Origin of the sequence: Streptomyces sp. NPDC004542 (assembly GCF_040610035.1) — a bacterium.
In the GTDB taxonomy this organism is placed as follows: domain Bacteria; phylum Actinomycetota; class Actinomycetes; order Streptomycetales; family Streptomycetaceae; genus Streptomyces.
In genome coordinates this window covers 1-48,746 of sequence record NZ_JBEXLP010000056.1, presented here as the reverse complement: position 1 = coordinate 48,746, position 48,746 = coordinate 1, and the positions used below count along the sequence as shown (strand labels likewise).

The following is a 48,746-nucleotide window of genomic DNA, read 5'->3' as shown; positions in this document are numbered from 1 at the left end:
TGCGTTTCCGACTCTATCAGATCTTTTCTCGACCCGATTTCCTCGGTGCTTTCCAGGTTTCCGCTCTCGCGTTTCCCTTTCCGGCGGTTCCGACTTTATCAGAAGTCTTTGGCCGGTCTGACCAGCCACTCATTTCTGATTCATCGGGAGAGACTTCCGTGGAACCGAGTTCCTCAGGAAGCAGATAGATTCTAGCTGTCGCCGCCGGACATGTCCAGCTCTAGGCAACTCATAGAATCTACCTCCCCCCTCCAGCCGTGTCAACAGCTTTCGCGGGGCGAGGAGGAGACTAGCAGCTCAAGGGGCGCATCCGCACATCAGGCGGCGGTCGGCACGCTGGCGCTGCGTTCGGCTGCCTCGACATCACCCGTTTCACCGGCACGGGCGGCCCGGCCACCGAGGACCCAGACGTACGTGAGGAAGGCCAGCTCGGCGACGATGCCGGTGGCTATGCGCGCCCAGGTGGGCAGACCGGACGGGGTCACGAAACCTTCGATGGCACCGGAGACGAACAGGACGAGGGCGAGGCCGATCGCCATGCCCACGGCGGCGCGGCCCTCTTCCGCGAGTGCGGCGCGGCGGCTGCGGGGACCGGGATCGATGACGGTCCAGCCGAGGCGCAGCCCCGTGCCGGCCGCGACGAAGACCGCGGTGAGCTCCAGCAGGCCGTGGGGGAGGACGAGACCGAGGAAGGTGTCGAGCCGACCGGCGGAGGACATCAGACCGAAGCCGACGCCCAGGTTGAGCATGTTCTCGAAGAGGATCCAGAGCACCGGCAGGCCGAGGAAGACACCGAGTACCAGGCACATCGCGGCCGCCTGGGCGTTGTTCGTCCACACCTGGGCGGCGAAGGAGGCGGCGGGATGGCTGGAGTAGTACGTCTCGTACTCACCGCCGGGGCGGGTGAGCTCCCGCAGCTGGCTGGGCGCGGCGATGGACGACTGCACCTCGGGGTGCGTGCCGATCCACCAGCCCAGGAGGACCCCGACCGCGGTGGAGACCAGGGCGGTGGGCACCCACCAGTGGCGCGAGCGGTAGACCGCCGCGGGGAATCCCTGTCCCAGGAACCGCGTCACATCACGCCAGGAGGCACGGCGGGTGCCGGTCACGGCACTGCGCGCGCGGGCGACGAGTTGACTGAGCCGGCCGGTGAGCTGGGGGTCGGGGGCGCTGGACTGGATCAGGGACAGGTGCGTGGCGGTGCGCTGGTAGAGGGCGACGAGTTCGTCGGCTTCCGCGCCGGTGAGGCGGCGCTGACGGCGGAGCAGCGCGTCGAGGCGGTCCCACTCGGCTCGGTGGGCGGCGACGAAGACGTCGAGGTCCATCGGGTCTGTCTGCTCCTCGGCTGGTCGTCTGCCTGCGGTTGGCGGCCGGTCGCTCTCGAAACCACCGCCCGCCGCCACTGTCAGCTTGTCGTACTGGGGCGCGATGCGCCCACAGCTTGGCAGACTTGCGGTCCTCCGGTCAGAGCAGGGAAGGGCGGCGGGCGTGAGTGAGCTGGTGACGGGCGAGGCGGTGGCGCTCGAGTTGCGTCCCGCGAGGTTGCCCAGCAGGGCGCTGGCGGTGCTGCTCGACCTGGTCGTAGCGGTGATCGTCTATGTCGTCGTGTTCACGGCACTGGTGGCGGCCGCGTCGTCGCTGGACGAGGCGGCGCAGATCGCGCTGTCCATCGCCAGTTTCCTGCTGGTGCTCGTGGGCGGGCCGATCGCGGTGGAGACGCTCAGCCATGGGCGTTCGCTGGGGAAGCTGGCGTGCGGGCTGCGGGTGGTGCGGGACGACGGCGGGCCGATCCGGTTCCGGCACGCGCTGGTACGAGGTGCGGTCGGGGTGGTCGAGATCCTGATGACCTTCGGTGTCGTCGCCTGTATCGCCTCGCTGGTGTCGGCACGGGGGCGGCGGCTCGGGGATGTCTTCGCGGGGACGCTGGTGGTGCGGGAGCGGGTGCCGGTCGCGCGGGGTCACTTCGTTCCTCCGCCGCCTCCCTGGCTGGCCGGGCGTTTCGCGGGGCTCGACCTGTCCGCGGTTCCCGATGGTCTGTGGCTCGCCGTCCGTCAGTACCTGACGCGGATGCAGCAGCTGGATCCGCAGGTCGGCTGGGCCATGGCGGAGCGGCTCGCGACCGACCTCGTGGCTCGTACGGGGGCTCCGGCGCCGGAGGGCGTACCGCCTGCCGCGTATCTGGCGGCCCTGCTGCACGAGCGGCAGACCCGCGAGGCCCGGCGGGCCTTCGGCGGTGGTCCGGTCGGGAACGGTGTGCCGGGCGTCCGGGGTGCGCCCGTTCCCCCGGTGGGTATGTCCGGCGGTTACGCTCCGCCTGCCCCGCCGCCCCAGCCTCCTCGTGCCGAGGCCGGCCCCCGGCCCCCCGCCGGGCGCCCGGGCGAGCAGCCGGCCACTGGCTTCGTGCCGCCGGCGTAACCGGCACCGGCCCGGCTCAGTCGAGGGCCGACGGCGGCGACTCGAGGTCCTCCAGCTCGATGCCGGGTGCGGCGAGGACCACGTCCCCGGCGAGGTGCACGGTGTGCCGTTCGCCCGTATCCAGGGCTGTGACCTGGTATTCCTCCACGGTCAGGGGGCCGTTGTCAGTGGCGTGTGCTTCTCTTTCCACCAAGGCCCAGGACTGGTCCACGGTACGCGGGGCGAGGACCGGATCCGTGAAGGCCAGGAGGCGTACGCGGGTCGCGGTGGCGGAAGGGGTGAGGCGCAGGAGACGGGCGGTGGCGATCAGGAACGCGGGGGACGTGCCGGTGAAGGCGTGGGCGCGCACATTGCCTTCGGTGGCATGCGTACCGGTGGGGTCGGTGCGGACCCAGGTGACGCCGTCGAGGGCGGCGCCGCGCACCTGCCAGTTCCCCGCGTGCAGTTCGAGTCGGATGGGACGGCCGAGTTCGTCGAGGGTGAGGTCGACGGAGCCGGCGTGGTCGCCCGAGGGAGTGGTCAGCCGGGAGACGTAGCGCCAGCCGGACGGGCCGGGGGCGCATTGGAAGTGCTCTTCCGCGAAGGGGGTGTGATCGTGCGGATCATGGAGCGAATAGCGGCCGCGGGGCATGGGGGTCCTGGATCTTGACGGGCTGAGGGTCCGGCCGGGCTGCGTCGGCCGGCCAAAGGGGCAGGCCCCCGGCACGGGGGTGCGGGGGCCTGCCTCGGAGGACCTGCGGACCTGCGCGAGACGCGTCAGGGGCGCGGCTCAGTAGCGGTAGTGGTCCGACTTGTAGGGACCCTCGACCTCCACACCGATGTAGGCGGCCTGTTCGGGGCGCAGCGTGGTGAGCTTCACGCCGAGCGCGTCGAGGTGGAGGCGGGCCACCTTCTCGTCGAGGTGCTTGGGCAGCGTGTACACGCCGATCGGGTACTCGGCCGGCTTGGTGAACAGCTCGATCTGGGCCAGCGTCTGGTCCGCGAAGGAGTTGGACATCACGAACGACGGGTGGCCGGTGGCGTTGCCCAGGTTCAGCAGACGGCCCTCGGACAGCACGATGATCTTCTTGCCGTCCGGGAAGGTCCAGGTGTGGACCTGCGGCTTGACCTCGTCCTTGACGATGCCCGGCACCTTGGCGAGGCCGGCCATGTCGATCTCGTTGTCGAAGTGGCCGATGTTCCCCACGATGGCCTGGTGCTTCATCTTGGCCATGTCGGCGGCCATGATGATGTCCTTGTTGCCGGTCGTGGTGATGAAGATGTCGGCCTTGTCGATCACCTCGTCCAGCGTGGTGACCTGGTAGCCGTCCATCGCGGCCTGCAGCGCGCAGATCGGGTCGATCTCCGTGACGATCACCCGGGCGCCCTGCCCGCGCAGGGACTCGGCGCAGCCCTTGCCGACGTCGCCGTAGCCGCACACGACGGCGGTCTTACCGCCGATCAGGACATCGGTGGCCCGGTTGATGCCGTCGACCAGGGAGTGGCGGCAGCCGTACTTGTTGTCGAACTTCGACTTGGTGACGGCGTCGTTGACGTTGATCGCCGGGAAGAGCAGGACTCCGTCGCGCTGCATCTCGTACAGACGGTGCACGCCGGTCGTGGTCTCCTCGGTCACCCCGCGGATCTCCGAGGCGAGCTGGGTCCACTTCTGCGAGCCGTCGCTGATCGTGCGGTGCAGGAGTTCGAGGATGACGCGGTGTTCGTCGCTCTCGGCGGTGTCGACCGAGGGGACCTTGCCGTCCTTCTCGTACTCGACGCCCTTGTGGACGAGGAGGGTGGCGTCACCGCCGTCGTCCAGGATCATGTTCGGGCCACCGGTGGGCGAGTCCGGCCAGGTCAGCGCCTGCTCCGTGCACCACCAGTACTCCTCGAGGGTCTCGCCCTTCCAGGCGAAGACCGGGATGCCCTGGGGGTTGTCGGGCGTGCCGTCCGGGCCGACGGCGATGGCGGCGGCGGCGTGGTCCTGCGTGGAGAAGATGTTGCAGGAGGCCCAGCGGACCCGGGCGCCGAGGGCGACCAGGGTCTCGATGAGCACGGCGGTCTGCACGGTCATGTGCAGCGAACCGGTGACGCGGGCGCCGGCGAGGGGCTGTGCCTCGGCGTACTCCGCGCGGATCGCCATCAGGCCCGGCATCTCGTGCTCGGCGAGGGTGATCTCCTTGCGGCCGAACTCGGCGAGCGAGAGGTCGGCGACCTTGAAGTCCTGTCGGTTCTCGACAGTCGTCATTGCGAGCTGCTCCTCGGGGGTTGGGTCGAGGTGGGTACGGCTGGTCTGCGCGGCGGCGGACACACGGGTGCCCGATACGAAAAAGAGGACACAGGCATGCCCACGTGCGCGCAGCGCAGTCCGTCGGAGGCCCTCTCTCCCTCGGTCGGTCCGCTGGTGGACCGCCCGACCGCCATCAGCAGCGACGTCTGGCTCCGTCCCAAGCTACACCGGAGGACCCCGCGGCCCCCAGTCCACACCCGAAGAGATCACGCCGATCACGTGGGGTGAGGAGAAGGCGATCGGTGGTCACGGCCCGTTGCCGACGCCCCCGCCCCGTCAGTGACCGGCGCTCTGCGGCGCCGGTCCGCCCGGGGTCGCCTGCGGGTCCGGGCCCTTGGCCGCCTCGGCCTCGCTGTAGATGTCCGGCTCGAGGTAGATCACACGGGCTATGGGGACGGCCGCGCGGATGCGGGCCTCGGCCGCGTCGATGGCCTTGGCGACCTCGGCCGCGGTGTCGTCGTGCTGGACGGCGATCTTGGCGGCGATCAGCAGTTCCTCGGGCCCGAGGTGGAGCGTGCGCATGTGGATGATGCCGGTGACCGTGTCACCGTCGACGGTCGCGGCCTCGATCTTCTTGATCTCCTCGAGGCCGGCGGCCTCGCCGAGCAGGAGGGACTTGGTCTCGGCGGCCAGGACGAGGGCGATGAGGACGAGGAGGACACCGATGCAGACGGTGCCGATGCCGTCCCACACGCCGTCGCCGGTGAGCAGGGCCAGGCCGACGCCGCCGAGGGCGAGGACGAGACCGATCAGCGCGCCGAAGTCCTCCAGCAGCACGACCGGCAGCTCCGGCGCCTTGGCGCGGCGGATGAACTGCGACCAGGAGAGCTTGCCGCGCAGCTCGTTCGACTCCTTGATGGCCGTGCGGAAGGAGAAGCCCTCGGCGATGACGGCGAAGACCAGGACGCCCACCGGCCAGTACCAGTGCTCGATCTCGTGCGGGTGGCTGATCTTCTCGAAGCCCTCGTAGACGGCGAACATGCCACCGACGGAGAAGAGGACGATGGAGACGAGGAAGGCGTAGATGTAGCGCTCGCGGCCGAAGCCGAAGGGATGCTGCGGGGTCGCCTCGCGCTGGGCCTTCTTGCCGCCGATCAGCAGCAGGAACTGGTTCCCGGAGTCGGCGAGCGAGTGGACGCCCTCGGCGAGCATCGACGACGAGCCGCTGAACGCGAACGCCACGAACTTCGATGCCGCGATCGCGAGGTTGGCCCCGAGTGCCGCCACGATCGCCCTGGTCCCGCCTGACGCGCTCATGTGTCCGCGTTTTCCCTTCGCCTTCGTACGTAAGCCGTCCAGGCCTGGCGCCCGTCGCCTTTGCCCGTCCTTTGCCGGTGGGTCATTCTTGCAGCCCCGTGCGGCAGCGGCGCGTCAGGTATCCACAGGCGCGGTCAGACCATCACGGTGGCGCGGAAAACGGTGCCCTCGCCGGACACCTCGGCCCGCTCGCCCGCCGGGACGAACACGGACCCGCCCGGGGTCAGTCCGTACTCCCCCGCCTGTACGGATCCCGCCGTGCACAGCAGTACCTGCGGGGTCGGGAGAGTGAGGTCGTGGCCGGTGCCGCCCGCCGGGAGCACATACCGGGACAGCCGGAACTCGTCGATCGGCGTCTCGTAGACCTCCTCGCCGTCCGGGGCGGCCTCGGGGCGCAGCACGCCGGGATCGCGCGGCTCGAAGCGCACGATGCGCAGGAGTTCGGGGACGTCGACGTGCTTGGGAGTCAGGCCGCAGCGCAGGACGTTGTCGGAGTTGGCCATGATCTCGACGCCGAGACCGCTGAGGTAGGCGTGCGGGATGCCGGCGCCGAGGAAGAGGGCCTCGCCGGGCTGCAGGCGTACGTGGTTGAGCAGCATGGCGGCGATCACACCGGGGTCGCCCGGGTAGTGGTGGGCGAGGCCGGCGTAGGGCGCGTAGGCGCCGCCGAGGCGGGTGCAGGCGGCCGTGGCGGCGGTGACGGTCCGGGCCATCTCCTCGGGGTCGGCGGTCAGGACGCCGGTGAGGACCTCGCGCAGGGCCGCGTCCTCGGGGTGGGCGTGCAGGAGGTCGACGTACGGCTTGAGGGAGTCGACGCCGAGTCCGTCGAGGAGGCCGGCGGCCTCGACGGGGTCGCGGAATCCGCACAGGCCGTCGAACTCGGTCAGCGCGCAGATCAGTTCGGGCTTGTGGTTGGCGTCCTTGTAGTTGCGGTGCGGGGCGTCGATCGGGACGCCGCGGCGCTCCTCGTCCGCGAACCCCTCCTTGGCCTGCGCCAGGTCGGGGTGCACCTGGAGGGAGAGCGGGGCGCCCGCGGCGAGGATCTTGAGGAGGAACGGCAGGCGGGGGCCGAACTTCGCGACGGTCTTCGCGCCCAGCTCGCGTTCCGGGTCGCTCTGGATGACCTCGACGAGCGTGCCGCGTCCGGTGCGCGAGGGGGCGCCCGGGTGGGCGCCCATCCACATCTCCGCCTGCGGCTCACCGGTCGGCTTGACGCCGAGCAGTTCGGGGATGGCCGTGGTGGAACCCCAGGCGTAGGGGCGGATGGTGTTGTCGAGGCGATCCATGTCGTTTCTCTGTCTCCGTACGTACGCGGCCCGGCCGGTGCCGGCGCCGGGGCGCGGGTCAGGTGGCCCGGTGAGGCAAGATCAGGCCCCCGAAGCGAGCGCCAGGTAAACAGCGGCGAAATCCGTGACGGCGATCAGTTCCGCGAGCGTCTCCAGTTCGGCGCCCTCTTCCGGCTCCAGTTCGCTGATCGGGGTGTCGTGGCTGAGGGCCAGGTCACGGGCGGCGGGGGCGGCGGTGAGGCCGCCGATCGGGCGGTCGCGGAGCAGCACCACGCGCGCGTGCAGCGCGGGCGGTTCCTCGACGCGGTCCCGGAAGAAGTCCTCGGGGTCGGCGCTGGCGGCGAGCGGGCCGGCCAGCAGGGCGTTGTGCGCGGCGAGCGCCTCGGGGAGTTCGGCGACCAGGGCGGGGCGGCCGGCCAGTTCGGCGAGCGCGGCGGCGAAGCGGCGGCCCGCGGGTCCTGCCGAGGTGCCTTCGGTCCAGATCACGGGGAGCGCGTCGGCGAGTTCGGCGGCGAGGGTCTTGGCGGGGTTGCTGTAGGTCGCGATGGCCGGACCGCAGCGTTCGGCGACCTGGTCGAGGCGGTCGGCGACCCTCTCCAGGGCATCGGGCGGGGCGGTGAGCAGGCCGATGCGGTCGAGGAGCGCGAGCAGCGGGGTCAGCAGCGCCCACAGGACACCGGGTGAGGACGCGGCGAGGGGCTCGTCCTGGTCGTAGGGGGCGGTGGCCATCGGTACGAACAGTCCGTGCGCACCGGCGACGGCTTCGGCGAGCGGGGTGCGGGCGGGGGCGACGGCGGCGACGGTGCAGCCGCGGCGGTAGGCCTGTTCGGCGAGCAGGGACAGGCTCGGTTCGGTGCCGTCCGGCGTGGCGATCAGCAGCAGGTCGACGGAGCCTGCCCAGCCGGGCAGTTCCCAGCGCAGGGCACCGGCCGCCGGGGCGACGCCGATGGGGGCCAGCCGCGTGACGGGGCTGCCGGCACCGGCGAGCGTGCCGAGGAGGTCGGAGGCGTGGGTGGCGGCGGCGCCCGGGCCGGCGATCAGCACGGAGCGGGGGCGCCCGTCCGGCTTGAGGTCGGGGACGCCCGCCTCGGCGGAGTGCCGGGCGGCGGTGCGGACACGGGCGCCGGCTTCCGCGGCCCCGCGCAGGAGACCCCGGTGGTCGGCGTCGGCGAGCCCCTCCGGGGAGTCGAGCAGCGTTTCGTCGAGCATGGGGCAGCCTCCGGTCACCGGGGTCCTGTTGTTGAGGATGTGGAAGACGCCTCGTGCCTAGGCGGGGCGGCGGGCCTCGTCGATGAGGAGAACCGGGATGCCGTCGCGGACGGGGTACGCCAGGCCGCAGTCCTGACCGGTGCAGATCAGCTCGGCGTCCTGCTCCTCGAGGGGGGCGTGGCAGGCCGGGCAGGCGAGGATCTCCAGGAGGCCGGCTTCGAGCGGCATGGGGGGTTCCCTTCGGGGGCGATGGTGCCTGTGCGGATGTGCCTGGTCAGCGTACCGCCGGTGACCGTGGGGTGGCGGACTCGCGGCCGTGCCCGTCCGCCACCGGATTTCGGCCGGCGGGAAGGCGGCTCGTCAGCCGCGGATGATGGCCAGCGCCTCGTCCCTGACCTTCGCCATGACCGCCTCGTCCCGCGCCTCCGCGTTCAGGCGCAGCAGTGGCTCCGTGTTGGAGGGGCGGACGTTGAACCACCAGTCGGCGGCGGAGACGGTGAGGCCGTCGAGTTCGTCCAGGGTCACGTCCTCGCGGTCCTCGTACGCGGCGCGGATCGCGGCGAGTCGGGCCTGCTGGTCCTCGACGGTGGAGTTGATCTCGCCGGAGCCGGCGTAGCGGTCGTACTGGGCGACGAGAGCGGACAGCGGGCCGTCCTGGCCGCCGAGGGCCGCGAGGACGTGCAGGGCCGCCAGCATGCCGGTGTCGGCGTTCCAGAAGTCCTTGAAGTAGTAGTGGGCGGAGTGCTCGCCGCCGAAGATGGCGCCCGTCCTGGCCATCTCGGCCTTGATGAAGGAGTGGCCGACGCGGGTGCGCACGGGCGTGCCGCCGTTCTCACGCACCACTTCCGGGACCGACCAGGACGTGATCAGGTTGTGGATGACCGCGCCCGCGCCGCCGTTCCTGGCGAGTTCGCGCGCGGCCACCAGGGCGGTGATCGCCGACGGGGACACCGGGTCGCCGTTCTCGTCGATCACGAAGCAGCGGTCGGCGTCGCCGTCGAAGGCGAGGCCGAGGTCGGCACCCTCCTCGCGGACCCGCCTTTGAAGGTCCACCAGGTTGGCGGGGTCGAGCGGGTTCGCCTCGTGGTGGGGGAAGGTGCCGTCCAGCTCGAAGTACATCGGGACGAGGGTCAGGTGAAGGCCGGCGAACACGGTGGGGACCGTGTGCCCGCCCATGCCGTTGCCCGCGTCGACGACGACCTTCAGGGGGCGGACGGAGGTCAGGTCGACGAGCGAGCGGAGGTACGCGGCGTAGTCCTGCAACGTGTCGCGCGAGGTGAGGGTTCCCGGGGTGGCGACCGGCTCGGGGGCGCCGGATTCCAGCCACCGTTCGGTCAGTTCGCGGATCTGGGCCAGGCCGGTGTCCTGACCGACCGGGGCGGCGCCCGCGCGGCACATCTTGATGCCGTTGTACCGGGCCGGGTTGTGCGAGGCCGTGAACATCGCGCCCGGCAGGTTCAGCGCGCCCGAGGCGTAGTACAGCTGGTCCGTGGAGCACAGGCCGATCTCGGTGACGTCGACGCCGCGTGCCGCCGCGCCGCGTCCGAAGGCGCGGGACAGGGCGGGCGAGGACGGCCGCATGTCGTGGCCCACGACGATCGCTGTCGCGCCGGTCACCTGGGCGAAGGCGACGCCGAAGAGCTCGGCCAGCGGCTCGTCCCACTGCTCCGGGACCACACCGCGTACGTCGTACGCCTTCACGATCTGCGACAGATCAGCAGCCACGGCCCAACCTTCCTGAAAGTCCTGTCGGTGCGCACAAACTACCCGGCCCGGGCGGTGGTCCGGCGCGCGGAAGCCCAGCCGTCCGCACGCCGTTACCGCAAACGGCGGGAAAGGCCGGGAAAGGCGGTAAAGGCAGGAAAAGGGTGGGAACAGCGGGATGCGGTGGAGTACGGCCTCAGTTGTCCGGGGAGCGCAGCACGCGCAGGTGGCCGCGGCGGGCGACCTCCATCGGATCCGCGGCGCGTCGTCCACCGCCGCCACCCGCCTCGGCCGCCCGTTCCTGGGGGCGGGCCGCCTCACGCACGGCATTGGCCAGCGCTTCCAGGTCGTCGCCGGTGGGCCGGGCCGGGGCGGAGCCGTCGAGGAGGCGCACGACCTCCCAGCCACGCGGGGCGGTGAGGCGCTCGGAGTGCTCGGCGCACAGGTCGTAACAGTGGGGTTCGGCGTAGGTGGCGAGCGGGCCGAGGACCGCGGTCGAGTCGGCGTAGACGTACGTCAGCGTCGCGACGGCGGGTCGGCCGCAGGCGGTGCGCGAACAGCGACGTACAGGGCTCACGACGATGGACGGTACCGCACTCTTGAGCGGGCCGCGACGACTCTCCCCCAGGTCACCCCACCGTGTCGTCATGTGAAACGCCCCACACGCCTCTCCGGGCGTGTGCTGCTGACCTGCGCGGACGCCCCTGTCCGAGGTATCGGACGGTTCTGCGGGCGGTCACGATCCGGTACTAACACCGTCAAATGTCTTGAGTCGGCCGGTCTCGTAGAGACTCGTAGAGATACGGAAACGAGTCCGGTTTGGCCGGAACGGTCGTCCGGTGACAGGGCGTGCCGGGCACCGGCGGAGGTGACCGGTCGCCGGGGCGGTGGGCGTCCCGCTGTCGCGTGGAGCAGGGCGGGCGGACCGCGCGGGGACTACGCTTCACCAGTGATGGACAACCGTGTACCGCCCCGTGCCGCCGGCCCCGGGCCCCGTCGTCGTGATCGCCACGGGCGGGGCATGCGCGGGCCGATCGCGCCGCCGCAGGTGCCGCTGGCGGCCAGCCGTGCCGATGTCTTCGCCGATCTGGTGCAGGACTCCGTGGAGCGCCTCGAACGGCGGTGGCCGCAACTGGCGGAGATCGACTTCATGGTGCTCGAGGTGCCGCGGCTGGACGGGCGGGCGGTGGACGGGTGGAGCGACGAGGCGGTGCCGCTGGGCGGGACCATTCCGGCGCGGGACGGGCGGCGGGCGCGGGTCGTCGTCTACCGGCGGCCGGTGGAGATCCGGACCAAGGGGCGGGACGAGCGGGCCGCGCTCGTGCACGAGGTCGTGGTGGAGCAGGTGGCGGAGTTGCTGGGGCTGACTCCCGAGACGGTGGATCCCCGGTACGGGGAGGACTGAGCGGGGGTCCGGGGTTTCCCGGTCCGGCGTTCGCACGACTGCCCGCGACCGCGGGCGGCCCGGCGGCCGTGGCCAGCGCCGGGTGCGGCGGCCACGGCCGGTGCGCTCGTCCCTACTTCTGCAGTACCGCCAGGTCTTCGTGCGCCTGCGGTACCGACACCGTTCCCCGGTCGTCCGGGAGGGTCTGGATGGTGAAGCCGGGGACGCCGTCCTCGGTGGCCGCGAGGGTGCGGGAGCCGTGGACGGGGCCACCGGAGAGGCGTTCGACCGTGAGGGCGTAGGTGCCCTTGAGGCCGGCCGGGACGGGCGCGGTGATGTCCTGGGTGGTACCGGACTTGATCGTGTAGGTCTTCGAGGCCGCCGTGCCGCCCTCGCTGCCCGCGGACGCGGTGACCTTGACCCGGGCGGTGGCCGTGGGCGCGGTCAGCGCGAGGGTGCTGTTCCTGCCGCTGTTGTCGGCGGAGGTCGCGCGCGTGCCGATGGGGCCGGTGGCGGGGATGAAGGCCGTTTCCTGCTTGGTGCCCTCGCCGCGTACGACCCGCAGCGCGGCGACCACCGGGACGGACCGGTCGGCGGGGGTGAGGACCAGGGAGCCGGCCTCGCCCCGGGTGACGTCACCGAGGTCGACCGCCGTGGTCATGCCCGACTTCACGTGCAGCGTCTCGTTGCCGGCGGGGGTGATCATGCCGTCGGGGGAGGCGAGGCGCACCTTCAGGTCCGCGTCTGCGTCGCCGGGGGTGAAGGCGATCAGGCGGACGGCGGTGGCGTCCTTGGGGATGCCGGGCAGGACCAGATCGGGCGCCGGGTCGGCGGAGGCGGCCAGCCAGTCCCCGCCCAGCTTGTCGTCCAGGGCCTGCACGGCCGCCCCGACCCGTCCGCTGCGCACGCTGACGTGCACGGTGAGGTCGTCCTGCTTCTCGTCGGTGAGCGTGGACAGCAGGACCGGCTCACTGGCGTGCGGCTGGACGGTGAGGCCGTCGGCCAGCGTGGACTTCAGGGAGCCGTCCTTGCCGTAGAGCTCGATGTCGACGACGGCGGCGCTGTCGTCGGGGTTGGTGAGGTGCACGTAGTCGGTGCGGCCGGCCGCGGTGCTGGCGCCCGGGAACCAGAACTCCGTGTCCGGGGCAGAGCAGTTGACGCCCTGAAGGCCTCGGCCGGTGCCCGCGGCGACCTCGGTGGTCTCCTGGACGGTCCAGCCCGGCGCGGCCTTCCCCTCGGCGGTGCCGATCAGTGCGGGCGCGTCCCCGCCGGAGGTGTCCCCGGTCACGGGCGTGCCGGGGTCCTTGGGCGTCAGGACCGGCTTGGCGGTCTTCTCCTTGGCGTCCTTGCCGCTCTTGGCGCCCTTCCCGGACGCCGAGGCGTCCGCGCCGTCGGCCGACTGCTCGGTGGCCGCCAGGAGTTCGGCCTTGCCGCCGCTCGCCGCGCCCTGGGTGACCGGCGTGAAGGACGTGTACGACGTCTCGGCGATGTCGGAGAGGCTCGGCGCCGGGCACAGCAGGCTCGTGCGCTCCACCGGCAGGCGGGCCGCCGTGCCGGCCGGGCCGGCACCGGACGCGTCCGGTGTGTTGAGCGCGGCGAACCCGGTGACGGCGGCGAGCGCGGCCGTGCCGGCGATCAGGGACAGGGTGGTGCGGTTCACTGCTGGCTCCCGTCGGGGCGCTCACTGCCGGTGCCGTGGGGGTCGTGCTGCGCCGGGTCGTACCCCGGGTCGTAGCCCTGCTGGTACGTGGGGTCGTACGGCGCCTGCGGGTCCGTACCGCCGTACGCGTACGGGTCGTACTGACCGCCCTGATGCGGATCGGACCGGTAGGGGTCGGCCTGGTAGGGGTCGGCCTGGTATGCCTGCTGGTCGTATGCGCCCGGGTACTGCGGGGCACTCTGGTACTGGTCGGCTCCGTAGCCGCCGTACTCGGCGCCCGCGTAGCCGGCCGGATCACTCCCCCAGGCTCCCCCGTCCTCGCCCGGGGGCACCCCCATGTCGTAGGACTGCTGGTGGGGTACGGCGACCGGCTCCTGGGGCGGGGAAGGCAGGGCACCCGGGTCTCCCGTGTCGGTCCCCCCGGTCCCCTCCGACTCCGCCAGTTCCCCGGCCTCCTCGGCCTCCGCCTGGGCGCGCAGGCGGCGGGCGCGGCGGCCTTCGCCGCCGGTGGCCTCGGTGGGGACGGGCTGCTCCTCGGGCAGGTCGTCGTCGACGTCGCGGCGGCGGCCGGGCAGGGCGAGCACGATCAGGACGACGGCGAGCGCGCCCTGGGTCCACAGCCAGACGGTGTGGCCGATCGGGGCGTCGTAGGTGACGTCCAGTCTCCCGCCGGAGGAGGGGAGTTCGAAGCCCTGGGCCCAGCCGTCGACCGTGGTGCGGGTCAGCGGCTTGCCGTCCAGGGTGGCCGTCCAGCCGTCGGCGGTGGAGTCGGCCAGGCGCAGGATGCGGCCGTCGGCGCCGGAGGGGATCGTGGTGTGGATCTCTACGGGTCCGGCGGCGACGGGCTCGGCGGCGGCGGAACCGGAGGCGGCCACGATGGTGGCGCGCGACACCTCCTGGTCGATGCGCCACAGGGCGCTGCCGCCCTGCTGGCTGAGCCGGCTCAGGCCGGGGGTGGCGTCCAGGACGCGGCTGATCTCGCGGGGCGCGCCCTTGTGGACCAGGACGTAGCGGACGGCGAACTTGCCGAGCTGGTCGGCCTGGTCGGCGCCGGAGCCGGCGACCAGGTTGGCGACGACCTTGTCCAGCTTGCCGTTCTCGCCGCCGGCGGCGGCCAGTTCGGCGTCGCCCATGCGGGCGCCGGAGCCGCGCACGAGGCTGTAGCTCACGCGCGCGGTGGAGTCGCTGTCGAGGACCAGGGTGCGGGCCTGGTCGCGGGTGCCGCTGTCCTCGGCGACGAACGCGGGCACCTGCACGGGGTCGCGCCGCTCCACGGGCCCGTCGGCGCCGCCGATCATCCAGCCGGCGGCGACGAGCAGCGGGCCCGCGGCCGAGGCGAAGGCGATCAGCGCGGCGACCGGCTGGCGCCAGCCGAAGCTCTGCTCGGCCACGCGCGCGCGTGCCCCGTCGGCGCCGAGCGCGGCGGCGGCCAGGAGGGCGATGCCGTAGACGAGGGTGGCGGGGCCGGCCCAGGTGGAGCTGTTGGACAGGACCGCGAAGACGAGGCCCACCAGGGCGACCGCCCAGGCCGTCCGGATCCCCGACTGACGTTCGGAGCGCAGCAGGGCGGCGAGCGCGGCCAGCACGATGCCGATGAGCATCAGCCCGTCCACCGTGCCGGGTCCGCCGGGGCTGGCGCCGAGCAGGTCCAGAGCCGTGGCGGCGGAGGAGCCGTATTCCAGTCCGGCCTCCTTGAAGAAGCCGAACGGCAAAAGGGTCAGCGACCAGGGCGCGAGGACCAGCAGCGGGGTGCCCAGCTGGGCGAGGAAGCGCAGGCCGTGGGCGACGGGCTCGCGGCGGCGCACGGCCAGCACGCCGAGCCCCAGGACCAGCGCGATGGGCCACACGATCGGCGTGAACGCGGTGGCGAGGGTCAGCAGCAGCGCGTATGCCCAGGTGGCGCGCCAACTGCCGCGTGCTCCCACAGCACCGGCGAGGCCACTGGCCGCGATGCCCGCGCGCGCGATGAGCGGCAGCAGTACGGCGAGGACGGCGGTGCCGACGCGGCCTCCGGCGAGGGCGCCGGTGGCGGCGGGCAGGAAGGCGTAGGCGACGGCCGCCCACGCGCGCAGCAGGCGGGAGGTGACCAGCGGGCGGGAGGCGAAGTAGGCGGTGAACCCGGCCAGCGGCACCGAGCAGACCAGCAGGACGGTGACGGCGAGACCGGTGGAGCCGAGGAACGCGGAGGCCAGCATCGCCACGATGGCGAGGTAGGGCGGGGCGGACGGGGTGCCGCCGGCGCCGACCGGGTGCCAGGCGTCCAGGTAGCGCGACCACAGTTCACCGGAGTCGGCCGGGGCGGGCAGCAGGGCGCCGCCCGCGAGCGCGCCGCCGCCGAGCAGGTTCCGGCAGGCGGCGAACGACACGAGCAGCAGCACCAGGAAGAGCACCGGGCCGGGTTTGCGGGCGATGCGCTTGAGGCGGGCGAACTGCTCGATCTCCAGGAAGTCGGCGTCGTCGCCGCCGGGGCCCGATTCGACGGCGCCGCCGTGCCGTCCGGCGGAGGACACCTCGGCGTCGGAGCCGCCGAAGACGTTGCCGGCGACCTGTTCCACGGTGGCCCGCACGGTCGCGCCGGGCGGTGGGAACAGGGGCCGCAGTTCGCCCTTGTCGACCTGCGGGCGGCCGCGTCTGCGGCGCCCGGCGATGATCCGCTCGGGCCGCAGGAGCGTGCTCAGCAGGCCGCGGATCTCGTCGACGGCCTGTCCGGGGACCTTGCCGACGAGGTAGGCGACGGTCCTGAGGAGGGTGCCGAGCACGAGCCGCAGCAGGATCCAGGGCAGCGCGGCCGTACGGGCGTTGACGAGCAGGGTGTAGACGGCGCCCGCCTTGTCGACCTTGTGCGGGGAGGCGGCGGTGCGGCCCACGCAGTCGACGGTGCGGCGCTCGCGGGAGGCGGCCTCCGCGTGCCGGACGACGGCTTCGGGGGCGACGAGGACGCGGTGACCGGCCGTGTGGGCACGCCAGCACAGGTCGACGTCGTCGCGCATCAGGGGCAGCCGCCGGTCGAAGCCGCCGAGTTGCTCGAAGACGTCGCGGCGGACGAGCATGCCGGCGGTGGACACCGACAGCACGGGCCGGACGTGGTCGTGCTGTCCCTGGTCCTGTTCCCTGCGGTCCAGGCCGGTCCAGCGGCGGCCGGAGTCGGCGATGCTGACGCCCACCTCGAGCAGCTGGCGGCGGTCGTACCAGCCGCGCAGCTTGGGGCCGACGACGGCCACGTCGTCGCGGCCGAGCTCCAGTTCGTTGTCGACCACGCGCAGCAGTTCGGCGAGGGCGTCGGGTTCGGGGGCGCAGTCGTCGTGCAGCAGCCACAGCCATTGGATCGGCTCGCCGTACGGCAGGTCGGGCAGGTCGTAGGCGTCGTCGCGCCACGAGCGCGTGACGGGGTCCCAGCCGCTGGGGCGCTTGAGGTACGGCAGTTCGTCCGGGGTGAGCATGGGCGCGGAGCGGGCCGCCTCCTCGACGGCCTGACCGAAGCCGGTGCGGCGGGCCAGGTGCAGCACGCGGTCGGCACCGAGCGCCTCGGTGACCAGCTGGGCGGAGTCGTCCGCGCTGCCGGTGTCGGCGGCCACGGCGGACTGGACGGGGCGCTCCTGGCCGAGCAGCCCGGCGAGCGCGTCGGGCAGCCAGCGGGCGCCGTCGTGGGAGACGAGCACCGCGGTGACTACGTGGCGCGGGAACTCGGGCGGGCGGGCCGGGTCGAACGCGGCCGGGCGGGCCGGGTCGAACGCGGCCGGGCGGGCCGGGTCGAACGCGGCCGGGCCGGTTGCGGCTTGGTGGGCTGCCGTATGGCTGTGCACGGACATCGAGGTACGGGCCCCGGTTCGGTGGACTGCGGTGGACGCCCGCGTCCCCTGGGGGTGGCGAGGCGTCTCGGACGAGCGCCCACACTATCGGCTGGGCACGACGGCGGCCCGCCGCCTGTGGACAACCCACTCGCGACGGGCCGTTCACGCCGTTTGCCGTCGTATGTACCTGTGCCGGGTCTTCGTCCGCGTCAGACCGCGGCCTTCTTCAGGCGGCGCCGCTCGCGCTCGGACAGGCCGCCCCAGATGCCGAATCGCTCGTCGTTGGAGAGGGCGTACTCGAGGCACTCGGAGCGCACCTCGCAGGCGAGGCAGACCTTCTTGGCCTCTCTGGTGGAGCCGCCCTTCTCGGGGAAGAAGGACTCGGGGTCGGTCTGGGCGCACAGCGCGCGCTCCTGCCAGCCGAGTTCCTCGTCCGCGTCGTCGACCAGCAGTTGCTGCACCAGCTCGGTCATGTGCGCCCCTCGTCTGTCTTTCGCGTCCCCGTGGTCGTGGCCGTTACCGATTCCGGCTGAACGACACGAGTGAAATTACAAGTGTGCCGCTCCGGGAGAGTCAAGCCGAGATCTGCTATTGGGCCCGTTATTCACTCTGCGGAACCAAGGCCGAGCGGAAAGTGTTCAAATCGCCATAAACCTTGACACGCAGAAGGGGCCCGGACGGACCCCCCGCCCCACACAGTCACCTGTACGGAGAAGGACGCCCAGGAGTTCGATCGCGTTCCGACGAGGCTCGCGCGCCCGGATGGACGCCATGTGTCCCGGCAACCCGATGAGCAAACCTTTCACCTCAGGAATGAACCGGATGAGGTGAAACAGGTCCCACATTCCGGGTGCCGAGTTGACATGCGAGGTGTGAACCGCTGTCCTTGTGGGCATGCTCGCGCACTTGGCACTCACCTCGACCCGCCCCGCCGGGTCCCTCGGTGCTGCCCGCGCCCGCTGTAGCTGTTGCTGCTGTCCCAGCTGTTGAGCCTTCCGTACCGCTCCGGCTGCTCCTGAGTCCTTCCGGGCTCGGCTGCGTTGCATCCATCCCTGGCCCCACTCATCCGCCGAGGACCCACCGCACCCCCATGAACAGCGACAACGACCTCCAGATCGCCGGCGACATCCTCGAAGTCCCGCACCTGCTCCAGGCCCCGCGCGAGCACCCTGCCACCGTCGCCGAGTTCGTCGGCCTGGCCCGTGACATCGCCGCCGACCGCTCCCAGTGGGCGCACCTCGTCCAGTACGACGCGACGACCCGCTGGTACCACCGGCTGCGCACCGGCCCGGGCTACGAGGTGTGGCTGCTGTCCTGGGTGCCGGGTCAGGGCACCGGCCTGCACGGCCACGGCCCCTCCTCCGGCGTGCTGACCGTCCTGCGGGGCACGCTGACCGAGCGGACCGAACGGGCCACGCGCGTGCTGGGCGCGGGAGGACAGCGGGTGTTCGCTCCGGGGTACGCGCACGAGGTCGCCAACGACGCGCTGGAGCCGGCGGTCAGCCTGCACGTGTACTACCCGGGCCTGACGGAGATGCCGATGCTCCCCCAGTCCCGGCTTCGCCCGGCCGGGGAGTCCCCCGCGTCCCCGCACTGCGAGGGACGGGGCGAGCCCCGCCCGGTGACCGCCTGAGGCGTTGTCGTCGTTGTCGTACCCGCCTGCAAGACTGCTTCCATGCGCATTGTGGTTCTGGCAGGCGGTATCGGTGGTGCCCGGTTCCTGCGCGGTCTGAGGCAGGCCGTGCCGGACGCGGACGTCACGGTCATCGGCAACACCGGCGACGACATCCACCTCTTCGGGCTGAAGGTCTGCCCGGACCTCGACACGGTGATGTACACGCTCGGCGGCGGCATCAACGAGGAGCAGGGCTGGGGACGGGCGGACGAGACGTTCCACCTCAAGGAGGAACTCGCCGCGTACGGGGCCGGGCCCGGGTGGTTCGGGCTCGGTGACCGGGACTTCGCCACGCACATCGTGCGGACGCAGATGCTGAGCGCGGGTTATCCGCTGAGCGCCGTGACCGAGGCGCTGTGCGACCGCTGGAAGCCGGGCGTGCGGCTGATCCCGATGACCGACGACCGCGTGGAGACGCATGTGGCGGTCGAGGTGGACGGCGAGCGCAAGGCGGTCCACTTCCAGGAGTACTGGGTGCGGCTGCGGGCCTCGGTCCCGGCGGAGGCGGTCGTGCCCGTCGGCGCCGAGCAGTCCAAGCCGGCGCCGGGTGTGCTGGAGGCCATCGCGGAAGCGGACGTCGTGCTGTTCCCGCCGTCCAACCCGGTCGTGTCCATCGGGACGATCCTCGCCGTGCCCGGTGTCCGGGAGGCGATCGCCGACGCCGGCGTGCCGGTGGTGGGCCTGTCCCCCATCGTCGGGGACGCGCCCGTGCGCGGGATGGCCGACAAGGTGCTCGCGGCGGTCGGCGTCGAGTCCACGGCCGCGGCGGTGGCCGAGCACTACGGCTCCGGCCTGCTCGACGGCTGGCTGGTGGACACCGTGGACGCGGGCGTGGTCGACCGGGTCGAGGCGGCCGGCATCCGCTGCCGGGCCGTACCGCTGATGATGACCGACGTCGACGCGGCCGCGCGGATGGCCCAGGAGGCGCTGACGCTGGCGGAGGAGGTGCGGCGGGCGTGAGCGGCGACATGTCGGTGCGGCCGGACGGCGGTGCCGTGCCCGGGTACCGGGTCTGGGCCGTCCCCGGGATCCCGGAGGTGCAGCGGGGCGACGACCTCGCCAAGGTGATAGCCGGGGCCGAGCCGGGGCTGGCCGACGGGGACGTGCTGCTCGTCACCTCGAAGATCGTGTCCAAGGCGGAGGGCCGGATCGTCGAGGCGGCCGACCGGGAGGCCGCGATCGACGCCGAGACCGTGCGGGTGGTGGCGCGGCGCGGCCCGCTGCGGATCGTCGAGAACCGGCAGGGCCTGGTCATGGCGGCCGCCGGGGTAGACGCCTCCAACACCCCCTCCGGGACGGTGCTGCTGCTGCCCGAGGACCCGGACGCCTCCGCGCGGGCCATCCGGGAGGGGCTGCGCGAGGTGCTCGGCGTCGACGTCGGGGTGCTCGTCACCGACACCTTCGGGCGACCCTGGCGCGCGGGGCTCACGGACGTCGCGATCGGCGCCGCGGGCGTGCGCGTGCTGGACGACCTGCGCGGGGGCACGGACGCGTACGGCAATCCGCTCTCCGCCACCGTCGTCGCCACGGCGGACGAACTCGCCGCCGCCGGTGACCTGGTCAAGGGCAAGGCCGCCGGACTGCCCGTCGCGGTGGTGCGCGGGCTGCCGCACACCGTGGCCGACGACGGCGCGGGGGCGCGCGCCATGGTGCGCGGCGCGCGCGACGACATGTTCCGGCTGGGCACCTCCGAGGCGGTCCGGGAAGCGGTGACCCAGCGGCGTACGGTGCGGGCCTTCACCGACGAGCCGGTCGACCCCGGGGCGGTACGGCGGGCGGTGGCGGCGGCGGTGACCGCACCGGCGCCGCACCACACGACGCCGTGGCGGTTCGTGCTGCTGGAGTCGAAGGCGTCACGCACCCGGCTGCTCGACGCCATGCGGGACGCCTGGATCGCCGACCTGCGGCGGGACGGAAAGACCGAGGAGTCGATCCGCAAGCGGGTGCGGCGCGGCGACGTGCTGCGGGGCGCGCCGTACCTCGTGGTGCCGTGCCTCGTGATGGACGGCTCGCACACCTACGGGGACGCGCGGCGGGACGGCGCCGAACGGGAGATGTTCGTCGTCGCCACCGGAGCCGGGGTGCAGAACTTCCTGGTCGCGCTGGCCGGCGAGCGGCTGGGGTCGGCCTGGGTGTCGTCGACGATGTTCTGCCGGGACGTGGTGCGCGAGGTGCTGGACCTGCCCGCGCACTGGGATCCGATGGGAGCGGTGGCGGTCGGGCATCAGGCCGGGGAGCCGCGGCCCCGGCCGGAGCGGGATGCGGGGACGTTCATCGAGGTGCGCTGACCGGTCTTATGACAGGGGCCCTAGTCTCGTAACACAGCTCCGACAGCCCAGGGATCTCATTCGTGGCAGGACGTTTCGCTCCGCGCCCCACGCGTACGACCGTGCGCGGTGGGGATGTCGCCGTGCCCGCCGGGGTGCCCCGGCAGTCCGCCGGGCCGGGGCGGGTACGGACCTGGGTGCCGGACGGGCCACTCGATCTCGGGCTGGTGCTCGGGCCGCTGAGGCGCGGCCCCGGGGATCCGACCTTCCGCGCGACGCCGGACGGGTCTGTGTGGCGGGCCAGCCGGACGCCCGCCGGGCCGGGGACCCTGCGGGTGTCGGTGTACGGCGGCGAGGTACGCGGTCAAGCGTGGGGGCCGGGGGCCGAATGGCTGCTGGAGCGGTTGCCGGAGCTGCTCGGTGCCGCCGACGATCCCGCCGCGTTCGCGCCCCGGCACCGCGTGGTGGCGGCGGCCCGGCACCGGCGGCCGGGACTGCGTCTGACGCGGACGGGCCTGGTGCTGGAGTCGTTGATCCCGTCGGTCCTGGAGCAGAAGGTCACGACGGTCGAGGCGTACCGGGCGTGGCGGCTGCTCGTGCGGAAGTTCGGGGAACCGGCGCCGGGGCCCGCGCCCGGGCGGATGTACGTGATGCCGGAGCCCCGTACGTGGGCGCTGATCCCCTCCTGGGAGTGGCACCGGGCCGGGGTCGACAACAAGCGGGCGTCGACGATCCTGCGGGCCGTGCGGGTCGCCGCCCGGCTGGAGGAGGCGACCGGGATGCCGCCCGAGGCCGCGCAGGCACGGCTGGAGGTGGTGCCGGGGATCGGGCCGTGGACGTCCGCGGAGACCGTACAGCGCAGTCACGGGGCGGCGGACGCGGTGACGGTGGGGGATCTGCACCTGCCGGGAATCATCGGCTGGGCGCTGGCCGGGGACCGGGACGCGGACGACACCGCGATGCTGGAGTTGCTGGAGCCCTATGCGGGGCAGCGGCACAGGGCAGCCCGGCTGATCCTGCTGAGCGGGCGTGTGCCGCCGCGGAGGGCTCCGCGGATGCCGGTCGGGGACATCGGCCGGCTCTGAGACCTGCCCGGCGGCCCGCGCGTGCGGCCCGCCGGGAAACGTCAGCCCCGCGGCACGGCCGGAGGGAACGACCGCGCGGTTCCAGGGCCTGGGCCAGGCAGCCCACCGCGGCGGTTCCACGAGCAGGCGTCCACATCCGTGAACGGACGGCTCGGCGGACGCCTCGGCCTCGTCCCGCCGGCGCTACTGGTCGGAGGAGAACCGCACCGCCCTCGCCGGAATCCGCGCGTCGCACCACACCCGCACGCCCTCCCGCAGTTCGTTGTCGGCCCCGACGACCGCGCCGTCACCGATCACCGTGCCGGTGAGCACGGAGCGCTCGCCGACGCGGGCGCGGGTGCCGATGAGGGAGTCGGTGACGACGGCGCCGGGCTCGATGACGGCCCCCGGCAGGATCGCGCTGCCGAAGACCCGGGCCCCCTCGGCGACGAACGCGCCCTCGCCCACCACCGTGCCGCCCGTCAGCTTGGCGTCGGGCGCGACCGTGGCCGTCGGCAGGATCAGGCGGTCGCCGCAGCGGCCGGGGACGGCCGGGGACGGCGCCCGGCCCAGGACCAGGTCGGCCGAACCGCGGACGAAGGCCGCGGGCGTGCCGAGGTCGAGCCAGTACGTCGAGTCCACCATGCCCTGGAGGTGGGCCCCGGCCGTCAGCAGACCGGGGAACGTCTCGCGCTCCACGGACACCGGCCGGCCCGCCGGGATGGTGTCGATGACCGAGCGGCGGAAGACGTACGCACCGGCGTTGATCTGGTCGGTGACGATCTCCTCGGGCGTCTGCGGCTTCTCCAGGAAGGCGAGCACGCGGCCGGTGTCGTCGGTGGGGACCAGGCCGTAGGCGCGGGGATCGGTCACCTTGGTGAGGTGCAGGGACACGTCCGCCGACGTGTCCCCGTGGGTGCGCACCAGCGCCCTGATGTCCAGCCCGGTCAGGATGTCGCCGTTGAAGATCAGTACCGGCTCGTCGGGGCCGGAGCGCAGCCGGGAGGCCACGTTGCGGATGGCTCCGCCCGTGCCGAGGGGCTCCTCCTCGGTGACGTACTCGATGTGGAGACCCAGCGCGGCACCGTCGCCGAAGTACGGCTCGAAGACCTCGGCCAGGTAGCTCGTGGCGAGCACGATGTGCTCCACGCCCGCCGCCCTGGCCCGGGCCAGCTGGTGGGTGAGGAACGGCACCCCGGCCGCCGGGACCATCGGCTTGGGCGTGTGCACCGTGAGCGGGCGCAACCGGGTGCCTTTGCCGCCGACCAGGAGGATCGCTTCTGTCACCTGTCGTCTCTGCTTCCTGCCGGGACCGGCCGAAGTGTGTTTCGGCCGGCCAGTGTATGCAGACCGTGCGACAGCGCCCTCGACGGCCGCGCGATGTCCCCGCCATCGGCGCGCGGATTCCCCCGGCTGCCCGCCCCGAGGGCGAGGGGCGGGCGCTTTTGGCCCGTCAGCGCCCCTGGTAGCGCGCCGCGGTGGAGCGGACCGAGCCGAGCTTGGCGTAGAGCCGCTTACCCGGGCAGTCGGTGGCGTATCCGTCCCGATGGCCGGAGATCACGTTCAGTCGTACGTTCTTCCCCTTTGGGTACAGATTGCCACCCCCCGACTTGAGATATGTCTTTCCGCGCGGATCGCCGCCGTACAGCCCGAGCTTCCACGCGGCGAGCTGGGCGACGGCCTTCACCGCGGCGGAGGACGGCTTGCTCGAGCCGTAGCTGCCGATCACGGCGACGCCCATGCTGTCGGTGTTGAACCCGAGGGTGTGGGCGCCGCGGACCGCCTTGGACACTCCCCCGGCGCGGCCCTCGTAGAGGGTTCCGCACTTGTCGACGAGGAAGTTGTAGCCGATGTCCCGCCAGCCCATGCTGCGGACGTGGTACCGGTAGATACCGCGGATGACCGACGGCGCCTGGGAGCAGCGGTAGTTGTTGCCGGAGGCGGTGTGGTGGACGAACGCCGCCTTGATCTTCTTCGTGTAGACGAACCCCTTCTCGCGCAGCGACTCGTCCGCGTGCCAGCCGAGCCTGGTCACGATGCGCGGGCGCGGTCCGATGTGCGGCTTGCCGCGCTGGGCATCCGTCAGCTGGTCGCCGCGCAGGGCGAGTAGCTGCATCTCGGTGTCGGCCCGGCCGAGGGCCGGGATCTCGGTGGCGGCGAAGGGTCCGAGGTCGGTGTTGACGGCGGAGGCGGCGGCCTCGGCCTCCGACAGGGTGACGGTGCCCGGGAGGTCGGCCTGGGGCCCGGCGGGGGGCGGCTCGTCACCGGGGCCGGCGTCGGCGGGCGGCGGCTCGTCACCGGGCGGCGGGGCGTCGCCGGGGTCGACGAGTTCCAGGCGCAGTCCGGAGGGGAGGGGGGCGCCGGTGCCGCCGGCTGGGCCCCGGCCACCCGCTCCTCCCGCCCGCCCGCCGCCCCGGTGCCCCTCGCCGCCGTCCCTGTCGTCCGCCCGCACGCGTACATCGACCCCGTCGGAATCCCCCACCCACAGCGGGGCGGTGGCGCCGCGCACCCGGCCGGGGGCGCGTTCCGCCGCGCCCGGGTCGGCGCCGTGGTCGGCGGTGTGCGTCTCGAGGTCCTGCCAGCCGGACCATCTGCCGGTGCCGGCGGCCCGGGTACGGACCTGGACACGGCCGCGCAGTTCGGTGCCAGGGTCGTCCCAGACGACGCCGAGGAGCGAGAAGTGCCGTACGTGGTCGCGGTGCAGGCCCGGTTCGGGGGCGGCGGCGCGGGCGCGGCCCCGGGCGAGGGGCACCAGGGGCAGGGACTGGGTGGCGCCGGGGACCGCGGATTCGACGGCACGCCCGTCGGCGGGTCTCGCGGGAGCGGCTGCGGCGGGCACGGTCAGCGGCAGGGCGAGGGCGGCCGCGCAGGTGACGCCGACCGAGGAGACGCCGATCGAGGAGATACCGATCGAAGAAGTGAGGAATCCACGCATACCACTGATCTTCGACATAGTCATATGAATCTGTCCATCTAGGAACTGACGGTCCGTCGGCTGGGGATCCGCCGAACCGGTGGCCCCGCCGCGCGGTGCCGGACCGCCCGGCCGCGTACGCTTGCGCGGGTGAACGCCACCGATCGCACCCCCGCCGACCTGCTGCGATCCGCGCTCGCCGCGGATCCCGGACGCCCGCTGGTGACCTTCTACGACGACGCCACGGGCGAACGCGTCGAACTGTCCGTGGCCACCTTCGCCAATTGGGTGGCCAAGACCGCCAACCTCCTCCAGGGCGACCTCGCCGCCGGGCCGGGCGACCGGGTCGCGCTGCTGCTGCCCGCCCACTGGCAGACGGCCGTGTGGCTGCTGGCGTGCTCGTCGGTGGGCGTGATCGCGGACGTGGCCGGCGACCCGGCGGCGGCCGACGTCGTCGTCAGCGGGCCGGACTCGCTGGACGCGGCGCGGGCGTGCCGCGGCGAGCGGATCGCGCTCGCGCTGCGGCCGCTCGGCGGGCGGTTCCCGCAGCCCCCGCAGGGCTTCGTCGACTACGCCGTGGAAGTGCCGGGCCAGGGCGACCGTTTCACACCGTTCTCGCCGGTGGATCCCGAGGAGCCGGCGCTGATCGTCGCGGGGGCGGAGCTGACGGGTGCCGAGGTGGTGGAGCGGGCGGTCCGGGACGCCCCGGGGCTGGATCTCACCGGGCCCGGGTCCCGGCTGCTGTCCGCGCTGCCGTACGACACCTGGGAAGGGCTGAGCGCGGGGCTGTACGCGCCGCTGGCCACCGGCGGCTCCGTGGTGCTGTGCCGGCACCTGGAGCGGCTGGACGAGGAGGCTCTGGCCAAGCGGATCGAGAGTGAGCGGGTGACCGCCGCGCGCCACTGAGGGGGGCCGCACGACGGTCACCCGTTCGGAGCAGCAAGAGGCTCCCCCGGCCTGCCCCGGGCGTCATGGTCGTAAGAGCCAGGACATGACGCGCGTACGCCACGAGGGGGCCAGCCGTGACCGACGCCGCAGGCACGCCCTCCGGACCCGTCCCTGGCCCCGGCGCCGCCGCGACGGGCGAGGGGCTGGCACGACGGCGCCGGCGGCGGTGGGCGCGGGGGGCGGCCCTGGGGGCCGGGGTCCTCGTGGTGGCCGCGGCCGGGGGCGGGTGGGCGGTGTACGCGAAGCTGAACGCCAACATCACGCCCGACGAGGCGGCGGCGGCCGAGCTCGCCCGGTACGAGCGGGAGCGGCCCACGGCCCTGGTGCGCGACGCGCAGAACATCCTGCTGATCGGATCGGACACGCGCGCGGGGGACGGCAACGCCGAGTACGGGCGGGACCTGGGCAGCGAGCGGTCCGACACCACGATCCTGCTGCACCTGGCCGCCGACCGGCGCAGCGCCACCGCAGTGTCCCTGCCCCGCGATCTGATGGTGGACGTGCCGAGCTGCCGGCGGGCGGACGGCGGCCGCGGCGAGCCGACCTTCGCGATGCTCAACTACGCCTTCCAGACAGGTGGTTCGGCCTGCGCCATCCGGACCGTGGAGAAGCTGACGGGCATCCGGATCGACCACCACGTCGTCGTCGACTTCACCGGCTTCAAGGACATGGTCGACGCCGTGGACGGCGTGGAGGTGTGCCTGAAGGAGCCCGTCCGCGACAAGGACGCCAAGCTGCGGCTGCCCGCGGGCAAGGTGACGCTCGACGGGGAGCAGGCGCTCGGCTACGTACGGGCCCGCAAGTCCCTGGGCGACGGCAGCGACACCGACCGGATGGACCGGCAGCAGCGGTTCCTCGGGGCCCTCGTCGGCAAGGTGCGCAGCGACGACGTCCTGCTGAACCCGGTCAAGCTCTATCCGGTGCTGGACGCGGCCACCTCCTCGCTCACCACCGATCCGGAACTGGCGAGCCTGCGCGGCCTTTACCAACTCGTGCGCGGTCTGCGGAACATCCCTACCGAAGAAGTACGTTTCCTGACTGTTCCGAGGGAGTCGTACGTTTACAACGCCAATCGGGATCAGCTGGTGGAACCCGAGGCCGAGAAGCTCTTCGCGCGGTTGCGGGCGGACCAGCCCGTGGCGGTGGCGCGGGAAATCTCACGGGATTCTCACGCGGGGGACCCCGCCGGGGACCAGCGGAACACCCCCTCCCCCACCCCGACCTTCCGCGGAACCACCGCCGCCGACGACAGCTGCGAGTAAAGCGCGCCCCAAAGCCGTACTCCTGTCCAGAAGAATGCGGCGGATTGCCCAGTTGTAGGGAGGTGGAATTTGTCACGGGCGTCGCTTGACGCTGAACTGGGCGGATAGTGTGAGCGATCCGGTGCACCCGGCCGCGAGGTCCGTCCTGGGGTCGTGCACTGATTGACTGTGACCCGAGCGCCTGGTGGGGGGAAAGGCGCCGCGTGGCCCCGACGGAGGATTCGGACAACCGTGGACGCGCAAGGCCGTGGGCGGGCGGACAACATCGATCCCGCAGACCAGTGGGTGCTCAATCCGAACACCGGCGAATACGAACTGCGACTGGCTCCTTCCGCACCGCAGTCGACGGTACCGGGACCGCGTAGATCCGGCTCTCCCCGCGGCAGCGCGGGGGGAACCGCGGCGCGGGCCCGGACCACCGCGCCGGCGCGCGGGAAACCGGACGGCGGCACCGGCGACAAGCCCGTGCCGGAGGTTCCGGGACCGCGCCGGCGCCGGGGAGGTCCCCCGCAGCCGCCGCCGGGGCGCCGCAACCGGCGGCCGGTGAAACAGAAGTCCAAGGCGAAGAAGATACTGCTCTGGACCGGTGGGTCCATGGCCTTCGTGCTGGTCGCCGTGTCGGCCGCGGGCTACCTCTACATCAAGCACCTGAACGACAACATCACCTCCGTGTCCGACGACGGCGCCGGCACCGGTGGCTTCAGCAAGGACAAGGCGATCAACATCCTGCTGATCGGCACCGACAAGCGCACCGGAAAGGGCAACGAGGGCTACGGAGACGCGGGCAGCGTCGGGCACGCCGACACCAACATCCTGCTGCACCTCTCCAAGGACCGGACGAACGCCACCGCGCTGAGCATCCCGCGTGACCTGATCGTGAACGTCCCGGACTGCCCGACGACGCAGTCCGACGGCTCCCAGAAGGTCATCCCGGGCACGGAGAACGTCCGCTTCAACACCAGCCTCGGCCAGGACGGGCGCACGCCGAGCTGCACCATGCGCACGGTCACCGAGCTCACCGGGATCACCCCGGACGACTTCATGGTCGCCGACTTCAACGCGGTCAAGACGCTGACCACGGCGGTCGGCGGGGTCGAGGTGTGCCTGGGCAAGGACATCGACGACGCGGACTCGCACCTGAAGCTGTCGAAGGGCACGCACAACATCTCGGGCGAGCAGGCGCTGGCGTTCGTGCGCACCCGGCACTCGGTCGGGTTCGGCGGCGACCTGAGCCGGATCGGGCTCCAGCAGCAGTTCCTGAGCGCGCTGATGCGCAAGCTGAAGTCCAACTCGACGCTCACCAGCCCGACGAAGATGCTGAAGCTGGCCGAGGCCGGCACCAAGGCACTGACCGTCGACGACAAGCTGGACAGCATCGGCAAGCTGAAGGACCTGGGTCTGGAGCTGGGCAAGCTCAACCCGAAGAACCTGACCTTCACCACGGTGCCCGTCGTGGACAACCCGGCCGAGAAGGTCAAGTCGACCGTCGTCCTCGACGGGTCGACGGCTCCCGCGGTCTTCGACGCGATCAAGAACGACGTGTCCTTCAGCGACGTCAAGAAGAAAAAGAAGGCGGCCAAGGACGCGCAGGCCGCCCGCCTCAAGGGCACCAAGGCCGCCGCCTCGGACGTGCGGGTGCGCATCCTCAACGGCGGAGCGGCGGCCGGCAGCGCGCAGTCGGTCCTCAACTGGCTGCAGAACGACGAGGGTGTGACGAGGTCGGAGAACGCGGGCAACGCCCCCGCCGAACTGAGCAGGACCACGCTGGAGTACGCGCCCGACCAGGCGGCCCAGGCCCGCAGGCTGGCCGCCATCATGGGGCTGTCCGGATCCGCCATGAAGCCCGGCAAGAGCGTGACCAACTCCCAGGGGCTGCCCGCGATGACGCTCACCCTGGGCAAGGACTTCAAGGGCGCGGGTGTCTCCCTCACGACCCCGACCAAGGCACCGAAGGTCGACAAGTCGACGGCGGACAAGGTCCAGTGCGCCTCGTAGGTAACCCAAGGGGCTCGTCCTGCGTCTGACAGGGCGCAGGACAGGCCCGTCTCAGGGCGTACCGCCGGCACCGGCGCCGGTCGGTGCACGCACGTGTACAGCCCGTATCGCACGCAGGACCACGGCCCGCGGCACCCGCCGGGACCGCACAGCGAACACTTAACTGGCTGCAGAATGATGTGGCGCGCTCGAGCCCGTCAGTACGGGCGGAAGCAGGCGCGCAGTCCGCGGCGTACAGCGTGGGTGCTCCGCAAGGGGTAACCCAAGGGGCCTCTCGTGCGTCTGACTAGGGGCAAGGGTGTGCCCGGGTGCGGGCGCAGGGTGGGGAGGGCAGGGAGTTGCGGAGCAGCATCAGCGGGGAGGTTCCCGCGGCCGGGGACACGATGTCCCTCACGCCGCGGGGCGGTGAGAAGACGGACGGCGCCCGGCACGGCGGCGAACGGCGAAGAGGTGGCCCGGACGACGGCGGACGGCCGGGCAGACGGCGTGCGCTGCGCTGGTCGGCGACCGTGCTCGCGGTGGTGATACTGGGCACGGCGGGCGCCGGCTACCTCTACTACCAGCACCTGAACGCCAACATCAAGAAGGACCCGCTCAACATCGGCGACGCCAAGGACCGGGCGGCCGAGTCCACGGCGAACGCGGCCGGCCAGAAGCCGCTGAACATCCTGCTGATCGGCTCGGACGGGCGGAACAACAAGAAGGACCAGGAACTCGGCGGCGCGAAGGACACCTTCAACACCGCGCCCCGCGCCGACGTCCAGATGCTGCTGCACCTCTCGGCGGACCGCGGCAACATGTCGGTGGTCAGCATGCCGCGCGACACGCTGGTGGACATCCCCACGTGCACAGACCCCGCCGACGGACGTGTCTACGGGGCCCTGACGTCGCACATCACCAACGACTCGCTGGGCCGCGGCGGCCCCGGCTGCACGGTGGCGACCTGGGAGAAGCTCACCGACATCCACATCGACCACTTCATGATGATCGACTTCTCCGGTGTGGTGTCGATGGCCGACGCCATCGGCGGCGTACCGGTGTGCGTGGACGCCAACGTCTACTCCAAGGACAGCAGCGGCCACGGCTCGGGCCTGAAGCTGAGGGAGGGCACCACCCCCGTCAAGGGCGTCCAGGCCCTGCAGTGGCTGCGCACGCGGTACGGCTTCGAGGACAACACCGACATCGCCCGGGCCAAGGCTCAGCACCAGTACATGAACTCGATGGTCCGCCAGCTGCGCGAGAACGCCACGCTCAGCAACCCGGGCAAGCTGAAGGACCTCGCCGAGACGGCCACCAAGGCGCTGACGGTCGACGACGGGCTCGGCACGGTGGCGAAGCTGTACGACCTGAGCAAGGAGCTCAAGAAGGTCCCCACCAAGCGCATCACGATGACGACGATGCCGTGGCAGTACGCCTCGGCCACCAGCGGCCGCGTGGTGCCCAAGCCGGGCGACGCGGAGAAGCTGTTCCGGCTGGTCCGCCAGGACATCGCCCTGGACGGCAAGGACAAGAAGAAGTCCACCGCGGCGAAGACCAGCTCGGACCCGGCCGCGGCCGACGACAAGATCGCCGTGCAGGTGCAGAACGGCACGGGCTCTGCCACACAGGCCGCGGTCACCGGACGGGCGCGCGACATCGTCCAGCTCCTCGTCGGCAAGGGCTTCACGCAGGCGGTGTCGGACTCCTCGGCGGCCCCGAGCGAGGAGAAGACGGTGATCCGCTATCCGAGCGCGGACCTCGAGGGGGACGCCCAGCGCGTGGCCAAGGCGCTCGGCGTACCGCTGTCCTCGGTGAAGAAGTCGACGGACGTCTCCGGGATCACCCTGGTCGTCGGCGCCGACTGGCGTACGGGCACCGCGTACACCGCGCCGAAGGACGACGACTCGACCCCGGACTCGGCGCAGGTGATCAACGGCGCGGACAAGAAGCAGTGCATGCACGTCAACCCGAGCTACACCTGGTAGCCCGGGCCGGCGAGCGCCTCGCGCGCGGGCTCAGTCGGTGGCGGGCACCGCGGGCCGGCGCGAGGCGATGACCTTCTTCGCGAGGGAACGGGGGCTGGTCAGGAAGCCCCAGCCCCAGGACATGTGCATGGTGGCCAGGGCCACCGGGATCCGCAGCCGGGCCTTGAGCGGCAGGCCCTTGCCCGCGGGCACCGACCCGGCGGCGATGGCCGCGAGGTAGCCGCCGGGGATCACGAAGCCCCAGGGGGTCAGGGCCGCCCCCACCACGATGCCCGCCGCTATCGCGCACACCGCCGTCGGCGGGGCGAGGTAGCGCAGGTTGATGGAGCCCTCGTGGTAGCGGGCGACGACGTGCCGCCAACGGCCGTAGTCCTTGTACTGCTTGGCCAGCGCCCGCACGCTCGGCCGCGGCCGGTACGACACCTTCAGCTCCGGCGAGAACCAGATCAGCCCGCCGGCCTCGCGGATGCGGAAGTTCAGCTCCCAGTCCTGGGCGCGGATGAACTCCTCGTTGTAGCCGCCCTGCCGCTCCAGCGCCTCCCGCCGGAAGACGCCGAGGTAGACGGTCTCGGCCGGGCCCGCCTCGCCGCCGGTGTGGAAGGCGGCGTTGCCGACACCGATCCTCGAGGTCATCGCGGCGGCGACCGCGTGCTCCCAGTCGTTCTCCCCCTCGGCGTGCATGATGCCGCCGACGTTCTGCGCGCCGGTCTCCTCCAGCAGCCGTACGGCCGTGGCGATGTAGTTCGGCGAGAGCATGCCGTGCCCGTCGACGCGGACCACGATCGGATGGCGCGAGGCCTTGATCGCGGCGTTGAGCGCGGCGGGGGTACGGCCGGTGGGGTTCGGGACGGTGTGCACGCGAGGGTCTTCGGCGACCAGCTCGGCGGCGATCACGTCCGTACGGTCCGTGGACGGGCCGAGGGCGATCACCACCTCCATCTCGCCGGCGTACTCCTGCGCGAGGATCGCTTGGACGGCCCCGCGCAGATGCCGTTCCTCGTCGAGGACGGGCATGATCACAGAAACGGCGGGGAGCCGCACGTCGGAGTTGGCGTTCATAGAGGGCTCACGTTACCGCGAACGGGGGACACCGGTGCGCGCCGCCGGGTCGCTGCCGCGGGCTGGAGATCGTATGGGCCTACGGTGCTCACGTTCCCTCGTACGGCCCCGGGATGCAGCGGCCTGCCCCGACAAGCGGACGGTCAGGACAGGCCCTGGGACCCGGGGGGCCCGAAGCCCCAGCGGAGGTGTCCCCATGCCCGTCACGCCGCCGAGTTCTCCGGCACGTCGCCGGCAGCACCCGCGACCGTCCCGGCCGCGGCGAACGCCGCGGCCGCCCGCCGGACGGAGACGGCCGCGCTGGGCCATGCGGGCGGTGACCACCCTGTCGGTGGTGGTGCTCGCCTCCGCCGGGATCGGGCACGCGGTGGTCAGCAGCCTGGACGCGGGCATCGCCCGGGTCGACGCCTTCAAGGACATGAAGAACCGCCCGCGGGCCGGTCACGGCATGAACATCCTGCTGGTCGGCACCGACGGCCGGGACGGGATCGGCGAGCAGGAGCGGCGCACGTACCGGCTGGGCGGGGCGCCCTGCCACTGCACCGACACGATGATGATCGTGCACATCTCGGAGGACCGGGAGCGGGCGAGCGTGGTCAGCCTGCCGCGCGACTCCTACGCCGAGGCGCCCGCGCACGTCGACGCGACCACCGGGCAGCGCCACGACCCGCACCCCCTCAAGCTGAACGCGGCCTATGCGGAGGGCGGCCCGCAGCTGACCGTCCGCACGGTCGAGAACATGACCCATGTGAAGATCGACCACTACCTGGAGGTCGACTTCACCAGCTTCATGAAGACCGTGGACGTGCTGGGCGGCGTCCAGATCTGCACCCCGCTGCCCCTGAAGGACAGCTACACCGGCCTCGACCTCCCGGCCGGCACGCACCGCCTGGCCGGCGGGCAGGCCCTGCAGTACGTGCGCGCCCGGCACGTCGACGGGGCCAGCGACCTGGGCCGGATGCGGCGCCAGCAGCACTTCCTCGCGTCACTGCTCGAGCGGGCGACCTCGTCGGGGGTGCTGCTGAACCCGATGCGGTTCAGGGACGTGACGCGGGCGGTGCTCGGCTCGGTGCGGGCGGACGAGGGCTTCGGCACGGACGAGCTGCTGGAACTGGGCCGGGCGATGCGGAACTTCTCCCCCTCCTCGTCCGAGTTCACGACCGTTCCGATCGGTCAGATGTCCTACCCGGTGAAGGGCATCGGCTCGACGCTGAAGTGGGACGGGCCGAAGGCGGAGCAGCTGTTCCAGGCCCTGCGCGACGACAGGCCCCTGGCGCCCGCGCACCGGCCGCGGGGCGAGACGGTGGTCCCGGTGGAGGTGGCCCCGCAGCAGATCCACGTCCAGGTGGAGAACGGCACCCGCACGGTGGGCCTCGGCCGGCGGGTGGACACGGCCCTGGCGGCGACCGGCTTCGCCACCACGCACCTGCCCCTCGACGCGCACGACCACGACGTGCGCCGCACGGTGATCCTCTACGACCCGCGCTGGGACCGCTCCGCCAAGTCCCTCGCCACGGCCCTGCCCGGCAGCGAACTGCGGCCGGTGAAGGGGCAGGGCCCGGTGCTGAAGGTGATCGCCGGGTCGGACTTCAGGAACGTGCGGAAGGTACGGGGCGAGGCGGTGGGCGGCCAGACGGAGGCGACGGTGGTACGTGGCGACGAAGCACGGTGCTGACCCACCCCTCCGGGCAGAACCGCACACCGCCGCGCGGCGGTCGGGCGGCGCCGGCTGGTCGAGCGGGGCCCGCGGCCGGTCCGGCTCGTCAGTCCTCGTAGCCCTCCGCCGCGCGCCGCTCGCGGAGTTCGCGGATCTCACGGCGGCGGGCGAGGCGGTGGGTGCGGCGGATCTGGGCCTCCTGGTAGCGGCGCTTGTCGCGCTCGGTCTCCGGGAGGACCGGCGGGACCCGGCGGGGCTTGCCGTCGGCGTCGACCGCGGCGAAGACCAGGTAGGCGGAGCCGACCTGGGTGGCCGGGGCGGACTCGTTCCAGCGCTCGGCCAGGACCCGGACGCCGATCTCCATCGAGGACCGGCCGGTCCAGTTGACCTGGGCCTTCACATGGACCAGGTCGCCCACGCGGACCGGCTCCAGGAAGGCCATCTCGTCCATGGACGCGGTGACCGCGGGGCCCCCGCTGTGCCGGCCGGCCACCGCGCCCGCGGCGTCGTCGACCAGCTTCATGATCACGCCGCCGTGCACCGTGCCCAGCAGGTTCGTGTCGTTGTGGGTCATGATGTGGCTGAGCGTGGTCCGGGACGCGGACGTGGGCTTGCCGGGGATGTCCGGGGTGCCCGACTCCACTGCGGTGGCCTGGTCTGTCATGGCCCCCACCTTATGCCGAGGCGACATTCGCGATATTTGTGTCGGGTTCGCAACAGCGGGGCCCTGATTTTTCGACAGGCCTTGTAAGACACCTGGTCGAGCCCGGCACACTGGGGCCCATGAATGACTGGCCCGAGGGATGGTCCGACGAGAACCGCGGCCCGCGCTATGGACGCGGGAGTGCCGGCGCGCAGCCTGAGGGCGCCCGTGTGATGCGACAGGTCCGGCGTGGTCCGGCGGGCCCGCCCGGCCAGGGCGGCTACGGGGCGCCCGGCCCGGCGGCGCCGCCGTACGGCGCGGCGGTCCCGCAGCAGCCGTCGTACGTCGACGGCCGGGGACACGGCGCCGGCTACGACGAGTACGACAGCGGCTACAACACGGGCCAGGTCTACGGCGGTGGCCCCGGCGGGCCGGCAGGCACGGCCGGCCGGGGCCCGCGGCCCGCGCCGAACTGGCGGCGCCGCATCAAGTGGACCGCGATATCCCTGGCCACCGTGCTGGTCGTCACCTCGGTGGCGACCTACTTCTGGGCCGACTCCAAGCTGCACCGCGACGTCGACCTGTCGAAGGTCATCGACCGGCCGGAGGCGGGCCAGGGCACCAACTACCTGATCGTCGGCTCCGACAGCCGCAAGGGCATGACGGCCGAGGACAAGAAGAAGCTGCACACCGGCTCCGCCGAGGGCCAGCGCACCGACTCGATGATGATCCTGCACGTCGGCGACAACGGCGACACCCTGGTCTCGCTGCCGCGTGACTCGGACGTGGAGATCCCGTCGTACGTGGGCTCCACCTCCGGCAAGAGATACCAGGGCACCGGCCGCCACACGAAGCTGAACGCGGCCTACGCGGAGGACGGCCCGACGCTGCTCGTCCGCACCGTCGAGTACAACACCGGCCTGCACATCGACCACTACGTGGAGATCGGCTTCGCCGGCTTCGCGAAGATCGTCGACGCGGTCGGCGGTGTCGAGATCAACATCGACAAGGGCTTCAAGGACAAGTACTCGGGTGCCGACTTCAAGGCCGGCAAGCAGACCCTGAACGGCGAGCAGGCCCTCGCCTTCGTCCGCACCCGGCACGCCTTCGCGGCGTCCGACCTCCAGCGCACCAAGAACCAGCAGAAGTTCCTGTCGGCACTGGCCCATCAGGTGGCCACCCCGTCGACGGTGCTGAACCCGTTCAAGTTCTACCCGACCATGGGCGCCGGCCTTGACTCCCTCACCGTCGACAAGGACATGGGCCTGTGGGACCTGGCCTCCATGTTCTGGGCCATGAAGGGCGTCAGCGGCGGTGACGGCACATCCATGAACATGCCGATCTCCGGCTCGACGGGCGGCAACCTCGTCTGGGACAAGGCGAAGGTCAAGACGCTGGTGAACGAGCTGAACAACGACGAGAAGGTCACGGTCTCCGGCGACTAGGAACGCGCACGGCCGAGGGCACCCGGCAGGTGCCCTCGGCGGCCGGCTCAGCGGCGGTGCCGGCTCAGGGCCGGCTCAGGGCCGGCTCAGGGCCGGTTCAGGGCCGGTTCACATCGTGACGCCCGCCATCGCCCGGCACATCTGCGCGCAGCGGCGACACGCCTCCGCGCAGCGCATCATCTGCTGGTCGTCCGGCATGGACATACACGCCTCGGCGCACATGTCGCAGGCCTTGGCGCACATCGCGCACATCTCCTGGGACATGGGCGAGCGCCGCATCATCATGTCGGCGCACATGCGGGTCATCTCCGAGCAGTCCATCAGGGCGCGCATGATCTGCATCTGGGCCTGACCGCCCATCTGCATGCAGGAGCTCATGGTCTGCTCGCACATCGTGTGCGCCGTCATGCACGCCTCGACGCAGTCCTGCATCTCCTTGCTCATCGCTCCCATGGCGGGCTGGGTTCCGGGTGCGGTCATGGTTCCTCCTCGGAGGCAGGGGTGCCCGGGTCCGGGCTCCGTGTGCTTCCGTCCTACGCCCGACCCACGGGTACTGCCATTCCTGCCGGGGCTTCCCGCCGGCTCCTCGGCGTCGCGCCCACGGTCCGGTCACGGAAAACGGAAGGCGCCCCTCGGGGCCCTTCCTTCCGCAGCCTCGCAGCCTCGCAGCCTCGCAGCCGGCGACCGCCCGGCCGCTACGGCAGGTTCCTTGCCATCACGATCCGCTGGACTTGGTTCGTGCCCTCATAAATCTGCGTGATCTTCGCGTCGCGCATCATCCGCTCCACCGGGTAGTCACGGGTGTAGCCGTAACCGCCCAGCAGCTGGACCGCGTCCGTGGTGACCTCCATCGCGACGTCGGAGGCGAAGCACTTCGCCGCCGCGCCCTGGAAGGTGAGGTCGCTGTCGCCGCGCTCGGAGGCGGCCGCGGCCTGGTAGGTGAGGGCGCGGGCGGCGGCGATCTTCATGGCCATGTCGGCGAGCATGAACTGGATGCCCTGGAAGTCGGCGATCGGCTTGCCGAACTGCTTGCGCTCCTGGACGTACCCCTTGGCGTAGTCGAGGGCGCCCTGGGCGACGCCGAGGGCCTGGGCGGCGATGGTGATGCGGGTGTGGTCCAGCGTCTTCATCGCCGTGGCGAAGCCGGTGCCCTCCGCGCCGATCATGCGGTCGGCGGGGACGCGGACGTTGTCGAAGTAGACCTCGCGGGTCGGGGAGCCCTTGATGCCGAGCTTCTTCTCCGGGGCGCCGAAGGAGACGCCCTCGTCGGACTTCTCGACGACGAAGGCGGAGATGCCCCTGGAGCGCTTCGAGGGGTCGGTCACGGCCATGACCGTGTAGTACTCCGAGACGCCCGCGTTGGTGATCCAGCGCTTCACGCCGTTGAGGATCCAGTGGTCGCCGTCGCGGACCGCCTTGGTCTTCATGCCGGCCGCGTCGGAGCCCGCCTCCGGCTCGGAGAGGCAGTACGAGAACATCCCGTCCCCCTTGGCCAGGGGCGAGAGGTACTTCTTCTTCAGGTCCTCGGAGCCGGAGAGGATCACAGGGAGGGAGCCCAGCTTGTTCACGGCCGGGATGAGGGAGGAGGACACACAGGCCCGCGCCACCTCCTCGATCACGATCACCGTGGCGAGCGCGTCGGCGCCCGCGCCGCCGTACTCCTCGGGGACGTGCACGGCGTGCAGGTCATTGGCCACGAGGGCGTCGTGCGCCTCCTGCGGGAAGCGGGCCTCCTCGTCCACCGCCGCGGCGTACGGCGCGATCTTCGCCTCGACCAGCGAGCGGACGGCGTCACGGAGCATGTCGTGCTCCTCGGACGGGCGGTACAGGTCGAAGTCAGCCGATCCGGCCACGGTTTCTCACGCTCCAACGCTAATTACCGTTAAGTAACACAAAGTTTAGGGGTCGACCAGCGGCACGCCTACGTGAGCTTGGCGACAGCGGGGAGGCTGCCCATCCCAGCGCCCCCCGAAGCCCCGTGGCGCGCCTTGGCTATGCTCGGGCCCGCACCCGACGCGTACCCCCCTGGAGCACCCATGAGCCTCAAGATCACCGTGATCGGCACCGGTTATCTCGGCGCCACGCACGCCGCGGCCATGGCCGAACTCGGTTTCGAGGTGCTGGGCCTGGACGTCGTACCGGAGAAGATCGCCAAACTGGAGCGCGGCGAGACCCCGATGTACGAGCCGGGGCTCGAGGAGTTGCTGAGGAAGCATGTCGCGGGCTTCGAGGGTTCCTCGGGCCGGCTGCGGTTCACCCAGGACTGGGCCGAGGTCGGCGCGTTCGGCGACGTCCACTTCCTGTGCGTGAACACCCCGCAGCGGCACGGGGAGTACGCGGCCGACATGGCGTACGTGAACGCGGCCGTCGCGTCCCTCGCCCCGCACCTGACCGGCCCGGCGCTCGTCGTCGGCAAGTCCACCGTGCCCGTGGGCTCCGCCGACCGTCTCGCCGCCTACCTGGCCGAGCACGCGCCGGCCGGCGCCGACGCCGAGCTGGCCTGGAACCCGGAGTTCCTGCGGGAGGGCTTCGCCGTCGAGGACACGCTGCACCCGGACCGGATCGTGGTCGGGGTGCGCAGCGAGCGGGCGGAGAAGCTGCTGCGCGAGGTGTACGCCACCCCCGTCGCCGGGGGCACGCCGTTCGTCGTCACCGACTTCCCGACGGCGGAGCTGGTGAAGACCGCCGCGAACTCCTTCCTGGCAACCAAGATCTCCTTCATCAACGCCATGGCGGAGGTGTGCGAGGCCGCGGGCGGTGACGTCGCCAGGCTGGCGGAGGCCATCGGGTACGACGACCGGATCGGGAAGAAGTTCCTGCGGGCCGGCATCGGCTTCGGCGGGGGCTGCCTGCCCAAGGACATCCGGGCCTTCATGGCGCGCGCCGGCGAGCTGGGTGTCGACCAGGCGCTGACCTTCCTGCGCGAGATCGACTCCATCAACATGCGCCGCCGCGGCCAGATGGTCGAGCTGACCCGCGAGGTGCTCGGCGGCGGCTCCTTCCTGGGCCGGCGGGTCGCGGTGCTCGGCGCGACCTTCAAGCCCGACTCGGACGACGTGCGGGACTCCCCCGCGCTGAACGTGGCCGGCCAGATCCACCTCCAGGGCGGCCAGGTCACCGTGTACGACCCGAAGGGCATGGACAACGCCCGCCGGGTCTTCCCGACGCTCGGCTACGCCGACTCGGCGCTGGAGGCGGTCCGGGGCGCGGACGTCGTCCTGCACCTCACCGAGTGGCGGGAGTTCCAGGAGCTGGACCCGGCCGCGCTGGGCGAGGTCGCGACGGGACGGGTGATCCTCGACGGCCGCAACACCCTCGACCCGGAGCTGTGGCGGCGGGCCGGCTGGACCTACCGGGCGATGGGGCGCCCGACCGCCTGACGGAGAGAGCCGCCCGGCCGGGGACAGGTGACGCCGGTTCGGCCGAGGCTCAGTCGGCCGAACCGGCGTCTGCACGCATTCTGCACCACCGGGCCGCCGGCCGGTCACGGAACGTCCTGTGGATCACCGGCTTTACGCCCCCTTGGCCCGGTAACGGCGCATCTTCGCGCGCGCTCCGCACACTTGCATCGAGCACCAGCGGCCGCGTCCGGCCGGGCTGCGGTCGTAGTACGCCCAGTGGCAGGTGTCGGCCTCGCAGGCCTTGAGCCGGGTCCAGGTGCCCGCCACCAGCGCCTCGGCGACGGCCGCCGCGACGCGGGAGAGGAGGGGGGCCGCGTCGGCCGGGGCGAGGGCCGCGGAGCCGTCCCGCTCGTCGACCGCCACCAGCAGCGGGGCCCGGGCCAGCAGTGCGCCGAGGGGGGTCACCGCGCGGTGGGGCGGGTGTCCGGCATGGGCGAGCAGCGCGGCGCGCAGGGACTCGCGCAGTTCCCGGGCCGACGGCAGCTCGTCCTCACCTATCCCGAAGCGCGCCCGTATCTCCCCGCTGTCGAGTTCGTCGGCGCCCGACCCGATGTCCAGGGTGTTCACCAGCGACTCGACCAGCGCGAGGCTCCCCGGGGCGGCCGATCTCTCACTCATGTCTGCACGTTACCTCCCGAATTCGCTTGCGGCGTTACCCCAGATACGCGAGCATGCGGTAACCATTACCGGTTACTCGCTTCTATGGGTAACACGGCACTGCCGTCTTCGAGGAGGAAGTCATGGCTCTCGCCGAACTGGGCGCTGTCGTCCTGGACTGTCCGGACCCCCGCGCGCTGGCCGGTTTCTACGCCCAGGTCCTGGGTGGCGGGATCGAGGGGGAGGGCGACTGGGTGAACCTGAAGGTGCCCGGCGGACAGTCGCTGGCCTTCCAGGCGGCGCCGGGTTTCGTGGCGCCTGAGTGGCCCTCGCCCGAGCATTCGCAGCAGTTCCACCTGGACCTGACCGTCGACGACCTGGACGCGGCCGAGGAGGCCGTGCTGGCGCTCGGCGCGAAGCCGCTGGACACCGATGACCGCTCGCGTACCTTCCGGGTTTACGCGGACCCGGCCGGGCACCCGTTCTGCCTCTGCGCCGGCTGATCACAGGGAGGGCTCATGCCTGCCGTCGTACGTTTCCGCTCCGTCGTGCTCGACTGCCCCGACCCGCACGCCCTCGCCGCCTTCTACGCGGGACTCCTCGGCGGCACACCGCACGCCGAGGAGCCGGACGACGAGTCCGACTGGGTGGTCCTGGAGGTCCCGGGCGGGCCGCGGATCGCCTTCCAGCGGGCGGCCGACCACGTGCCGCCGGAGTGGCCCCGGGCCGACCGGAACTCCCAGCAGTTCCACCTCGACCTGGACGCCGGGTCGACGTGGGAGGAGATCGACGCGGCCCACGACAGGGCACTGGCGCTGGGCGCGCGTCCGCTGGACCTGGAGGACCGGGAGAAGAAGGACTTCCAGGTGTACGCCGACCCGGCCGGGCACCCGTTCTGCCTGTGCCGGATCGAGCACGGCTGACCGGCCGGTCCCCGGGGCCCGTCGCCGGACGGGCCCTACCCGTTGGGCCCCCGTCGGGGCGGCGGCGCCAAAGTCGCGAGTGCCGGACAGGCCGGCGCGCTCCCGCCCGCCGCCCTCGGGGTCCCGCTCAGCCGTCGGGGTCCCGCTCAGCCGTCGAGGCCCACTCAGCCGTCGAGTTCCTCGATGGTCGCGTTCGACGGTCCCCGCGTGGCCTGCTGGGCGCGGGCCACGTCCTCCGCCGCGCCCAGTACCCGTAGCGCGTTCTTCCAGGTCAGCTTGGCCAGGTCGGACTTCGACCAGCCGCGGTCCAAGAGCTCGGCGATGAGGTTCGGGTAGCCGGAGACGTCGTCCAGGCCGTCCGGGGTGAAGGCGGTGCCGTCGTAGTCGCCGCCGATGCCGAGGTGGTCGACGCCGGCGACCTCGCGCATGTGGTCGAGGTGGTCGGCCACCGTGGCCGCCGTGGCGACCGGGCGCGGGTTGCGCTCCTCGAAGGCGCGGTGCACCTTCATCGCCTCGGCGGTGGTGTCGAGGTGGTGGAAGCCGTGGGCGCGCATGTTGTCGTCGGCCGCGGCCGTCCAGTCCACGGCCGCCTGGAGCACGAACTTGGGTACGAACGTCACCATCGCCACGCCGCCGTTCGCGGGCAGCCGCCCGAGGACGTCGTCCGGGATGTTGCGCGGGTGGTCGCACACGGCCCGGGACGAGGAGTGGGAGAAGATCACCGGCGCGGAGGACGTGTCCAGCGCGTCCCGCATCGTCGTCGCCGCCACGTGGGAGAGGTCGACCAGCATGCCGAGCCGGTTCATCTCCCGCACGACCTCGCGGCCGAAGACCGACAGGCCGCCGACGTTCGGCTCGTCCGTCGCCGAGTCCGCCCACGCCACGTTGTCGTTGTGGGTGAGGGTCAGGTACCGGACGCCGAGCGTGTACAGGCCGCGCAGGGTGCCGAGGGAGCCGCCGATCGAGTGGCCGCCCTCCGCGCCCATGAGGGAGGCGATACGGCCGTCCCGGCGGGCCGTCTCCATGTCGGCGGCGGTCAGCGCGGGGGCCAGGTCGGCCGGGTAGCGGGCCAGCAGCTGCCGTACGCAGTCGATCTGCTCCAGGGTCGCCGGGACCGGGTCGGGCAGGTCGGACCGGACGTACACCGACCAGTACTGCGCGCCGACGCCGCCCGCGCGCAGCCGCGGGATGTCGGTGTGCAGGTGGGCGTTCTGGGGCCGGGCGATGTCGCGGGCGCCGAGGTCGTAGCGGACCTGCTCGCGCAGCGCCCAGGGCAGGTCGTTGTGCCCGTCGACGACCGGGAACTCGCTCAGCAGTTCCCGGGCTGCCTCCACGGAGCTCACCGCGGTCACTTCCCGAAGCCGAAGCCGGCGCCGGATCCCTCGACCTTCGAACGCAGGCGCTTGCCCTTCTCGGTGGCCTGGTCGTTCAGCTCCTGCTGGAAGTCGCGCATCCGCGCCAGCAGCTCCTCGTCGTGCGTGGCGAGGATGCGGGCGGCCAGCAGACCGGCGTTGCGCGCCCCGGCGACGGAGACGGTGGCGACCGGGACCCCGGCCGGCATCTGCACGATGGACAGCAGGGAGTCCATGCCGTCGAGGTACTTCAGCGGCACGGGTACGCCGATGACCGGCAGCGGGGTCACCGAGGCCAGCATGCCGGGCAGGTGGGCGGCGCCGCCCGCGCCCGCGATGATCACCTTCAGTCCTCGGTCGGCGGCCCGCTCGCCGTAGGTGATCATCTCGCGGGGCATGCGGTGGGCGGAGACGACGTCGACCTCGTACGCGATCTCGAACTCGTCGAGGGCCTTGGCGGCGGCCTCCATGACGGGCCAGTCGGAGTCCGACCCCATGACGATGCCTGCAACGGGGCTCATTCGGTGATCGTGCCTCTCAGGTAACCGGCAGCGTGACGTGCGCGCTCGAGAACGTCGTCCAGGTCGTCGCCGTAGGTGTTGACGTGCCCCACCTTGCGGCCGGGCTTCACGTCCTTGCCGTACATGTGGATCTTCAGCCGGGGGTCGCGGGCCATGCAGTGCAGGTACGCGGAGTACATGTCCGGGTAGTCCCCGCCGAGGACGTTGACCATGACCGTCCACGGGGCGCGCGGACGCGGGTCGCCGAGGGGGAGGTCCAGCACGGCCCGCACGTGGTTGGCGAACTGGCTGGTGACCGCGCCGTCCTGGGTCCAGTGGCCCGAGTTGTGCGGGCGCATCGCCAGCTCGTTGACGAGGATGCGGCCGTCACGGGTCTGGAACAGCTCGACGGCGAGGTGGCCGACGACGCCGAGTTCCTTGGCGATGGTCAGGGCCATCCGCTCGGCCTCGAGCGCGAGGTCCTCGTCGAGGCCGGGGGCGGGCGCGATCACGGTGTCGCAGACCCCGTTCACCTGCTGCGACTCCACCACCGGGTAGGCGACGGCCTGGCCGTGCGGGGAGCGTACGACGTTGGCCGCCAGCTCGCGGACGTAGTCGACCTTCTCCTCGGCGAGCACCGGGACGCCGGCCCGGAAGGGCTCGGCGGCCTCCTCGGCGGACTCGACCACCCACACGCCCTTGCCGTCGTAGCCTCCGCGGACGGTCTTGAGGACGACCGGGAAACCCTCGCCCTCCGCGGCGAAGGCGACCACGTCGTGCGGGTCGGCCACGATGCGGTGCCGCGGGCACGGGATGCCGATCGCGTCGAGCTTCGCGCGCATCACGCCCTTGTCCTGGGCGTGCACCAGCGCTTCGGGCCCGGGGCGCACGGGGATGCCGTCCGCCTCCAGCGCCCTGAGGTGCTCGGTGGGTACGTGTTCGTGATCGAAGGTGATCACGTCGCAGCCCCGTGCGAACGCGCGCAGCGTCTCCAGGTCGCGATAGTCGCCGACGACGACATCGTTCACGACCTGCGCCGCGGAGTCCTGAGGGGTGTCACTGAGGAGCTTGAACCTGATGCCCAACGGGATGCCCGCTTCGTGCGTCATACGCGCGAGCTGGCCACCGCCGACCATGCCGACTACCGGGAACGTCACGCCCCTAGGGTATCGGCCGCGCCGGGGTGGCCGGATTCCGCGTCTCTTACCCGGCGCTTTCCTGGTTCTTTCCGGCCCCGTACCCCGTCCGCAGGAAACCTCGCAGGGGGCCGGATAGCATGGCGGGGTCGGCGAAACCTACGGACGGGAGCCTCCACGACCATGGAACGTGGTTCCTCGGGGCTGCACCGGCTCGTACGCGAGGTCGCCAAGTTCGGCGCCGTCGGCGGCGCGGGCATCCTTGTCAACCTCGGTGTCTTCAACCTCGTACGGCACGTCACCGACCTCCAGGTCGTCCGGGCGAGCGTGATCGCCACCGTGGTGGCCATCGCCTTCAACTACGTCGGCTTCCGCTACTTCGCCTACCGCGACCGCGACAAGAGCGGCCGCACCCGGGAACTCACACTGTTCCTGCTGTTCAGCGCGGTGGGCCTGGTGATCGAGAACGGCGTTCTGTACCTGGCCACGTACGGTTTCGGCTGGGACAGCCCGCTGCAGAGCAACGTCTTCAAGTTCGTCGGCATCGGGGTCGCGACCCTGTTCCGCTTCTGGTCCTACCGCAGCTGGGTCTTCAAGGCCCTCCCGGCCCGCGAGACCGTGACCGGCGCGGAATCGATCCTCGTGGCGGAGCCGGCGCAGCCCCGCCCCACGCAGCGGGTCCCGTAGCCGGAACCCGGCCCGTCCGGCCGTGCCCGAACGGCGGCCGGCCCGCAGCAGCTCCAGGCCCGCCCACCGACCGTCCGGACCCGCGGGCCCGGCACGCCGCTAACGGACCGTCGGGTTCTCCTCGGCCGGTTTCCTGAGCGGCGGGGTCCGGGACAGGAACAGGCCGAAGACCGGCGGCTGGGCCTGCAGCAGCTCCAGGCGTCCCCCGTCGGCCTCCGCCAGGTCACGGGCCACCGCCAGGCCGATCCCCGTCGAGTTCCGCCCGCTGATGGTCCGCTCGAAGATGCGGGCGCCCAGGTCGGCGGGGACGCCGGGGCCCTCGTCGGTGACCTCCACGACGGCCTGGTTGCCGGTGACGCGGGTGCGCAGGGCGACCGTGCCGCCGCCGTGCATGAGCGAGTTCTCGATCAGTGCCGCCAGCACCTGGGCCACCGCCCCCGGGGTGCCGACCGCCTGGAGGTGCCGCTTGCCCGAGCTGACGATCGCCCGGCCCATGCTGCGGTAGGCGGGGCGCCACTCGGCGAGCTGCTGCTGGATGACCTCGTCGAGGTCGAACGTGACGGCGGAGCCGGTGCGCGGGTCGCGGGAGTTCGTCAGCAGCCGCTGCACCACGTCCGTCAGGCGTTCCACCTGGGTCAGCGCGACGTTCGCCTCTTCCTTCACCGTGTCCGGGTCGTCGGTGAGGGTGATCTCCTCCAGCCGCATCGACAGCGCGGTCAGCGGCGTGCGCAGCTGGTGGGAGGCGTCGGCGGCGAGCCGGCGCTCGGCGGTGAGCATCCGGGCGATGCGCTCGGCGGAGGAGTCCAGCACGTCGGCGACCCGGTCCAGCTCGGGCACCCCGTACCGCTTGTGCCGGGGGCGCGGGTCGCCGGAGCCGAGGCGTTCGGCGGTCTCCGCCAGGTCGGTCAGCGGGGACGCGAGCCGGTTGGCCTGGCGCACCGCGAGCAGTACGGCGGCGACCACCGCGAGCAGCGCCACCAGCCCGATGATCAGCAGCGTCCGGCCGACCTCCCGGGTCACCGCCGAGCGGGGCTCCTGGACGGTGACCGTCTCGCCCTCCTCACCGACCTGGGTCGAGTGAATCACGTCGCCCTGCGGCCTGGCGCCGACCTCGATCGGCGGACGGCCGGGCATGCGGATCACCGCGTACTGGCCCTTGGTGACCTGGTTGTGCAGGAGTGCGGCGGTGACGTCCTGCTCGCCGAGGATCCGGCTGTCCACGATGCTGGCCAGCCGGACCGCCTCGGAGTCCACCCGCTCCTGCGCGCTGTTGCTGATCGTCCGGGTCTCGACGATGACGAGCGACACACCGAAGACGGCGATCACGACCAGGACGACGGCGAGGGTGGACTGAATGAGACGACGACGCACGGGGGCCCTCCGGGCAACGGCTTACGACGACCAGTGTGCCCGGGGCGCCTCGTGACCCCGGGGACGGGCAGCGCCCCGAAAGGGCTCCCGGGCTCGAAGGCGGTCCGGCAACCCCGCTCAGCTCTTCTCGAACCGGAAGCCGACCCCCCGCACCGTGGCGATGTACCGGGGGTTGGCGGCGTCGTCGCCGAGTTTCTTGCGCAGCCACGAGATGTGCATGTCCAGCGTCTTGGTCGACGACCACCACGTCGTGTCCCACACCTCGCGCATCAGCTGGTCCCGGGTGACGACCCGGCCCGCGTCCCGCACGAGCACCCGCAGCAGGTCGAACTCCTTCGCGGTGAGCTGGAGCTCCTCGTCGCCCATCCACGCCCGGTGCGACTCGACGTCGATGCGCACCCCGTGCGTCGCGGGCGGCTGCTGCGGCTCGGCGGCGCCGCGCCGGAGCAGGGCCCGGACCCGGGCGAGCAGTTCGGCGAGCCGGAACGGCTTGGTGACGTAGTCGTCGGCGCCCGCGTCCAGGCCGACGACGGTGTCCACCTCGTCGGCACGCGCGGTCAGGATGAGGATCGGCACGGTGTGCCCCTCGGCACGCAGCCGGCGGGCGACCTCGAGGCCGTCCATGCCGGGCAGGCCCAGGTCCAGCACGACCAGGTCGACGCCGCCCTGCATTCCGGCGTCGAGCGCGGTGGGTCCGTCCTCGCGCACCTCGACCTCGTAACCTTCCCGGCGCAGTGCGCGGGCCAGCGGCTCCGAGATGGACGCGTCGTCCTCGGCGAGCAGTACACGGGTCATGAGCTGATGGTAGTCCGGTTGCGCGCATGGCTGGGGTGTGATCGGAGCCAGGGATTCTTACCTTCGGGCACAGTGGTACGAACCTATAGCCGAAAGGTGCGACGCGGGAAGACACCTTCGAAACCGGTGCCCTGGTTCCGCTGACACCTGTGATCCGTGTCTCAAGTCCTTCCATATCCGGCAGTGTCGTGACGTACAGTGATCTGGAACGCCTGTAGCACACAGGGGACCTTTGGCGGGCACTCGCGCTGAAGGTCTCTTTTGTGTGCGGGCCGGCCCCTCCGCCGGCCCTGGAAGGAATGACCTCTGGCCGGGCTCCGGACGCGTCACCGCGTCGGGGGTGTGGATCCCGGTGGTCGCCGTCCGCCGCTCCGCGATCCGGTGCGGACTCCCCTCGGGCGTGGGGGGGGGTGGACGACCGATCCCGCCGGTGCCGGCCGACTCCCCCACCGGGCGCGCACGCTCCAGCCGACGCGTCCCGACCAACAAGGAACGACCATGGCGTCCAGCCTGACGAAGGACTCGGTCCGCCCGGGCACCCCCGGTTCCGAGAAGACCTTCTTCGGCCACCCCCGCGGCCTGGCCACCCTCTTCATGACCGAGATGTGGGAGCGGTTCTCCTACTACGGCATGAAGGCCCTGCTCCCGCTGTACCTGGTGGCACCGGGCGGCCTGCACATGAGCGCGGCCACCGCGACCGCGATCTACTCGGTGTACCTGTCCCTGGTGTACCTGCTCGCCCTGCCGGGCGGCTGGTTCGCCGACCGTGTCCTCGGTCCCCGCAAGACGGTCGCCGTGGCCGGCGCGGTCATCATGCTGGGCCACCTCACGCTGGCCCTGCCGAACGCGGGCACCTTCTTCGCCGGTCTGGGCCTGGTCGCCATCGGCTCCGGTCTGCTGAAGGCCAACATCTCCACGATGGTCGGGCACCTGTACGACGGCCCGGACGACCCTCGCCGCGACGGTGGCTTCACGCTCTTCTACATCGGCATCAACCTGGGCGCCTTCGCCGCGCCGCTGGTCATCGGCACCGTCGGTGAGAACTACAACTGGCACCTGGGCTTCGCGCTGGCCGCGCTCGGCATGGCCCTCGGCCTGGCCCAGTTCCTGCTGGGCACCCGCCACCTGAGCTCGCGCTCGGACATCGTGCCGACCCCGCTGCCGGCCGAGGAGAAGAAGGCCACCCTGACCAAGTCCGCCCTGTGGGCGGGTGTCGCGGTCGTCTTCTACGCGATCGTCGGCTTCTCCGGCGTGTACACGCTGAACTGGCTGCTGGTCCCGATCACGATCGCCGGTCTGGTCATCCCGGTGCTGGTCATCGCCCGGATCAAGCGGGACAAGGACCTCGACCGCCCCGAGCAGGCGAAGATGACCGCGTACATCTGGTTCTTCGTCGCCGCCGCCGTGTTCTGGATGATCTACGACCAGGGCGGCTCGACGGTGTCCCTGTTCGCCGAGGCCTCGGCGAAGAACACCGTCTTCGGCTGGGAGTTCCCGGTCTCCTGGTACCAGTCGGTCAACCCGGTCATGATCATGGCCTTCGCGCCGGTGTTCGCCTGGGCCTGGCTGGCGCTCGCCCGCCGCGGCAAGGAGCCGAGCACCGCGGTGAAGTTCGCGATGGGCCTGGTCCTGATCGGCGCGTCCTTCTTCCTGTTCCTCGCCCCGCTGGGGATCGCCGACGGCGGTCACAAGGCGGCCGCGATGTGGCTGGTCGGCGTCTACTTCGTGCAGACCGTCGGCGAGCTGCTGCTCTCCCCGGTCGGCCTGTCGGTCACCACGAAGATGGCGCCCGCGAAGTACGCCTCCCAGATGATGGGCGTCTGGTTCCTGGCCGTCACCGCCGGTGACGCCACGACCGGTCTGCTCTCCCTCGCCGGCGTCGACCTCAACAAGACCGGCGTCGTGGCCCTGGAGGCCGCCCTCGCCGTGCTCGCCGGCGCGGCGGTGTGGATGTACCGCAGGAAGGTCAGGGAACTCATGGGCGACGTCCACTGACGACGCGCGGCACAGGCACTTCGGCGGGAGGGCCTCCAGGGCGAGGGCGAGGGGGTTGCGTGTGGCACCCGACGCGAAGCGGGTCTCGCCCAGGCCGGTGATGGCCGCACGGCCGGAGAGG

The 48,746-nt window shown here is 72.0% G+C and carries 41 protein-coding genes; 17 read left to right on the top strand and 24 right to left on the bottom strand.

The window, feature by feature from the left end:
- Positions 1-317 precede the first annotated feature (317 nt).
- Positions 318-1,325, bottom strand: coding sequence for a stage II sporulation protein M (locus tag ABZX30_RS26030; RefSeq protein WP_355937529.1), 1,008 nt, complete (start codon positions 1,323-1,325; stop codon positions 318-320).
- A gap of 163 nt (positions 1,326-1,488) precedes the next feature.
- On the opposite strand from ABZX30_RS26030, the gene ABZX30_RS26025 reads away from it, so the two are divergent.
- The gene (locus ABZX30_RS26025; protein WP_355937528.1) at positions 1,489-2,415 is read left to right on the top strand and encodes an RDD family protein; all 927 of its coding nucleotides are present in this window, start codon (positions 1,489-1,491) and stop codon (positions 2,413-2,415) included.
- Positions 2,416-2,431: 16 nt separating this feature from the next.
- Here ABZX30_RS26025 and ABZX30_RS26020 read toward each other — a convergent pair whose 3' ends face one another.
- The 8 genes from ABZX30_RS26020 to ABZX30_RS25985 form a co-directional block, all read right to left on the bottom strand.
- Positions 2,432-3,046, bottom strand: coding sequence for a hypothetical protein (locus ABZX30_RS26020; RefSeq protein WP_355937526.1), 615 nt, complete (start codon positions 3,044-3,046; stop codon positions 2,432-2,434).
- Between the two features lie 138 nt (positions 3,047-3,184).
- On the bottom strand, positions 3,185-4,642 hold the full coding sequence (ahcY, locus tag ABZX30_RS26015; RefSeq protein ID WP_355937524.1) for an adenosylhomocysteinase: 1,458 nt from the start codon (positions 4,640-4,642) through the stop codon (positions 3,185-3,187).
- A gap of 318 nt (positions 4,643-4,960) precedes the next feature.
- On the bottom strand, positions 4,961-5,941 hold the full coding sequence (locus tag ABZX30_RS26010; RefSeq protein ID WP_355937522.1) for a cation diffusion facilitator family transporter: 981 nt from the start codon (positions 5,939-5,941) through the stop codon (positions 4,961-4,963).
- Positions 5,942-6,075: 134 nt separating this feature from the next.
- Positions 6,076-7,227 carry a mannose-6-phosphate isomerase, class I gene (manA, locus tag ABZX30_RS26005; RefSeq protein WP_355937520.1) on the bottom strand — a complete coding sequence of 384 codons (1,152 nt, stop codon included), beginning with the start codon at positions 7,225-7,227 and terminating at the stop codon, positions 6,076-6,078.
- Positions 7,228-7,308: 81 nt separating this feature from the next.
- Complete coding sequence (locus ABZX30_RS26000; RefSeq protein ID WP_355937518.1) at positions 7,309-8,436, bottom strand: SIS domain-containing protein; 1,128 nt, start codon at positions 8,434-8,436, stop codon at positions 7,309-7,311.
- Positions 8,437-8,493: 57 nt separating this feature from the next.
- Positions 8,494-8,664, bottom strand: a complete 171-nt coding sequence (locus tag ABZX30_RS25995) for a Trm112 family protein (protein ID WP_355937517.1) — start codon at positions 8,662-8,664, stop codon at positions 8,494-8,496.
- Between the two features lie 132 nt (positions 8,665-8,796).
- Complete coding sequence (locus ABZX30_RS25990) at positions 8,797-10,161, bottom strand: phosphomannomutase/phosphoglucomutase (RefSeq protein WP_355937515.1); 1,365 nt, start codon at positions 10,159-10,161, stop codon at positions 8,797-8,799.
- A gap of 175 nt (positions 10,162-10,336) precedes the next feature.
- Positions 10,337-10,789: a DUF3499 domain-containing protein gene (locus ABZX30_RS25985; protein ID WP_355937513.1), complete on the bottom strand. Its 453-nt coding sequence runs from the start codon at positions 10,787-10,789 to the stop codon at positions 10,337-10,339.
- A gap of 303 nt (positions 10,790-11,092) precedes the next feature.
- Here ABZX30_RS25985 and ABZX30_RS25980 point away from each other — a divergent pair, with 303 nt between their 5' ends.
- Complete coding sequence (locus ABZX30_RS25980) at positions 11,093-11,545, top strand: metallopeptidase family protein (RefSeq protein ID WP_355937536.1); 453 nt, start codon at positions 11,093-11,095, stop codon at positions 11,543-11,545.
- A 112-nt stretch (positions 11,546-11,657) separates the two neighbouring features.
- Here ABZX30_RS25980 and ABZX30_RS25975 read toward each other — a convergent pair whose 3' ends face one another.
- The 3 genes from ABZX30_RS25975 to ABZX30_RS25965 all read right to left on the bottom strand — a co-directional run bounded on the left by ABZX30_RS25975 (position 11,658) and on the right by ABZX30_RS25965 (position 17,448).
- On the bottom strand, positions 11,658-13,184 hold the full coding sequence (locus ABZX30_RS25975; RefSeq protein WP_355937511.1) for a DUF5719 family protein: 1,527 nt from the start codon (positions 13,182-13,184) through the stop codon (positions 11,658-11,660).
- Positions 13,181-16,993, bottom strand: a complete 3,813-nt coding sequence (locus tag ABZX30_RS25970) for a glycosyltransferase (protein ID WP_355937509.1) — start codon at positions 16,991-16,993, stop codon at positions 13,181-13,183. The genes ABZX30_RS25975 and ABZX30_RS25970 overlap by 4 nt, the downstream gene beginning before the upstream one ends.
- A gap of 191 nt (positions 16,994-17,184) precedes the next feature.
- Positions 17,185-17,448: a WhiB family transcriptional regulator gene (locus ABZX30_RS25965; protein WP_132852983.1), complete on the bottom strand. Its 264-nt coding sequence runs from the start codon at positions 17,446-17,448 to the stop codon at positions 17,185-17,187.
- Positions 17,449-18,065: 617 nt separating this feature from the next.
- Between ABZX30_RS25965 and ABZX30_RS25960 the strand changes: the two genes are divergently transcribed.
- The 4 genes from ABZX30_RS25960 to ABZX30_RS25945 all read left to right on the top strand — a co-directional run bounded on the left by ABZX30_RS25960 (position 18,066) and on the right by ABZX30_RS25945 (position 22,002).
- Positions 18,066-18,608, top strand: a complete 543-nt coding sequence (locus ABZX30_RS25960) for a cysteine dioxygenase family protein (RefSeq protein WP_355937507.1) — start codon at positions 18,066-18,068, stop codon at positions 18,606-18,608.
- 42 nt (positions 18,609-18,650) lie between these two features.
- Entirely contained in the window at positions 18,651-19,610 is a 960-nt protein-coding gene (cofD, locus tag ABZX30_RS25955) for a 2-phospho-L-lactate transferase (RefSeq protein WP_355937505.1), read from the top strand.
- 8 nt (positions 19,611-19,618) lie between these two features.
- Positions 19,619-20,938 (top strand): coenzyme F420-0:L-glutamate ligase, encoded by a 1,320-nt coding sequence (locus ABZX30_RS25950; protein ID WP_355937535.1) that lies wholly within the window; start codon positions 19,619-19,621, stop codon positions 20,936-20,938.
- Between the two features lie 62 nt (positions 20,939-21,000).
- The gene (locus ABZX30_RS25945) at positions 21,001-22,002 is read left to right on the top strand and encodes a DNA-3-methyladenine glycosylase 2 family protein (protein WP_355937504.1); all 1,002 of its coding nucleotides are present in this window, start codon (positions 21,001-21,003) and stop codon (positions 22,000-22,002) included.
- A 183-nt stretch (positions 22,003-22,185) separates the two neighbouring features.
- On the opposite strand, the gene ABZX30_RS25940 is transcribed toward ABZX30_RS25945, so the two are convergent.
- Positions 22,186-23,268 (bottom strand): NDP-sugar synthase, encoded by a 1,083-nt coding sequence (locus ABZX30_RS25940; protein ID WP_355937502.1) that lies wholly within the window; start codon positions 23,266-23,268, stop codon positions 22,186-22,188.
- Positions 23,269-23,434: 166 nt separating this feature from the next.
- Entirely contained in the window at positions 23,435-24,916 is a 1,482-nt protein-coding gene (locus ABZX30_RS25935) for a peptidoglycan recognition protein (protein ID WP_355937500.1), read from the bottom strand.
- Positions 24,917-25,045: 129 nt separating this feature from the next.
- On the opposite strand from ABZX30_RS25935, the gene ABZX30_RS25930 reads away from it, so the two are divergent.
- From ABZX30_RS25930 to ABZX30_RS25915, 4 genes are all read left to right on the top strand, one after another.
- Positions 25,046-25,801 carry a TIGR03089 family protein gene (locus tag ABZX30_RS25930; protein ID WP_355937499.1) on the top strand — a complete coding sequence of 252 codons (756 nt, stop codon included), beginning with the start codon at positions 25,046-25,048 and terminating at the stop codon, positions 25,799-25,801.
- 116 nt (positions 25,802-25,917) lie between these two features.
- The gene (locus ABZX30_RS25925) at positions 25,918-27,105 is read left to right on the top strand and encodes an LCP family protein (protein WP_355937497.1); all 1,188 of its coding nucleotides are present in this window, start codon (positions 25,918-25,920) and stop codon (positions 27,103-27,105) included.
- A gap of 231 nt (positions 27,106-27,336) precedes the next feature.
- Entirely contained in the window at positions 27,337-29,100 is a 1,764-nt protein-coding gene (locus tag ABZX30_RS25920; protein WP_355937495.1) for an LCP family protein, read from the top strand.
- Positions 29,101-29,483: 383 nt separating this feature from the next.
- Complete coding sequence (locus ABZX30_RS25915; protein WP_355937533.1) at positions 29,484-31,064, top strand: LCP family protein; 1,581 nt, start codon at positions 29,484-29,486, stop codon at positions 31,062-31,064.
- Positions 31,065-31,094: 30 nt separating this feature from the next.
- Here the strand turns inward: ABZX30_RS25915 and ABZX30_RS25910 are convergent, their stop codons facing one another.
- The gene (locus ABZX30_RS25910) at positions 31,095-32,123 is read right to left on the bottom strand and encodes a glycosyltransferase family 2 protein (RefSeq protein WP_355937493.1); all 1,029 of its coding nucleotides are present in this window, start codon (positions 32,121-32,123) and stop codon (positions 31,095-31,097) included.
- A 307-nt stretch (positions 32,124-32,430) separates the two neighbouring features.
- Here ABZX30_RS25910 and ABZX30_RS25905 point away from each other — a divergent pair, with 307 nt between their 5' ends.
- Entirely contained in the window at positions 32,431-33,798 is a 1,368-nt protein-coding gene (locus tag ABZX30_RS25905) for an LCP family protein (RefSeq protein WP_355937491.1), read from the top strand.
- 88 nt (positions 33,799-33,886) lie between these two features.
- Here the strand turns inward: ABZX30_RS25905 and ABZX30_RS25900 are convergent, their stop codons facing one another.
- Positions 33,887-34,444, bottom strand: a complete 558-nt coding sequence (locus tag ABZX30_RS25900) for an acyl-CoA thioesterase (protein ID WP_355937489.1) — start codon at positions 34,442-34,444, stop codon at positions 33,887-33,889.
- Positions 34,445-34,563: 119 nt separating this feature from the next.
- On the opposite strand from ABZX30_RS25900, the gene ABZX30_RS25895 reads away from it, so the two are divergent.
- Complete coding sequence (locus ABZX30_RS25895) at positions 34,564-35,868, top strand: LCP family protein (RefSeq protein WP_355937487.1); 1,305 nt, start codon at positions 34,564-34,566, stop codon at positions 35,866-35,868.
- A gap of 108 nt (positions 35,869-35,976) precedes the next feature.
- Here ABZX30_RS25895 and ABZX30_RS25890 read toward each other — a convergent pair whose 3' ends face one another.
- Complete coding sequence (locus ABZX30_RS25890; RefSeq protein ID WP_355937485.1) at positions 35,977-36,348, bottom strand: four-helix bundle copper-binding protein; 372 nt, start codon at positions 36,346-36,348, stop codon at positions 35,977-35,979.
- A gap of 215 nt (positions 36,349-36,563) precedes the next feature.
- The gene (locus tag ABZX30_RS25885) at positions 36,564-37,721 is read right to left on the bottom strand and encodes an acyl-CoA dehydrogenase (RefSeq protein WP_355937483.1); all 1,158 of its coding nucleotides are present in this window, start codon (positions 37,719-37,721) and stop codon (positions 36,564-36,566) included.
- Between the two features lie 183 nt (positions 37,722-37,904).
- Here ABZX30_RS25885 and ABZX30_RS25880 point away from each other — a divergent pair, with 183 nt between their 5' ends.
- The gene (locus ABZX30_RS25880) at positions 37,905-39,248 is read left to right on the top strand and encodes a UDP-glucose/GDP-mannose dehydrogenase family protein (RefSeq protein ID WP_355937481.1); all 1,344 of its coding nucleotides are present in this window, start codon (positions 37,905-37,907) and stop codon (positions 39,246-39,248) included.
- Positions 39,249-39,380: 132 nt separating this feature from the next.
- On the opposite strand, the gene ABZX30_RS25875 is transcribed toward ABZX30_RS25880, so the two are convergent.
- Complete coding sequence (locus ABZX30_RS25875; protein WP_355937479.1) at positions 39,381-39,887, bottom strand: CGNR zinc finger domain-containing protein; 507 nt, start codon at positions 39,885-39,887, stop codon at positions 39,381-39,383.
- A gap of 122 nt (positions 39,888-40,009) precedes the next feature.
- On the opposite strand from ABZX30_RS25875, the gene ABZX30_RS25870 reads away from it, so the two are divergent.
- Positions 40,010-40,369, top strand: a complete 360-nt coding sequence (locus tag ABZX30_RS25870; RefSeq protein WP_355937477.1) for a VOC family protein — start codon at positions 40,010-40,012, stop codon at positions 40,367-40,369.
- Between the two features lie 15 nt (positions 40,370-40,384).
- Entirely contained in the window at positions 40,385-40,789 is a 405-nt protein-coding gene (locus ABZX30_RS25865) for a VOC family protein (protein WP_355937475.1), read from the top strand.
- A gap of 164 nt (positions 40,790-40,953) precedes the next feature.
- Here the strand turns inward: ABZX30_RS25865 and ABZX30_RS25860 are convergent, their stop codons facing one another.
- From ABZX30_RS25860 to ABZX30_RS25850, 3 genes are read right to left on the bottom strand one after another with little or no spacing between them, the layout of a single operon-like run.
- On the bottom strand, positions 40,954-42,132 hold the full coding sequence (locus ABZX30_RS25860; protein WP_355937531.1) for a dipeptidase: 1,179 nt from the start codon (positions 42,130-42,132) through the stop codon (positions 40,954-40,956).
- 5 nt (positions 42,133-42,137) lie between these two features.
- Positions 42,138-42,662 (bottom strand): 5-(carboxyamino)imidazole ribonucleotide mutase, encoded by a 525-nt coding sequence (purE, locus tag ABZX30_RS25855; RefSeq protein ID WP_355937473.1) that lies wholly within the window; start codon positions 42,660-42,662, stop codon positions 42,138-42,140.
- Positions 42,659-43,798: a 5-(carboxyamino)imidazole ribonucleotide synthase gene (locus tag ABZX30_RS25850; RefSeq protein WP_355937471.1), complete on the bottom strand. Its 1,140-nt coding sequence runs from the start codon at positions 43,796-43,798 to the stop codon at positions 42,659-42,661. The genes purE and ABZX30_RS25850 overlap by 4 nt, the downstream gene beginning before the upstream one ends.
- Before the next feature lie 162 nt (positions 43,799-43,960).
- On the opposite strand from ABZX30_RS25850, the gene ABZX30_RS25845 reads away from it, so the two are divergent.
- Entirely contained in the window at positions 43,961-44,464 is a 504-nt protein-coding gene (locus ABZX30_RS25845; protein WP_355937469.1) for a GtrA family protein, read from the top strand.
- 99 nt (positions 44,465-44,563) lie between these two features.
- On the opposite strand, the gene ABZX30_RS25840 is transcribed toward ABZX30_RS25845, so the two are convergent.
- Together ABZX30_RS25840 and ABZX30_RS25835 are read right to left on the bottom strand one after the other, a co-directional pair.
- Positions 44,564-45,835: an ATP-binding protein gene (locus ABZX30_RS25840; RefSeq protein ID WP_355937467.1), complete on the bottom strand. Its 1,272-nt coding sequence runs from the start codon at positions 45,833-45,835 to the stop codon at positions 44,564-44,566.
- Positions 45,836-45,952: 117 nt separating this feature from the next.
- Positions 45,953-46,630, bottom strand: a complete 678-nt coding sequence (locus tag ABZX30_RS25835) for a response regulator transcription factor (RefSeq protein WP_018566970.1) — start codon at positions 46,628-46,630, stop codon at positions 45,953-45,955.
- Positions 46,631-47,128: 498 nt separating this feature from the next.
- Between ABZX30_RS25835 and ABZX30_RS25830 the strand changes: the two genes are divergently transcribed.
- The gene (locus ABZX30_RS25830; RefSeq protein ID WP_355937465.1) at positions 47,129-48,625 is read left to right on the top strand and encodes an oligopeptide:H+ symporter; all 1,497 of its coding nucleotides are present in this window, start codon (positions 47,129-47,131) and stop codon (positions 48,623-48,625) included.
- Positions 48,626-48,746 lie beyond the last annotated feature (121 nt).

Coding starts and splice junctions, on each gene's coding strand:
- ABZX30_RS26030 (WP_355937529.1), bottom strand. CDS start 1,325: ATGGACCTCGACGTCTTCGTCGCCGCCCACCGAGCCGAGTGGGACCGC.
- ABZX30_RS26020 (WP_355937526.1), bottom strand. CDS start 3,046: ATGCCCCGCGGCCGCTATTCGCTCCATGATCCGCACGATCACACCCCC.
- ahcY (WP_355937524.1), bottom strand. CDS start 4,642: ATGACGACTGTCGAGAACCGACAGGACTTCAAGGTCGCCGACCTCTCG.
- ABZX30_RS26010 (WP_355937522.1), bottom strand. CDS start 5,941: ATGAGCGCGTCAGGCGGGACCAGGGCGATCGTGGCGGCACTCGGGGCC.
- manA (WP_355937520.1), bottom strand. CDS start 7,227: ATGGATCGCCTCGACAACACCATCCGCCCCTACGCCTGGGGTTCCACC.
- ABZX30_RS26000 (WP_355937518.1), bottom strand. CDS start 8,436: ATGCTCGACGAAACGCTGCTCGACTCCCCGGAGGGGCTCGCCGACGCC.
- ABZX30_RS25995 (WP_355937517.1), bottom strand. CDS start 8,664: ATGCCGCTCGAAGCCGGCCTCCTGGAGATCCTCGCCTGCCCGGCCTGC.
- ABZX30_RS25985 (WP_355937513.1), bottom strand. CDS start 10,789: ATGACGACACGGTGGGGTGACCTGGGGGAGAGTCGTCGCGGCCCGCTC.
- ABZX30_RS25980 (WP_355937536.1), top strand. CDS start 11,093: ATGGACAACCGTGTACCGCCCCGTGCCGCCGGCCCCGGGCCCCGTCGT.
- ABZX30_RS25970 (WP_355937509.1), bottom strand. CDS start 16,993: ATGTCCGTGCACAGCCATACGGCAGCCCACCAAGCCGCAACCGGCCCG.
- ABZX30_RS25965 (WP_132852983.1), bottom strand. CDS start 17,448: ATGACCGAGCTGGTGCAGCAACTGCTGGTCGACGACGCGGACGAGGAA.
- ABZX30_RS25960 (WP_355937507.1), top strand. CDS start 18,066: ATGAACAGCGACAACGACCTCCAGATCGCCGGCGACATCCTCGAAGTC.
- cofD (WP_355937505.1), top strand. CDS start 18,651: ATGCGCATTGTGGTTCTGGCAGGCGGTATCGGTGGTGCCCGGTTCCTG.
- ABZX30_RS25950 (WP_355937535.1), top strand. CDS start 19,619: ATGTCGGTGCGGCCGGACGGCGGTGCCGTGCCCGGGTACCGGGTCTGG.
- ABZX30_RS25935 (WP_355937500.1), bottom strand. CDS start 24,916: ATGCGTGGATTCCTCACTTCTTCGATCGGTATCTCCTCGATCGGCGTC.
- ABZX30_RS25915 (WP_355937533.1), top strand. CDS start 29,484: ATGTCCCTCACGCCGCGGGGCGGTGAGAAGACGGACGGCGCCCGGCAC.
- ABZX30_RS25910 (WP_355937493.1), bottom strand. CDS start 32,123: ATGAACGCCAACTCCGACGTGCGGCTCCCCGCCGTTTCTGTGATCATG.
- ABZX30_RS25905 (WP_355937491.1), top strand. CDS start 32,431: ATGCGGGCGGTGACCACCCTGTCGGTGGTGGTGCTCGCCTCCGCCGGG.
- ABZX30_RS25900 (WP_355937489.1), bottom strand. CDS start 34,444: ATGACAGACCAGGCCACCGCAGTGGAGTCGGGCACCCCGGACATCCCC.
- ABZX30_RS25895 (WP_355937487.1), top strand. CDS start 34,564: ATGAATGACTGGCCCGAGGGATGGTCCGACGAGAACCGCGGCCCGCGC.
- ABZX30_RS25890 (WP_355937485.1), bottom strand. CDS start 36,348: ATGACCGCACCCGGAACCCAGCCCGCCATGGGAGCGATGAGCAAGGAG.
- ABZX30_RS25880 (WP_355937481.1), top strand. CDS start 37,905: ATGAGCCTCAAGATCACCGTGATCGGCACCGGTTATCTCGGCGCCACG.
- ABZX30_RS25875 (WP_355937479.1), bottom strand. CDS start 39,887: ATGAGTGAGAGATCGGCCGCCCCGGGGAGCCTCGCGCTGGTCGAGTCG.
- ABZX30_RS25870 (WP_355937477.1), top strand. CDS start 40,010: ATGGCTCTCGCCGAACTGGGCGCTGTCGTCCTGGACTGTCCGGACCCC.
- ABZX30_RS25865 (WP_355937475.1), top strand. CDS start 40,385: ATGCCTGCCGTCGTACGTTTCCGCTCCGTCGTGCTCGACTGCCCCGAC.
- purE (WP_355937473.1), bottom strand. CDS start 42,662: ATGAGCCCCGTTGCAGGCATCGTCATGGGGTCGGACTCCGACTGGCCC.
- ABZX30_RS25845 (WP_355937469.1), top strand. CDS start 43,961: ATGGAACGTGGTTCCTCGGGGCTGCACCGGCTCGTACGCGAGGTCGCC.
- ABZX30_RS25835 (WP_018566970.1), bottom strand. CDS start 46,630: ATGACCCGTGTACTGCTCGCCGAGGACGACGCGTCCATCTCGGAGCCG.
- ABZX30_RS25830 (WP_355937465.1), top strand. CDS start 47,129: ATGGCGTCCAGCCTGACGAAGGACTCGGTCCGCCCGGGCACCCCCGGT.